At 73.4% G+C, this 54,504-nt stretch carries 57 protein-coding genes and 2 pseudogenes (1 of these 59 running past the window's edge); 33 read left to right on the top strand and 26 right to left on the bottom strand.

Going from position 1 to position 54,504, the window contains the following annotated elements:
* Window positions 1-1,022, top strand: the end of a protein-coding gene (locus ACZ434_RS13185; RefSeq protein WP_468454952.1) for a SpoIIE family protein phosphatase. Its footprint begins 1,066 nt before the window's first position; only the last 1,022 of its 2,088 coding nucleotides appear in the window; its start codon lies off the left edge, out of view; the stop codon is at window positions 1,020-1,022.
* A 49-nt stretch (window positions 1,023-1,071) separates the two neighbouring features.
* Complete coding sequence (locus tag ACZ434_RS13180; protein WP_468454950.1) at window positions 1,072-1,935, top strand: Fpg/Nei family DNA glycosylase; 864 nt, start codon at window positions 1,072-1,074, stop codon at window positions 1,933-1,935.
* 21 nt (window positions 1,936-1,956) lie between these two features.
* On the opposite strand, the gene ACZ434_RS13175 is transcribed toward ACZ434_RS13180, so the two are convergent.
* From ACZ434_RS13175 to ACZ434_RS13165, 3 genes are all read right to left on the bottom strand, one after another.
* Window positions 1,957-2,610 carry a zf-HC2 domain-containing protein gene (locus tag ACZ434_RS13175; RefSeq protein ID WP_468454948.1) on the bottom strand — a complete coding sequence of 218 codons (654 nt, stop codon included), beginning with the start codon at window positions 2,608-2,610 and terminating at the stop codon, window positions 1,957-1,959.
* Between the two features lie 150 nt (window positions 2,611-2,760).
* Window positions 2,761-3,279, bottom strand: a complete 519-nt coding sequence (locus ACZ434_RS13170; RefSeq protein ID WP_468454946.1) for a hypothetical protein — start codon at window positions 3,277-3,279, stop codon at window positions 2,761-2,763.
* 136 nt (window positions 3,280-3,415) lie between these two features.
* The gene (locus ACZ434_RS13165) at window positions 3,416-3,961 is read right to left on the bottom strand and encodes a sigma-70 family RNA polymerase sigma factor (protein WP_468454944.1); all 546 of its coding nucleotides are present in this window, start codon (window positions 3,959-3,961) and stop codon (window positions 3,416-3,418) included.
* 211 nt (window positions 3,962-4,172) lie between these two features.
* Between ACZ434_RS13165 and ACZ434_RS13160 the strand changes: the two genes are divergently transcribed.
* Window positions 4,173-5,327, top strand: coding sequence for a CapA family protein (locus ACZ434_RS13160; RefSeq protein ID WP_468454942.1), 1,155 nt, complete (start codon window positions 4,173-4,175; stop codon window positions 5,325-5,327).
* A gap of 44 nt (window positions 5,328-5,371) precedes the next feature.
* Here the strand turns inward: ACZ434_RS13160 and ACZ434_RS13155 are convergent, their stop codons facing one another.
* Window positions 5,372-5,833: a universal stress protein gene (locus ACZ434_RS13155; protein WP_468454940.1), complete on the bottom strand. Its 462-nt coding sequence runs from the start codon at window positions 5,831-5,833 to the stop codon at window positions 5,372-5,374.
* Window positions 5,834-5,978: 145 nt separating this feature from the next.
* Between ACZ434_RS13155 and ACZ434_RS13150 the strand changes: the two genes are divergently transcribed.
* On the top strand, window positions 5,979-6,815 hold the full coding sequence (locus ACZ434_RS13150; RefSeq protein ID WP_468454938.1) for a polysaccharide deacetylase family protein: 837 nt from the start codon (window positions 5,979-5,981) through the stop codon (window positions 6,813-6,815).
* 30 nt (window positions 6,816-6,845) lie between these two features.
* Here ACZ434_RS13150 and ACZ434_RS13145 read toward each other — a convergent pair whose 3' ends face one another.
* Entirely contained in the window at window positions 6,846-7,514 is a 669-nt protein-coding gene (locus tag ACZ434_RS13145; protein WP_468454936.1) for a class F sortase, read from the bottom strand.
* Between the two features lie 335 nt (window positions 7,515-7,849).
* Here ACZ434_RS13145 and ACZ434_RS13140 point away from each other — a divergent pair, with 335 nt between their 5' ends.
* Entirely contained in the window at window positions 7,850-8,347 is a 498-nt protein-coding gene (locus tag ACZ434_RS13140) for a hypothetical protein (RefSeq protein WP_468454934.1), read from the top strand.
* A 99-nt stretch (window positions 8,348-8,446) separates the two neighbouring features.
* Here the strand turns inward: ACZ434_RS13140 and ACZ434_RS13135 are convergent, their stop codons facing one another.
* Entirely contained in the window at window positions 8,447-9,211 is a 765-nt protein-coding gene (locus ACZ434_RS13135; RefSeq protein WP_468454932.1) for a bestrophin-like domain, read from the bottom strand.
* Window positions 9,212-10,013: 802 nt separating this feature from the next.
* On the opposite strand from ACZ434_RS13135, the gene ACZ434_RS13130 reads away from it, so the two are divergent.
* The 4 genes from ACZ434_RS13130 (at window position 10,014) to ACZ434_RS13115 (ending at window position 14,716) form a co-directional block, all read left to right on the top strand.
* Complete coding sequence (locus ACZ434_RS13130; RefSeq protein ID WP_468454930.1) at window positions 10,014-10,946, top strand: SCO0930 family lipoprotein; 933 nt, start codon at window positions 10,014-10,016, stop codon at window positions 10,944-10,946.
* A gap of 323 nt (window positions 10,947-11,269) precedes the next feature.
* The gene (locus tag ACZ434_RS13125) at window positions 11,270-12,082 is read left to right on the top strand and encodes an SAM-dependent methyltransferase (RefSeq protein ID WP_468454928.1); all 813 of its coding nucleotides are present in this window, start codon (window positions 11,270-11,272) and stop codon (window positions 12,080-12,082) included.
* Window positions 12,079-14,220: a putative bifunctional diguanylate cyclase/phosphodiesterase gene (locus tag ACZ434_RS13120; RefSeq protein WP_468454926.1), complete on the top strand. Its 2,142-nt coding sequence runs from the start codon at window positions 12,079-12,081 to the stop codon at window positions 14,218-14,220. The genes ACZ434_RS13125 and ACZ434_RS13120 overlap by 4 nt, the downstream gene beginning before the upstream one ends.
* Before the next feature lie 175 nt (window positions 14,221-14,395).
* Window positions 14,396-14,716, top strand: a complete 321-nt coding sequence (locus ACZ434_RS13115; RefSeq protein WP_468455303.1) for a nuclear transport factor 2 family protein — start codon at window positions 14,396-14,398, stop codon at window positions 14,714-14,716.
* A gap of 100 nt (window positions 14,717-14,816) precedes the next feature.
* Here the strand turns inward: ACZ434_RS13115 and ACZ434_RS13110 are convergent, their stop codons facing one another.
* On the bottom strand, window positions 14,817-15,701 hold the full coding sequence (locus ACZ434_RS13110; RefSeq protein ID WP_468454924.1) for a LysR family transcriptional regulator: 885 nt from the start codon (window positions 15,699-15,701) through the stop codon (window positions 14,817-14,819).
* Window positions 15,702-15,832: 131 nt separating this feature from the next.
* On the opposite strand from ACZ434_RS13110, the gene ACZ434_RS13105 reads away from it, so the two are divergent.
* The 6 genes from ACZ434_RS13105 (at window position 15,833) to ACZ434_RS13080 (ending at window position 22,086) form a co-directional block, all read left to right on the top strand.
* Complete coding sequence (locus ACZ434_RS13105; protein WP_468454922.1) at window positions 15,833-16,504, top strand: succinate dehydrogenase; 672 nt, start codon at window positions 15,833-15,835, stop codon at window positions 16,502-16,504.
* Window positions 16,505-16,506: 2 nt separating this feature from the next.
* A complete protein-coding gene (locus tag ACZ434_RS13100) occupies window positions 16,507-18,456 on the top strand; it encodes a fumarate reductase/succinate dehydrogenase flavoprotein subunit (RefSeq protein WP_468454920.1) in 1,950 nt (649 codons plus the stop codon).
* Window positions 18,453-19,202, top strand: coding sequence for a succinate dehydrogenase/fumarate reductase iron-sulfur subunit (locus ACZ434_RS13095; RefSeq protein ID WP_468454918.1), 750 nt, complete (start codon window positions 18,453-18,455; stop codon window positions 19,200-19,202). Before ACZ434_RS13100 ends, ACZ434_RS13095 begins: the two co-directional genes overlap by 4 nt.
* Window positions 19,203-19,500: 298 nt before the next feature.
* Window positions 19,501-20,277: a GNAT family N-acetyltransferase gene (locus ACZ434_RS13090; protein WP_468454916.1), complete on the top strand. Its 777-nt coding sequence runs from the start codon at window positions 19,501-19,503 to the stop codon at window positions 20,275-20,277.
* Window positions 20,274-21,086, top strand: coding sequence for a lysophospholipid acyltransferase family protein (locus ACZ434_RS13085; RefSeq protein WP_468454914.1), 813 nt, complete (start codon window positions 20,274-20,276; stop codon window positions 21,084-21,086). Before ACZ434_RS13090 ends, ACZ434_RS13085 begins: the two co-directional genes overlap by 4 nt.
* 103 nt (window positions 21,087-21,189) lie before the next feature.
* Complete coding sequence (locus tag ACZ434_RS13080) at window positions 21,190-22,086, top strand: DUF2382 domain-containing protein (RefSeq protein WP_468454912.1); 897 nt, start codon at window positions 21,190-21,192, stop codon at window positions 22,084-22,086.
* A 41-nt stretch (window positions 22,087-22,127) separates the two neighbouring features.
* On the opposite strand, the gene ACZ434_RS13075 is transcribed toward ACZ434_RS13080, so the two are convergent.
* Window positions 22,128-23,162, bottom strand: a complete 1,035-nt coding sequence (locus ACZ434_RS13075) for an LLM class flavin-dependent oxidoreductase (protein ID WP_468454910.1) — start codon at window positions 23,160-23,162, stop codon at window positions 22,128-22,130.
* Between the two features lie 60 nt (window positions 23,163-23,222).
* On the opposite strand from ACZ434_RS13075, the gene ACZ434_RS13070 reads away from it, so the two are divergent.
* On the top strand, window positions 23,223-23,714 hold the full coding sequence (locus tag ACZ434_RS13070) for a phosphatase domain-containing protein (protein ID WP_468454908.1): 492 nt from the start codon (window positions 23,223-23,225) through the stop codon (window positions 23,712-23,714).
* Between the two features lie 16 nt (window positions 23,715-23,730).
* On the opposite strand, the gene ACZ434_RS13065 is transcribed toward ACZ434_RS13070, so the two are convergent.
* The gene (locus ACZ434_RS13065; protein ID WP_468454906.1) at window positions 23,731-23,946 is read right to left on the bottom strand and encodes a dodecin; all 216 of its coding nucleotides are present in this window, start codon (window positions 23,944-23,946) and stop codon (window positions 23,731-23,733) included.
* Window positions 23,947-24,174: 228 nt separating this feature from the next.
* On the opposite strand from ACZ434_RS13065, the gene ACZ434_RS13060 reads away from it, so the two are divergent.
* Window positions 24,175-25,428 carry an extracellular solute-binding protein gene (locus tag ACZ434_RS13060; protein ID WP_468454904.1) on the top strand — a complete coding sequence of 418 codons (1,254 nt, stop codon included), beginning with the start codon at window positions 24,175-24,177 and terminating at the stop codon, window positions 25,426-25,428.
* Window positions 25,429-25,467: 39 nt separating this feature from the next.
* Here the strand turns inward: ACZ434_RS13060 and egtD are convergent, their stop codons facing one another.
* From egtD to egtA, 4 genes are read right to left on the bottom strand one after another with little or no spacing between them, the layout of a single operon-like run.
* Window positions 25,468-26,430: an L-histidine N(alpha)-methyltransferase gene (egtD, locus tag ACZ434_RS13055; protein ID WP_468454902.1), complete on the bottom strand. Its 963-nt coding sequence runs from the start codon at window positions 26,428-26,430 to the stop codon at window positions 25,468-25,470.
* On the bottom strand, window positions 26,427-27,230 hold the full coding sequence (egtC, locus tag ACZ434_RS13050; RefSeq protein WP_468454900.1) for an ergothioneine biosynthesis protein EgtC: 804 nt from the start codon (window positions 27,228-27,230) through the stop codon (window positions 26,427-26,429). Before egtC ends, egtD begins: the two co-directional genes overlap by 4 nt.
* Window positions 27,230-28,546, bottom strand: coding sequence for an ergothioneine biosynthesis protein EgtB (egtB, locus tag ACZ434_RS13045; RefSeq protein WP_468454898.1), 1,317 nt, complete (start codon window positions 28,544-28,546; stop codon window positions 27,230-27,232). The genes egtC and egtB overlap by 1 nt, the downstream gene beginning before the upstream one ends.
* The gene (egtA, locus tag ACZ434_RS13040; protein ID WP_468454896.1) at window positions 28,543-29,859 is read right to left on the bottom strand and encodes an ergothioneine biosynthesis glutamate--cysteine ligase EgtA; all 1,317 of its coding nucleotides are present in this window, start codon (window positions 29,857-29,859) and stop codon (window positions 28,543-28,545) included. Before egtA ends, egtB begins: the two co-directional genes overlap by 4 nt.
* Before the next feature lie 301 nt (window positions 29,860-30,160).
* Between egtA and ACZ434_RS13035 the strand changes: the two genes are divergently transcribed.
* Complete coding sequence (locus tag ACZ434_RS13035; RefSeq protein WP_468454894.1) at window positions 30,161-31,039, top strand: TIGR02452 family protein; 879 nt, start codon at window positions 30,161-30,163, stop codon at window positions 31,037-31,039.
* Here ACZ434_RS13035 and ACZ434_RS13030 read toward each other — a convergent pair.
* The 3 genes from ACZ434_RS13030 to ACZ434_RS13020 form a co-directional block, all read right to left on the bottom strand.
* A complete protein-coding gene (locus tag ACZ434_RS13030; protein ID WP_468454892.1) occupies window positions 30,993-31,439 on the bottom strand; it encodes a type II toxin-antitoxin system PemK/MazF family toxin in 447 nt (148 codons plus the stop codon). The two genes, ACZ434_RS13035 and ACZ434_RS13030, sit on opposite strands and share 47 nt — an antisense overlap.
* 68 nt (window positions 31,440-31,507) lie before the next feature.
* A complete protein-coding gene (locus tag ACZ434_RS13025; RefSeq protein WP_468454890.1) occupies window positions 31,508-31,924 on the bottom strand; it encodes a pyridoxamine 5'-phosphate oxidase family protein in 417 nt (138 codons plus the stop codon).
* Between the two features lie 32 nt (window positions 31,925-31,956).
* Window positions 31,957-32,394: a discoidin domain-containing protein gene (locus ACZ434_RS13020; protein WP_468454888.1), complete on the bottom strand. Its 438-nt coding sequence runs from the start codon at window positions 32,392-32,394 to the stop codon at window positions 31,957-31,959.
* 169 nt (window positions 32,395-32,563) lie between these two features.
* On the opposite strand from ACZ434_RS13020, the gene ACZ434_RS13015 reads away from it, so the two are divergent.
* The 4 genes from ACZ434_RS13015 (at window position 32,564) to ACZ434_RS13000 (ending at window position 35,074) form a co-directional block, all read left to right on the top strand.
* Window positions 32,564-33,100, top strand: a complete 537-nt coding sequence (locus tag ACZ434_RS13015) for a cysteine hydrolase family protein (protein ID WP_468454886.1) — start codon at window positions 32,564-32,566, stop codon at window positions 33,098-33,100.
* Window positions 33,101-33,137: 37 nt separating this feature from the next.
* On the top strand, window positions 33,138-33,932 hold the full coding sequence (locus ACZ434_RS13010; protein WP_468454884.1) for a nucleotidyltransferase domain-containing protein: 795 nt from the start codon (window positions 33,138-33,140) through the stop codon (window positions 33,930-33,932).
* 136 nt (window positions 33,933-34,068) lie between these two features.
* The gene (locus tag ACZ434_RS13005; protein WP_468454882.1) at window positions 34,069-34,497 is read left to right on the top strand and encodes a VOC family protein; all 429 of its coding nucleotides are present in this window, start codon (window positions 34,069-34,071) and stop codon (window positions 34,495-34,497) included.
* A 151-nt stretch (window positions 34,498-34,648) separates the two neighbouring features.
* Window positions 34,649-35,074 (top strand): CBS domain-containing protein, encoded by a 426-nt coding sequence (locus ACZ434_RS13000; RefSeq protein ID WP_468454880.1) that lies wholly within the window; start codon window positions 34,649-34,651, stop codon window positions 35,072-35,074.
* A gap of 39 nt (window positions 35,075-35,113) precedes the next feature.
* On the opposite strand, the gene ACZ434_RS12995 is transcribed toward ACZ434_RS13000, so the two are convergent.
* On the bottom strand, window positions 35,114-35,569 hold the full coding sequence (locus ACZ434_RS12995; RefSeq protein WP_468454878.1) for an archease: 456 nt from the start codon (window positions 35,567-35,569) through the stop codon (window positions 35,114-35,116).
* Window positions 35,570-35,647: 78 nt separating this feature from the next.
* Between ACZ434_RS12995 and ACZ434_RS12990 the strand changes: the two genes are divergently transcribed.
* Window positions 35,648-36,295 carry a phosphoribosyltransferase gene (locus tag ACZ434_RS12990; RefSeq protein WP_468454876.1) on the top strand — a complete coding sequence of 216 codons (648 nt, stop codon included), beginning with the start codon at window positions 35,648-35,650 and terminating at the stop codon, window positions 36,293-36,295.
* 15 nt (window positions 36,296-36,310) lie between these two features.
* Here the strand turns inward: ACZ434_RS12990 and ACZ434_RS12985 are convergent, their stop codons facing one another.
* A complete protein-coding gene (locus ACZ434_RS12985; protein WP_468454874.1) occupies window positions 36,311-37,501 on the bottom strand; it encodes a CaiB/BaiF CoA transferase family protein in 1,191 nt (396 codons plus the stop codon).
* 127 nt (window positions 37,502-37,628) lie between these two features.
* On the bottom strand, window positions 37,629-38,192 hold the full coding sequence (locus ACZ434_RS12980; protein WP_468454872.1) for an NAD(P)H-dependent oxidoreductase: 564 nt from the start codon (window positions 38,190-38,192) through the stop codon (window positions 37,629-37,631).
* A gap of 122 nt (window positions 38,193-38,314) precedes the next feature.
* Here ACZ434_RS12980 and ACZ434_RS12975 point away from each other — a divergent pair, with 122 nt between their 5' ends.
* The 3 genes from ACZ434_RS12975 (at window position 38,315) to ACZ434_RS12965 (ending at window position 41,646) form a co-directional block, all read left to right on the top strand.
* Window positions 38,315-38,977: a TetR/AcrR family transcriptional regulator gene (locus ACZ434_RS12975; RefSeq protein ID WP_468454870.1), complete on the top strand. Its 663-nt coding sequence runs from the start codon at window positions 38,315-38,317 to the stop codon at window positions 38,975-38,977.
* Window positions 38,978-39,061: 84 nt separating this feature from the next.
* Window positions 39,062-40,099, top strand: coding sequence for a LacI family DNA-binding transcriptional regulator (locus tag ACZ434_RS12970; RefSeq protein WP_468454868.1), 1,038 nt, complete (start codon window positions 39,062-39,064; stop codon window positions 40,097-40,099).
* A 110-nt stretch (window positions 40,100-40,209) separates the two neighbouring features.
* Window positions 40,210-41,646, top strand: coding sequence for an aldehyde dehydrogenase family protein (locus tag ACZ434_RS12965; RefSeq protein ID WP_468454866.1), 1,437 nt, complete (start codon window positions 40,210-40,212; stop codon window positions 41,644-41,646).
* A gap of 24 nt (window positions 41,647-41,670) precedes the next feature.
* Here the strand turns inward: ACZ434_RS12965 and trxA are convergent, their stop codons facing one another.
* Window positions 41,671-42,066, bottom strand: a complete 396-nt coding sequence (trxA, locus tag ACZ434_RS12960) for a thioredoxin (protein WP_468454864.1) — start codon at window positions 42,064-42,066, stop codon at window positions 41,671-41,673.
* Window positions 42,067-42,185: 119 nt separating this feature from the next.
* On the opposite strand from trxA, the gene ACZ434_RS12955 reads away from it, so the two are divergent.
* Complete coding sequence (locus tag ACZ434_RS12955) at window positions 42,186-43,634, top strand: dihydrolipoyl dehydrogenase family protein (protein WP_468454862.1); 1,449 nt, start codon at window positions 42,186-42,188, stop codon at window positions 43,632-43,634.
* A gap of 62 nt (window positions 43,635-43,696) precedes the next feature.
* On the opposite strand, the gene ACZ434_RS12950 is transcribed toward ACZ434_RS12955, so the two are convergent.
* Window positions 43,697-44,341, bottom strand: a complete 645-nt coding sequence (locus ACZ434_RS12950; RefSeq protein WP_468454860.1) for a peptide deformylase — start codon at window positions 44,339-44,341, stop codon at window positions 43,697-43,699.
* A gap of 123 nt (window positions 44,342-44,464) precedes the next feature.
* Between ACZ434_RS12950 and ACZ434_RS12945 the strand changes: the two genes are divergently transcribed.
* The gene (locus ACZ434_RS12945) at window positions 44,465-45,868 is read left to right on the top strand and encodes a PepSY-associated TM helix domain-containing protein (protein WP_468454858.1); all 1,404 of its coding nucleotides are present in this window, start codon (window positions 44,465-44,467) and stop codon (window positions 45,866-45,868) included.
* A 91-nt stretch (window positions 45,869-45,959) separates the two neighbouring features.
* Here the strand turns inward: ACZ434_RS12945 and ACZ434_RS12940 are convergent, their stop codons facing one another.
* A complete protein-coding gene (locus ACZ434_RS12940; RefSeq protein WP_468454856.1) occupies window positions 45,960-46,307 on the bottom strand; it encodes a tetratricopeptide repeat protein in 348 nt (115 codons plus the stop codon).
* A 133-nt stretch (window positions 46,308-46,440) separates the two neighbouring features.
* Between ACZ434_RS12940 and ACZ434_RS12935 the strand changes: the two genes are divergently transcribed.
* On the top strand, window positions 46,441-47,418 hold the full coding sequence (locus ACZ434_RS12935; protein ID WP_468454854.1) for a threonine/serine dehydratase: 978 nt from the start codon (window positions 46,441-46,443) through the stop codon (window positions 47,416-47,418).
* A gap of 148 nt (window positions 47,419-47,566) precedes the next feature.
* Here the strand turns inward: ACZ434_RS12935 and ACZ434_RS12930 are convergent.
* From ACZ434_RS12930 to ACZ434_RS12915, 4 genes and pseudogenes are all read right to left on the bottom strand, one after another.
* Window positions 47,567-47,784: pseudogene (locus ACZ434_RS12930) on the bottom strand (VWA domain-containing protein); the annotation flags it as partial.
* Window positions 47,785-47,866: 82 nt separating this feature from the next.
* Window positions 47,867-48,508, bottom strand: coding sequence for a LutC/YkgG family protein (locus ACZ434_RS12925; RefSeq protein WP_468454852.1), 642 nt, complete (start codon window positions 48,506-48,508; stop codon window positions 47,867-47,869).
* A complete protein-coding gene (locus ACZ434_RS12920) occupies window positions 48,505-49,983 on the bottom strand; it encodes a LutB/LldF family L-lactate oxidation iron-sulfur protein (protein ID WP_468454850.1) in 1,479 nt (492 codons plus the stop codon). The genes ACZ434_RS12925 and ACZ434_RS12920 overlap by 4 nt, the downstream gene beginning before the upstream one ends.
* The gene (locus ACZ434_RS12915) at window positions 49,980-50,735 is read right to left on the bottom strand and encodes a (Fe-S)-binding protein (RefSeq protein ID WP_468454848.1); all 756 of its coding nucleotides are present in this window, start codon (window positions 50,733-50,735) and stop codon (window positions 49,980-49,982) included. The genes ACZ434_RS12920 and ACZ434_RS12915 overlap by 4 nt, the downstream gene beginning before the upstream one ends.
* 136 nt (window positions 50,736-50,871) lie before the next feature.
* Here ACZ434_RS12915 and ACZ434_RS12910 point away from each other — a divergent pair.
* The 4 genes and pseudogenes from ACZ434_RS12910 to sigJ all read left to right on the top strand — a co-directional run.
* Window positions 50,872-51,039: pseudogene (locus ACZ434_RS12910) on the top strand (helix-turn-helix domain-containing protein); the annotation flags it as partial.
* 257 nt (window positions 51,040-51,296) lie between these two features.
* Window positions 51,297-52,598, top strand: a complete 1,302-nt coding sequence (locus tag ACZ434_RS12905) for an alpha/beta fold hydrolase (RefSeq protein ID WP_468454846.1) — start codon at window positions 51,297-51,299, stop codon at window positions 52,596-52,598.
* A 43-nt stretch (window positions 52,599-52,641) separates the two neighbouring features.
* Window positions 52,642-53,385: a PIG-L deacetylase family protein gene (locus ACZ434_RS12900; protein WP_468454844.1), complete on the top strand. Its 744-nt coding sequence runs from the start codon at window positions 52,642-52,644 to the stop codon at window positions 53,383-53,385.
* Entirely contained in the window at window positions 53,382-54,281 is a 900-nt protein-coding gene (sigJ, locus tag ACZ434_RS12895) for an RNA polymerase sigma factor SigJ (protein ID WP_468454842.1), read from the top strand. The genes ACZ434_RS12900 and sigJ overlap by 4 nt, the downstream gene beginning before the upstream one ends.
* Window positions 54,282-54,504: the final 223 nt, after the last annotated feature.

Genomic DNA, 54,504 nt, shown 5'->3' with positions numbered 1-54,504 from the left:
GCCGGGACATCGGCGGCGACTGGTACGACCTGATCCCGCTGCCCGGGGGCAGGGTCGGCGCCGTCATCGGCGACGTCCAGGGCCACGACACGCACGCCGCCGCCGTCATGGGACAGCTGCGCATCGTGCTGCGCGCCTACGCCGCCGAGGGCCACCCGCCGGCCACCGTGATGGCGCGCGCGTCGGTCTTCCTCGACGAACTGGACACCGACCGCTCCGCGACCTGCCTCTACGCCGAGGCCGACCTGTCCACGGGCGTCGTCCAGGTGGTGCGGGCCGGCCACATCGACCCGCTGGTGCGCCGCACCGACGGCTCCTGCCACCGGGTCCACGTCCCCGGCGGGCTGCCGCTCGGCCTGTCCGCGGAGTTCGGCGGGCTCGACTACCCGGTCGGCACGATAGAGCTCGATGCCGGCGAGACGCTGCTGCTGTGCACCGACGGCCTGGTCGAACAGCCCGGCGCCGATCTCGACGACGGCGTGGAGACCCTGTCCGCGCTGGTCACCGTCGGGCCGGACGACGTGCGCGACCTCGCCGACCGGCTCATCGACGTCGCCGAGGAACGCGGCGGTGACGACGACGTGGCGCTCCTCCTGCTGCGCCGGCGGGCCCTGGACAGCCCCCGCTCCGGCGGCCGGCTCAAGCAGCACGTGCCGCCCGGCGACCCCCGGGCGCTCTCCGAGACCCGGCGCATGATCCGTACGGCGGTCGGTGCCTGGGGCGCGCCGGAGCGGGCCGACGAGGTGGAACTGGTCGCCGACGAGATGATCACCAACGTGCTGATGCACACCGAGGGCACCGCGGTCGTCACTCTGAGGGTCCTCACCGGCCCCGACCGGCGCCTGCGCGTGGAGGTCGAGGACTCCTCCAGCGCCCTGCCGCGCCGCCGTGAGGCCGGCGAGTCGGGAGTCTCCGGCCGGGGCCTGCTCCTGGTCGAGATGCTCACCGACGTGTGGGGCGTGGAGGCGCGGGGCGGCGGCAAGTGCGTGTGGAGCGAGTTCGTGGTGGCCGAGGGCGCCTGACCGGCCTGACCGGCCTGACCGCACCGGCCCCGGGTGGCACTCTGGACGTATGCCGGAACTCCCCGAGGTCGAGGCGCTCAAGGACTTCCTCTCCGAGCACCTGACCGGCCATGAGATCGTCCGGGTGCTGCCCGTGGCGATCAGCGTCCTGAAGACCTACGACCCGCCGCTCACGGCCGTCGAGGGCCGCGAGGTCACCGCCGTCCGCCGGTACGGGAAGTTCCTCGGCCTGCGCACGGACGGCGGGCCGTACCTCGTCACCCATCTGGCCCGCGCGGGCTGGCTGCAGTGGAAGGACCGCCTGCCGAGCGGGGCGCCCCGGCCCGGCAAGGGCCCGCTGGCCCTGCGGGTCGCGCTGGAGACCGGCGCGGGCTTCGACCTGACCGAGGCCGGCACCCAGAAACGCCTCGCGGTGTACGTGGTGGCGGATCCGAAGGAGGTCCCGGGCATCGCCCGGCTGGGCCCGGATCCGCTGGCCGGCGACTTCGACGAGCGGCGCCTGGCGGACCTGCTGTCGGGGGACCGCCGCCGCCTCAAGGGCGCGCTGCGCGACCAGAGCCTCATCGCGGGCATCGGGAACGCGTACAGCGACGAGATCCTGCACGCGGCCCGCATGTCCCCGTACAAACCGGCCGGCTCCCTCACCCCGGAGGAGGTCACTCGGCTGTACGAGGCGCTGCGGACCACCCTCACCGGGGCGGTGGAGCGGTCGAGAGGGGTCGCGGCCGGTCGGCTGAAGGCCGAGAAGAAGAGCGGGCTCAGGGTCCACGGCCGCGCCGGCGAGGCCTGCCCGGTGTGCGGGGACACCGTCCGCGAGGTCTCCTTCAGCGACTCCTCGCTGCAGTACTGCCCCACCTGCCAGACCGGCGGCAGACCACTGGCCGACCGCAGGCTCTCCCGCCTGCTGAAGTGAGCGCCGCCGGGGCCCGGGGCGTCACCGGGTCTCCAGCGTCACCAGGTGCTCGCCCTCCGCCGTGCGCACCTCGTAGCGGGCGATCTCGTCGGGGTGCATGGCCGAGCCGCTCAGCATCGAGTTGGGGCGGGCGTCGTGCCGGGCCACGCTCCAGCTGGTCACCGTCTCCTCGGAGCCGTCCCGTCCGACCACCACCAGCCGGCAGTCGCGCGGGCCCGCCCCGTCCTTCACCTTCAGCCGTACGTGGCTGCCCCAGGCCTCGTCCTCCGTGGTCACCTCCGCCCACACCCCCGACCGTTCGTCGGTCGCCGCGATGCTCACGGCGCCGTCGCCGCCGTCCCGCGCCGTCACCGCGATCACCGGCGCGGACACCGCCATCACCACCGAGGCGGCCAGCGCCAGCAGCAGCCGGCGGCGCCCCGCGCGGTTGCGGGCCGCCACCTGGGACAGGAGCCGGTCCAGCATCCCGGGGCCGGGCGTGGCCAGCGGGTGCACCGGCCGCGGGGTGGCGCTCCGGTACAGCATCAACTGGCGTGCCGCGGGCCCGAATTCGGTCACCTGGACAGCGCAGCTGGGGCACTCCATGAGGTGGTCCTCGAAGCGGAACGCCTCCGCCTCGTCCAGCACGCCGAGCGCGTAGGCGCCGACGTCGCGATGCCTCTCCAGGGACCTCATGCCGAATCCTCGTGCCGTTGGGTGCGGGTGGGGTTACTCCTTGCTCCCACCGGTACGCACCGGTCGGCCGAATCACTCAAGCCACGTGCCGAATCGTGACCAAAGGATTCGGAGCCCTCCGGCCCGCGGATTGGTCGGATTTCCGGGAACCTAAAAAAGGTGGATGGCGAGGTGGCCGAGGGGCAGCCCGAGCTGCCAGGCCGGCGTCCACACCTTGGGTCCCTCGTCCTCGCCGCCCGCCGCGCCGCCCGGCACCGCGTTGAGATCCGGCGCCAGCAGCTCGGTCTCCCGCAGCCAGCGCCATGCCTCCCGGGCCAGCTCCAGATCGGGGTCCGGCGCGTCCCGGCCGGCCGCCGCTGCGTCCGCGCCGCGATCGGCCAGGCGGCGCTGCACCCACTCCTGCCACGGCTGGTCGTACGCGGTCAGTGACAGCCAGGTCTCCAGCTGGGTGATCACCCGGATGCCGGACAGCTCGCCGTCGGTGTCGGACAGGAAGACGGTCAGCGCCAGCGCGTCCCGGCCGGCCCGGAACTCGAAGGACGTCGGCGGCATGAGATCGCCGCTGCGCAGCAGCTCGTCGGCGATGTACTCGGCGTACAACCAGGCCATGGGGACGGTCAGTTCACCGTCGCCGGTGCCGTCCGTGCTCTCTCGACCTCTGTGCAGCATCCCTTCCTGCCTTCCTCCGGTACGTGCGCGTCGCCCGAACCCGGGCCCCCGGTCCGGAACACGGATGAGGACAGCCGATTACTCAACCGGGGTCGTCGGCAAGGCGCTTTACGGAGGCTTGACCCGACTGCTGGTTTCACCGCATGTCGGAGGCGTATCCGGGAAGCACCCGGCGCAGGGCGCGCAGCGCGTAGTACGCGCGGGACTTCACGGTACCGGGCGGGATGCCGAGGGCCGTCGCGGCTTCCGCCACACTCGCCCCCTGGAAATACACCAGCACCAGGACTTCACGGTGCTCCGGAGTGAGTGTCTTCACAGCCTCGCGGACGTCGAGCGTCGCCGCCGCCCGTTCGGCGTGGTCGGAGATCACCCGCGCGTTCTCCAGCACGGCGTCCCCGACCTCGGGCGGACGGGCCTGCCGGGCCCGTCGCGCGTCGATCGCGAGCCGCCGTCCGACGGTCAGCAGCCAGGGCCGTACGGAGTCGAAGTTCTCCGCCCGCAGGGCCTCGGGGTGCTGCCACGCGCGCACCAGCGTCTCCTGGACCAGGTCCTCCGCGCGCTGCCGGTCGCCGTCGCAGAGCCGGAGCAGCAGCGCGAAGAGAGGCCGGCCGTGCTCGCGCTGCAGCGCGGCGAGCTCGTGCTCGGCGGTCGTCCCGTTCGTGAGTGTGATTCCGGCCGTCATGGCCGTATGCCAGCGCACGGCGCCCCTCGGGGACAGGGCGTGCACAGCGGTGTGCGGCGGACGGTCGATCGCGTCGGCGAACGGTTCGACGAACGGTCGAGGTGGCCGTTCGCGCACGCCGGACGGCCTAAAGAGCGTGTCGGAGCGGCCGTCGGCAGGATGCGGCTTCTTACCTGTTTATCCATAAATACGACTACAGCGGGGTGAAGTGATGATCGCACGCAGTCGGCAGGTGGCCCTGGTCCTGACCGCCGTCCTCGCCGCGGGCGCCGCCTGCCAGGCCCGCGACCACCGGCCACCGGAACCGGGGCGTCCGGCCCCCTCCGCGACGGACCACCGCGGCTTCACTCTCGTCGCCTCCGGCGATGTGCTGCCCCACACCTCGATCATCGAACGCGCCCGCTATGACGCCGGCGGCACCGGCTACGACTTCCGGCCGATGCTCGCCGGCATCCGCTCGGTCGTCGCCCCGGCGGACCTGGCGCTGTGCCACATGGAGACCGTGTACGGCGCCGACGGCGACTACACCGGCTACCCCCTCTTCAAGTCCCCGCCCGAAGTGGCCCCCGCCCTCGCCGCCACCGGCTACGACGGCTGCTCCACCGCCTCCAACCACACCCTCGACGACGGCGCGGAGGGCATCCGCCGCACCCTCGACGCCCTCGACCGGGCGGGCGTACGGCACGCCGGCTCGGCACGCAGCGAGCGGGAGGCCGGCACGGCGACCGTGCTGCGCGCGGGCGCGGCCCGCGTCGCCCACCTCGCCTACACCTACGACACCAACGGCCTCCCCCTGCCTCCCGGCCGGCCCTGGGCGGTCGACCTCGTCGACGAGGACCGGATCGTCGCCGACGCGCGGGCCGCCCGCGAGGCCGGCGCCGACGTCGTCGTGGTCTCCCTGCACTGGGGCACCGAATGGCAGGACGCCCCCGACGAGCGGCAGACCTCCCTGGCCCGCTCGCTCACCGCCTCGGCCACCGGCGGCCGCCCCGACATCGACCTGATCCTCGGCACCCACGCCCATGTGCCGCAGGCGTACGAGAAGGTCAACGGCACCTGGGTCGTCTACGGCATGGGCGACCAGATCGCCGGCGCGATGACCAACCACGACGGCGTCCACGACCCGCGCGGCAACCAGTCCACCCTCGGCCGCTTCACCTTCGCCCCGCCCGAACAGGAGGGCGGGCGCTGGCAGGTGACCCGCGCCGAGTTCGTCCCGCAGTTCTTCGACGTGGACGCCGGCCGGGTCGTCAACCTCAACCGCGCGCTCGCCCGCGGGGCCGAGCTGCAGTCGGTGCGCGACCGGATCCGCGACGTGGTGCTGAGCCGGGGCGCGGCCGAGGACGGCCTGGTGATGGGGGAGTAGTGGGAGGAGCAGGGGAGCCGCACGAGATGCGCACCCCTCAAGAGCTACGGCACCACCGTCACCGGCCACCGCCCGGCCTTCACCAGCCGTACCGCGACCGACCCGATGAACCGGTGCCCGGCCTGTTCGGAGGCGCCCACCACCACCGCGTCCGCCCGGAGGTCGTCCGCCGCCTTCACCAGGCCGTTGTACGGGTCGCCGCGGAAGGTGTGGAACTCCCAGCGGATGTCGTAGATCCCCTTGATCCGCTCCATCGCCTCCCGGATCTGCGCCACCAGGTCCTCGGCGACCTCCTCCGTCGCGTCCGCCACCGGCGCGCCGAGCGCCGCACCCGCCGCGAGCACCGGCTGCACGTACACGAGCGCGAGCAGCGCGCCCTGACGCCGGGCCAGACCGGAGGCGTACGCCGCCGCGCGCAGCGAGGAGTCGGAGCCGTCCACTCCGGCCACGATCACCTTCGGGCCGTCCGTGCCCCGTTCGAACCGATGGGACTGCTGTTCCGTCACGCCGGCGAGGCTATCGGACCGCATGGCCGCGGCCGCCCGCGGCCACCGGAGCCCGCCGCCCCGCACTGCGCCGATCGGGTGGAAACGTGCCGCCGCACCGGTGTCGCTGAGGTGCGCCGGTCCTCCGCGGGGCGACTGATGAGTCATGCAGAAGGATCAGTTGCTCACCCGGCGCCGGGCGTTGCTCACCGGCGCCACCACCCTCGCCGCGGCGGGCGTCGCCGCGGCGCTCGTGCCGGGCACCGGGAACCGGGCCGCGCCCCCGGCGCCGCCCGCCCCCGGCGCCCAGGCCGCCCGCCGCCCCCTCAAGCCCTCCGAATACCGTCTGAGGCCCCTGACCGGTTACGGCCCGCCGAGCGCGGCCGGCGCCACACCGGTGCGCAGCGAACCGCTGCTGCGCATGTCCGGGCGCGGTCGCAGCATGGTGCTGACCTTCGACGACGGGCCCGACCCCCGCTACACCCCGCCCATCCTGGACACCCTGGCCCGCTACGACGTGCGGGCGATGTTCTTCGTGTGCGGGGAGATGGCGGCCGGGAACCGGGACCTGCTGGCCCGGATGGCCGACGAGGGGCATGTGGTCGGCAACCACACCTGGAGCCACCCCCTGCTCACCCGCCTCAGCAGCCGCCGGATCCGCTCGGAGATGGAACGCACCTGCGACATCATCGAGAAGGCCTATGGCGAACGCCCCGAATGGTTCCGCGCACCCTACGGCGCCTGGAACCGCGCGGCCTTCCGGCTCGGCGCCGAGCTGGGCATGGAGCCCCTGGCCTGGACGGTCGACACCCTCGACTGGACCACCCCGGGCACCGCCACCATCGTCGACCGGGTGGAGGAGGGCGCCGCCCCCGGCGTCGTGGTGCTCTCGCACGACGCCGGGGGCGACCGCTCGCAGAGCGTGCGGGCCCTGCGCGCCTATCTGCCCGAACTGCTGGACTCCGGCTACCACGTCACCGTGCCCCGCCGGCAGTACGCCTGAGCACCCCCGCCCGCCGGGACGGGGGACCGCTCAGCGGACCTCGGCCAGGCGGGCGAAGGCGACGACGTTCCCGTCGTACCCGTTCTGCTGGGAGAAACCGCCGCCGCAGGTGATGACCCGCAGCTCCGCCGCCCCCTTGGAGGCGTAGACGCGGTCGCCGGGGAAGTCGTTCTTCGCGAACACCTCGATGCCGTAGATCTCGAATACGGCCGTCTTCCCGTCCCTGCGGGCGATCTCGACGCGGTTGCCCTTCTTCAGCGCTCCGAGCCCGTAGAACACCGCCGGGCCCTGCGCGTTGTCGACATGGCCGACGACGACCGCGGTGCCCTTCTCGCCCGGCGAGACCGCGCCGGTGAACCAGCCGGCCAGGTTCGGGTCCTCGGGCGGCGGCGCGTCCACCCAGCCCTCCACGTCCAGCCCCACCGGCATGACCGGCGCGTCCACCTGGATCGCCGGGATGCGGACCCGGTCCGGCAGCGCGTACGGCAGCGGCGCCACCGCCGGGACCGTGATGTCACCGGGCGTCCTGGTGTCGGCGGCGGCCGCGCCGGCCGGCTGCGGCGGGCCCACGTCGAATTCCCCCGACCCGTTCCGGATGAGCGCGAGGCCGGTCAGGAGGACCAGCGCTATCACGCCCCAGGGGGCGCGTTTTCTCCGCCGGACCTCCCATTCGGCTTCGTCCGGCTCGAAAGCAGACATTCGCCTTCCCCTCTCGACACGGCCGTCGCCGTACCACTCGCGCATGACGAAAACGCTAGGCGGCGCGCGCGCAACCGGCGACGGGGCGGCGGCGAACGGGTGGCGCCCGCCGCGCACGGTGCGCCATCCGGGGCGGGGCCGTACGAAGATCTTCTGACGGTCCGTGACCTGCGGCGATATCCCCTCGCACGGTTTCCGGCGAGGGGCCGCCCTCACCGGTACGGACCATCGCCGAAATGCGGCCCGCCGCAGGGCAACTGAGGGTCTATCCGGGAGGCGCTTTCTCGCCGATCGGACCGGGGACGGGACCCGGGGCGTCTTCCGCGGAGGATCACATGCGCAACTCACGTGCCCTGGCGGTCGCCGGCGTCGCGGCCGCCGTCCTCGGGGCCGCCGCCCCGGTGGCCGTCGCGGACTCCGGCCGGGTGCCCAACCCGTCCAACATCGTCGCCCTGCCCAGCGTCATCGCCCGCGGCGGCCAGCTGACCATCACCGTCGACGGCTGCCCCAACGGCGGCACGGCGACGTCCAACGCGTTCCCCAGGACCAATCTGACGCCCGTCCACGGTGCCAACAGCACCTCGAAGGGCACCGCCACCGTCGACAACGACGCCCGCCCGGGTTCCTACGACATCACGGTCCACTGCTCCGGCCGGAGCCTGACCCGTCCGGCCGCCTTCACCGTCATCGGCGGCGTCCGCGGCGGCATCGGCGGCAGCAGCACCAGCGGGGCCACGCCCACCGACATGGCGATCGGCGGCGCGCTGGTGGCCGCCGCGGTCGCCGGCAGCGGTGTGTTCTGGATGCGCCGCCGCGCCGAGAAGCGGATCTGAGCCGCTGTTCCCCTCGGTCCCCGTTTCGCACCCGTTCGAAAGGCCGCGCCCCGGATCCCGCCGGATCCGGGGCGAAGCTCTGTCCTCCCGTACGGGTGCTCAGCTTCCGATGTGCGGGAAGAGCCGCAGGAACGGGTCCGCCGACGTGGCCAGACCCCGGCCGTAGGGCGAGTCGAAGTCCCAGATGAGGAAGAGCAGGAAGGCGATCAGCGCGGAGAACAGCCCGGCCAGGATCATCTCCCGTGCGGTGCGCCGGATCTGCAGCGCGAAGATCATCCCGATGGTGATGACGGCCCCCGCGACCAGGCCGAACCACACCACGCCCGGCATGGTCTCCCCGGTCGACTCGGCCCGCGCGCTGCGCGCCTCGTCGGCGGCGGCCACCTGGTCCACCAGCGGCTGGTAGGCCTGGGCCTCGAAGTCCGTCCGCGGCTCGTAGTCGGTGACGTCCCGGCGGACCACGTCGAGCAGTTCGGTGCCGCGCCCGGTGACCCGGCCGTCGTCGGCCATGGCCCGCCACTCGGTGGTGACGACGTGTCCGACATAGGCGTTGACATCGTCCCGGATGCGGTCGCGCACCTCGGCGGGGTAGACCCGTACCCGCTCGGTGATCTCGTGCAGGGCCACCGCCTCCGCCCGCACGTGCTCCTGGGCGGCGCTGCGGCCCTCCCAGACGCCGGCGATGGCGAGACCCAGGACGATGGCGTACACCACACCGATCCACATCGTCATGTACTCGATGACGTCGGGGGTCTCGCTGGTGTCCTCGTCGTCGGCCGCCCTGCGGTGCCGCAGCAGCGTGATGACCAGGACGACGACACAGACGGCGAGCATCGCGAGGGTGAGAACAAGCCATTCCGGCAAGAGGTGCCTCCAGAAGGGGTCGGATCGGTCTCAGCGCGGACGGAGCGCGGCGATGGCGACCACCGCGGGCGTCGTGATGAGCAGGACGAAGGTCAGCGGCGACGTGGCGCCGCCGGAGGGCTTCCGGGCCGGTGCCGCGCGGTACGCCGGATAGTGCACGGGCGCCGCGGACGGCCGCGGCTTCGGCGGGGCCGACGACGGTGGCGGCGGTGGCGGCGGCTCGGGCACGGGCACGGGCCGGACCGGCGGGCGCGGCGGCGGAGGGGCCGCGGGGGCCGGCGGCGGCACCGGACGGGCCTTCGGCGGTGGCGGCGGCGGTGGCTCCGGTGTCGGGGTGGGGCTCGGCGGGGGAGTCGGGGTCGGCGTGGGCTCGGGCGGCGGCGTCGGCGAGGGCGTCGGAGTGGGCGTGGGGGGCGGGGGAGGCGGTACGCAGGGCGGGGGATCCGTCCAGGTGATGCTCCCCGCGATCGCCACCGCCTCCGTACCGCCGGGTCCCGTCGAGGCGTACGCGCAGGCGTCGGCCACCGCCGCGCCGGGCGCGCCGGCGAGCGCCCAGACCAGCGCGCTCGCGGCCAACGCGCGGGCCACGAGGCGGGATTGGGTCCGTACGAGTGGTTGCACGACGAGGATCATGGGTCGCGAAACGCCCGGTCACGCCCTGGAGCCCGGTGATTGCCCCGAAGGAGTTAAAGAAAGAAAAACGGGCCGCCGTTGAACACGACGCGTGCCTCCGTGCGTACCCATCGTCGAGCGGCGGCACAGCAGGGCGCTGCAAGACCCTGGCGATGATGTGGAGTTGACGATGAAGACCACCTGGCGGACCGCCTCACTGGTGGCGAGCGCCGCGGCGCTGCTGGTCCTGACCACCGCGTGCGGCCAGGACGCCCCGCCGCCGGCCTCCAGCCAGAACGTGGGTGCCACGGCCGCGGCCGGGGACTACGGCAACGCCGGCAGCGGCGGCGACAAGGCCGGCGGCGGACAGGCCGCCGCGAGCCCCTCCGGCACCGCGGGCGAGCTGAACGTCTCCACCAACGCCGAACTGGGCAAGGTGGTGACCGACAACCTCGGCCTGACCCTGTACCGCTTCGACCAGGACACCGCCGAGCCGCCCAAGACCAACTGCGAGGACGACTGCGCCAAGACCTGGCCGCCGGTGCCCGCCGACGACGCCACCGCCGGCGAGGGGATCGACGAGTCCCTGCTCGGCGAGGTCACCCGGGCCGACGGCACCAAGCAGCTCACCATCGACGGCTGGCCCGCCTACCGCTACGTCAAGGACGTCAACGCCGGTGACGTCAAGGGCCAGGGCGTGGGCGGCAAGTGGTACGCGCTGACCCCCGAGGGCAAGAAGGCGCAGGCGGCCGAGGAGTTCGGCCTCTCCACCCGCAAGGACCCCGAGCTCGGCGAGATCGTCGTCGACAAAAACGGCATGACGGTCTACCGCTTCATGAAGGACGAGGCCTGGCCGAAGCCCGTGTCGGCCTGCACCGGGGCCTGCCTGGAGAAGTGGCCGGTGGTCGCGCCGGTCGACATCGCGGACACCAAGGGCATCCAGAAGAAGAACTACATGACCTTCACCCGCCCGGACGGCGCCGAGCAGCAGACGATCAACTGCTGGCCCATCTACACCTTCGCCGGCGACAAGGCCGCCGGCGACACCAACGGTCAGGGAGTCGGCGGCACCTGGTACGCCGTGCGCCCCGACGGAAAGCCGGTCGGAGCTCCGGAGAAGTAACAACCTCCCCAGGGTGTCGTCCGCTCCGGATGCCACCGGCCCGGTGTCCGCCCCTCCGCATCCCGCGGAGGGGCGGACCGTTTTGCCGTGATTCACCTGAACCCACGGGAATATCGGCACTCTTCACCGCTTATTTCTCGGCGTGCCGGAACTCTCCGGAATGCCGCGGACACTTCTCGTGACGCGTACGGGTATACCGATTCGGCACGTGCCATTGGCAGTGACCGGGAACGGACGGTCAATTTCCGTTTGGGCTCGCCCGATTGGCGGGCGATCAGTAGCCTCTGCTCGAACACCGGATCGCCTACGCCTTGGAGAACCACATGGAGCGTCCCGCCTGGGCTCCCCGGAGCATCGACATCTCGGTGCCCAGCGTCTCCCGGATGTACGACTACTACCTGGGCGGTTCGCACAACTTCGAGGTCGACCGGCAAGCGGCCCGCGAGGCCATGGAGTTCATGCCGGGACTGCCCAAGATCATGCAGGCGAACCGGGCCTTCATGCGCCGGGCGGTGCGGTTCGCCGCCGCCGAGGGCATCACCCAGTTCCTGGACATCGGCTCCGGCATTCCGACGTTCGGCAACGTCCACGAAGTGGCGCAGGCGGCCGCCCCGGACGCCCGCGTGATGTACGTCGACCACGATCCGGTGGCCGTGGCGCACAGCCAGGCCGTTCTCGCCGGCAACGACGGCGCGGACATCCTCGCCGCGGACCTCCGCAAACCGCGGGAGATCCTGGAAAGTCCCGAAGTGCTCCGGCTGATCGACCTGAATCGGCCAGTGGCGCTGCTTCTCGTTGCCATACTTCATTTCGTGGAAGACGCGGACGACCCGTATGCGGCGGTGACGGAACTGCGCGAGGCACTCGCGCCCGGCAGCATGCTCGTCCTCACCCACGCCTCCTACCACGGGATTCCGCTGCCGCCGGAGCGGGCCGAGGGCGCGGTGGACGTGTACCAGGGCATCCGCAGCCCGCTGATCATGCGCACGCGCGACGAGATCGCGCGGTTCTTCGAGGGGTACGACATGGTGGAACCCGGACTGGTGCCGATGCCGCAGTGGCGGCCCGACACCGCACCGGAGGACGAGGATCCCTACGCCTTCTCCGGCTTCGCGGGCGTGGGGCGTACGGCGTGAGCGCGGAGCCGGACGGGCCGGAGGACAGACTGCGCCGGTTCGCGACGATCTGGAGCCGGGCCGTCTTCCCGGTGACCTCGACCTCGTCGACCCGCCCGGAGTTCGAGGCGCTCCTGCTGCCACTGGCCCGGCTGCTGAGCGAGGCGCTGCGGGCCAGGTCGTTCGACGCGGACGCGGGCAGGCGGGCCGGCGCCGCCCTGGTCCGGGCGCACTGCACCGACCCCGAGGCGCTCAGCCGCACCCTGGACTGCGTGGACGCCTATCTCGTCCTGTACTGCGGCGAGGACGGCGACCGGGAGGATCTGCGGGCGCGCTCCGCCAGGCTCCAGCACGCCATGGCCGCCGGGTTCGCGCAGGCGCTGCGCGAGCGGACGCTGGCCGAGCAGGAGGCCGTCGCGCAGGCCGCGCTGAAGGCGCAGGGCGTGGTGGCGCAGGCGCTGCACGCCACCGAGGCCCGGTTCCGCGCGGTCTTCGAGGGCGCGGCCATAGGCATCGGCATCGCCGACCTGGAGGGCAACGTGCTCCAGGTCAACGGCGCCCTGCGGCGCATGTTCGGCCAGTCCGAGCAGGGCCTGCGCGGCCGCAACGTCAAGGAGTGGGTGCACCCCGACGACGCCCCGCAGACCTGGCGGCTCTACGACGAGCTGGTGAGCGGCGAGCGTGAGCACTACCACCTGGAGAAGGCGTTCTACCGCCCTGACGGAACGGTCCTGTGGACCAATCTGACGGTGTCCCTGCTGCGCGACGCCGACGGCGAGCCGCAGTACCAGCTCGCCCTCATGGAGGACACCACCGAACGGCGGCTGCTCAACCTCCGGCTGCGCTACGAGGCCACCCACGACGCGCTCACCGGGCTGCCCAACCGCACGTTCTTCTTCGAGCGTCTGGAGAAGGCGCTCGGCGCCGGCGAGGGCCGGCGCTTCGGCCTGTGCTACCTGGACCTGGACGGCTTCAAGACCGTCAACGACAGCCTCGGGCACGCGGCCGGGGACCGGCTGCTCGTCGAGGTCGCCGACCGGCTCCAGGCCTGCGCGACCGCGCCCGGCGAGATGGTGGCCCGGCTCGGCGGCGACGAGTTCGTGGCGCTGACCACCGGCCCCGACACCCAGCGCACGGTCGACGAGCTCGCCGCCCGCATCATGAACGCGCTGCTCGCCCCGATCAGCGTCGACGGGCGGGAGCTGACCGTGCGCGGCAGCATCGGCGTCGTGGAGGGACCGGCCGGGGAGCGCAGCGCCGCGGAGGTGCTGCGCAGCGCCGACATCACGATGTACCGGGCCAAGTCGGCGGGCGGCAACCGCTTCGAGCTGGCCGACCCGGAGGCCGACGCCCGCGCCATCACCCGGCACGGTCTCACCACGGCCCTCCCCACGGCCCTGGACCGGGGCGAGTTCTTCATCGAGTACCAGCCCCTGGTGCACCTCGGTGACGGCAGCGTCCGGGGCGCGGAGGCGCTGGTGCGCTGGCTGCACCCGCAGCACGGGGTGCTCTCCCCGGACCGGTTCATCCCGCTCGCCGAGCACACGGGACTCATCGTGCCGCTGGGCCGCTGGGTGCTGGAGCAGTCCGTGCGCCAGGCCCGCGAGTGGCGGGACCGCAACGGGGGCGAGGCACTCGGCCCGCTGCGCATCAACGTGAACCTCTCGCCCTGCCAGCTCACCCACCCGGGGCTGGTGCAGGACACCGTGGAGATCCTGGAACGCACCGGTGTGGCGCCCGACGCGCTGTGCCTGGAGGTGACCGAGTCGGCGCTGATCGGAGCCGACGACGATCTGCTGAAGCCCCTGCGCCGGCTCGCCGAGATGGGCGTCGACATCGCCCTCGACGACTTCGGCACCGGCTACTCCAACCTCGCCAATCTGCGCCGCCTGCCGGTGAGTGTCCTGAAACTGGACCGCTCCTTCACCCAGAGCATGCAGCGGTTCCCGGCCGACCCCGTCGACCTCAAGATCGTCGAGGGCATCGTCTCACTGGCCCACAGCCTGGACCTCGCGGTCACCGTGGAGGGCGTGGAGACGGGCGCCCAGGCGGAACAGCTCCGCATCCTCGGCTGCGACACGGCCCAGGGCTGGTACTACGCCCGCCCGGGCCCGCCGGACCGCTTGCACGAGCTGGCACTCGTCGACGCGACGGGCTAGCCGCCTCATGGCCCCGGGGGCGCGGGGTCGCACGGCGGCTGCGCGCCGGTTTCGGCCGGCCGGGCAGTTCCCCGCACCCCTGGAAGATGCAGTCACGTCGGACGGAGAGAGCCAGGTGGGTACGGACCGGGAAACGGACGCGGTGAGGGCGGCGATCGAGGGGGAGCTGCGGCTCATGGACCCGGCCGTGCGGTCCTCGCGTGCCGAGGTGGTGCGGCTGCTGGACCCGGAGTTCACCGAGGTGGGCGCCTCGGGGCGGCGCTACACGTACGCGGAGATGATCGCCGAGCTGCACGACCACCCGGGCAGCTCGGCGGACGGCCCGGTCTACGAACCGTCGGACATCACCGCCGTCCTCCTGGCCCCGAACCTGGTCCACCTCACCTACGAGACCCGCTTCGCCGGCCGCCGGGCCCGCCGCAGCTCCCTGTGGCGCAAGCACGACGACCACACGGGCTGGCGCATGTACTACCACCAGGGCACACCAGCCCCGTAGGGGCGCGGGGAACTGCGCGAATGGGGGTCTGGGGGCGAAGCCCCCGGGGACGGGACGGGAAGGGGCGGCGGGGGCGAGGAAAAACCCCCGCTCACCCGCGTCAGCGCTCCAGCAGCATCCGCTGCAACTCCCGAGCCGCCCGGGGCGGAGCCACGTCACTGCGATGGGCCAGCGCGATGGCCCGGTACAGACCGGGCCGAGCCAGCGGCGTCACCCGCAACCCGTGCCCCGACCGCGCCGCCACCATCCGCGGCACCACCGCCACCCCCAGCCCCGCCCGCACGAACCCCAGCACCGCGTCCATCTCCCCGCCCTCCACCGCGAACTCCGGCTCGAACCCCTCCGCCCGGCACGCCGCCACCGTCAGCTCCCGCAGGTCGTACCCGTGCCGGAACATCACCATCCGCTCACCCTCCAGATCGGCGATCCGCACCGTGCGCCGCCCCCGCCCGGGCCGTGCGACGTCCGGCGACGACACCACCACCAGATCCTCCCGCAACAGCTCCACCGTGGTCAGCGCGGGCGACGGCGTCGGCAGCGGCAGCACCACCAGGGCGAGATCCAGCGCACCCCGCGCCAGCTCGCGCACCAGGTCGTGCGATCCGCTCTCCTCGATCAGCAGCCGTACCCCCGGATACCGGTCGTGGAAGGCGCGCAGCACATCGGGCAGCAGTCCGGTGCACAGACTCGGCGTGGCCCCCAGCCGCACCCGTCCGCTGCGCAGCTGCGCCACCTCCTGCACCTCGTGCCGCGCGGTGTCCGCGTCCGCCAGGATCCGCCGCGCGAGCGGCAGCAGGGCCTCGCCCGCGTCGGTGAGGGTGATGTTGCCGCGCGCCCGCAGGAACAGATCCGCCCCCAGCTCCCGCTCCAGCGCCTTGATCTGCTGCGACAGCGACGGCTGGGCGACATGGACCAGCTCGGCGGCCCGGGTGAAGTGCCGGGTCTCGGCGACCGCCACGAAGTACTGGAGCTGCTGGAACTGCATGGGCCCATCCTAGACCGGTCATAGGCTCTCCCTATCGAATCGAGCCGGACCATGTCTTGGACCGATGGGGCCTTCCGGCCCTAGCGTCTGATGCCATGGCTCTGGGAACGCGGACGGACCGACGGCCGTCCTTGGCACGTACCGTGTGGGACTCGACCGTCGGCAAGAAGACGGTGATGGCGGTCAGCGGCATCGTCATGCTGCTCTACCTGGTCGTCCACATGATCGGGAACCTGAAGATCTTCTTCGGGGCGGGCGAGTTCAACCACTACGCCCACTGGCTGCGCACGGTCGGTGAACCGTTCATGCACTACGAGTGGACGCTGTGGCTGATCCGCGTCGTCCTCGTCGTCGCCGTGATCGCCCACGCCGTCTCCGCCTACCAGCTCAGCCGCCGCGACATCAAGGCGCGCCCCAGCAAGTACGTGCACAAGAAGGCGCGGACGAGCTACGCCACCCGCACCATGCGCTGGGGCGGCGTCATCCTCGCCCTGTTCATCGTCTGGCACATCCTCGACCTGACCACCGGCACCGTGCACTCCGGCGGCTTCGAGACCGGGAAGCCCTACCAGAACGTCGTGGACACCTTCTCCACCTGGTACGGCAACGCCATCTACATCGTGGCGATGCTCGCCGTGGGGCTGCACGTCCGGCACGGCTTCTGGAGCGCCGCCCAGACCCTCGGCGTCGGCAGCCGCACCCGCGACCGCGCCCTCAGGACCACCGCCAATGCCCTCGCGCTGCTGCTCACGGCCGGCTTCCTCGCCGTCCCCGTGGCCGTCATGACCGGAGTGGTGAGCTGACCATGACTTCGTACACCGAGTACACGACCGGAGAGCCGGTCGCCGACACCAAGGCCCCCGCGGGTCCCGTCCACGAGCGCTGGGACAAGCGCCGGTTCGAGGCCAAGCTGGTCAACCCGGCGAACCGGCGCGGCAAGACCGTCATCGTCGTCGGTACCGGCCTCGCCGGCGGCTCGGCCGGCGCCACGCTCGCCGAACAGGGCTACCGCGTCGTCCAGTTCTGCTACCAGGACTCCCCGCGCCGCGCCCACTCCATCGCCGCGCAGGGCGGTATCAACGCCGCGAAGAACTACCGCAACGACGGCGACTCCGTCCACCGCCTGTTCTACGACACCGTCAAGGGCGGCGACTTCCGCTCCCGCGAGTCCAACGTGCACCGCCTCGCGCAGATCTCCGTGGAGATCATCGACCAGTGCGTCGCCCAGGGCGTGCCCTTCGCCCGCGAGTACGGCGGACTGCTCGACACCCGCTCCTTCGGCGGCGTGCAGGTCTCCCGCACCTTCTACGCCCGCGGCCAGACGGGCCAGCAGCTCCTCCTCGGCGCCTACCAGGCGCTCAGCCGGCAGATCGCCGCCGGCAACGTCGAGATGCACCCGCGCACCGAGATGCTGGACCTGATCGTGGTGGACGGCCGGGCCCGCGGCATCGTCGCCCGGGACCTGATCACCGGGAAGACCGACACGTACTTCGCGGACGCCGTCGTCCTCGCCACCGGCGGCTACGGCAACGTCTTCTACCTGTCGACGAACGCCATGAACTCCAACGCCACCGCCGTCTGGCGGGCGCACCGGCGCGGCGCGTACTTCGCCAACCCCTGCTTCACCCAGATCCACCCCACCTGCATCCCGCGCACCGGCGACCACCAGTCCAAGCTGACCCTGATGAGCGAGTCGCTGCGCAACGACGGCCGCATCTGGGTGCCGAAGGCCAAGGGCGACGACCGGCCGCCGCACCGGATCCCCGAGGACGAGCGCGACTACTACCTGGAGCGCATCTACCCCTCCTTCGGCAACCTGGTGCCCCGCGACATCGCCTCCCGCGCCGCCAAGAACGTCTGCGACGAGGGCCGGGGCGTGGGCCCCGGCGGCCAGGGCGTCTACCTGGACTTCGCCGACGCCATCCGGCGGATGGGCCGCGAGGCGGTCGAGGCCAAGTACGGCAACCTCTTCGACATGTACCAGCGGATCACCGACGAGGACCCGTACGAGGTGCCGATGCGGATCTACCCCGCCGTGCACTACACGATGGGCGGCCTGTGGGTCGACTACGACCTCCAGACCACCGTCCCGGGCCTGTTCGCCATCGGTGAGGCCAACTTCTCCGACCACGGCGCCAACCGCCTCGGCGCCTCCGCGCTGATGCAGGGCCTGGCGGACGGCTACTTCGTCCTCCCGGCCACCATCAACGACTACCTCGCCCGCAACCCGCACCGGGACGAGGTCGACGCCGGCCACCCGGAGGTGCGGGAGGTGCTGGCCGAGACCGAGGACCGGCTCAACCTGCTCCTGTCCGTGGACGGCGACCGCACCCCGGACTCCTTCCACCGCGAACTCGGTGAGCTGATGTGGGAGTTCTGCGGCATGGCCCGCACCGACGCGGGGCTGCGCAAGGCACTGGAGCGGATCCCGCAGATCCGCGAGGAGTTCTGGCGGCGCATCAAGGTCCCCGGTACCGGCGAGGAGTTCAACCAGTCGCTGGAGAAGGCCAACCGCATCGTCGACTACCTCGAACTCGCCGAGCTGATGTGCCTGGACGCGCTGCACCGCGCCGAGTCCTGCGGCGGCCACTTCCGCGAGGAGTCGCAGAGCCCCGACGGCGAGGCCGAGCGCAGGGACCAGGAGTTCGCCTACGCCGCCGCCTGGGAGTTCACCGGCACCGGCACCGCCCCCACCCTGCACAAGGAAGACCTCGTCTTCGAGTACGTCCACCCCACTCAGCGGAGCTACGCATGAAGCTCAACCTGCGCGTCTGGCGGCAGAAGAACGCCGACGCCGACGGCGCCATGTCCACGTACGAGGTGGACGGCATCTCACCCGACATGTCCTTCCTGGAGATGCTGGACACCCTCAACGAGGAGCTCATCCTCAAGGGCGAGGACCCGGTCGCCTTCGACCACGACTGCCGCGAGGGCATCTGCGGGGCCTGCTCGCTCGTCATCAACGGCGACGCCCACGGCCCCGAGCGCACCACCACCTGCCAGCTGCACATGCGCTCCTTCGAGGACGGCGACACCATCGACGTCGAGCCGTGGCGGGCGTCCGCCTTCCCGGTCGTGAAGGACCTGGTGGTCGACCGGTCGGCCTTCGACCGCGTCATCCAGGCCGGCGGCTACATCACCGCGCCGACGGGGTCCGCGCCGGAGGCGCACGCCACGCCGGTGCCGAAGCCGGATGCCGATCTCGCCTTCGAGCACGCGGAGTGCATCGGCTGCGGCGCATGCGTGGCGGCCTGTCCCAACGGGGCGGCGATGCTGTTCACCTCCGCGAAGGTGAACCACCTCAACGTGCTGCCGCAGGGGTCGCCCGAGCGGGAGACGCGGGTGCTGGACATGGTGGCGCAGATGGACGAGGAGGGGTTCGGCGGCTGCACGCTGGCCGGCGAGTGCGCGACCGCGTGCCCGAAGGGCATTCCGCTCATGTCCATCACGAAGATGAACAAGGAGTGGCTGCGGGCCACCCGCAAGGCCGCCAAGCGGTAGCGCCGGACGGCTCCGGGCCGTGGCCCGGCTCCGGGCCGGCGGTGGCTTGTCGCGCCCACGCGGCGGAGCCGCACCGTGCCACGCCCCGCGCGCCTGGGGGTTCACCGAACGTTCGCTGAGACGTGGCGGACGGGCGGGGCCGGGAGAGGTGCTCCTCCCGGCCCCGTCTCGCAGGTCGTTCCGGCCGTTCGGCATCTCCACATCCGCACTCCCGGTTTCGGTCACGTACACGCCAACCGGGGTCGGGAGAACGGGGGGTGTCCCCACTCCCGCTCCGGTGCGTGATCAGGAGAGAGCCATGACCGGCGTGCTGACCGTCGACCATCCCCCGCAGCCCACCACCCCCTCCCGCTACACCGTCTCCCTCGCCCGCGACGAGGAGGACGTGCGGGCCGCGCAGCGGCTGCGCCACGACGTCTTCGCGGGGGAGATGGGCGCCCTGCTGTCCGGTCCGCAGCCGGGCCTGGACGTCGACCCCTTCGACGCCTACTGCGACCACCTGCTCGTGCGGGAGGAGACGAGCGGGCAGGTGGTCGGCACGTACCGGCTGCTGCCGCCGGAGCGCGCCAGGATCGCCGGGCGGCTGTACGCGGAGGGCGAGTTCGACCTGTCGGCGCTCGACGCGCTGCGGCCGTCGCTCGTCGAGGTCGGCCGCTCCTGTGTGCACCCCGGTCATCGCGACGGCGCCGTCATCGGCCTCATCTGGGCCGGCATCGCCCGCTACATGACCGACCGCGGGCACGCCTGGCTGGCGGGCTGCTGCTCCGTCCCGCTCGCCGACGGGGGCGCGCTCGCCTCCGCCACCTGGGACCGGGTACGGGCGAAGCATCTCGCACCCGAGGCGTACCGGGTGCGCCCGCTGCGTCCCTGGCGGCCGGGGAACGGGGCACCCGCGGCCGTCCCCGCCGGACTGCCCGCCCTCCTGCGCGGCTACCTCCGGCTCGGCGCCTGGGTCTGCGGGGAGCCCGCGCACGACGTGGACTTCGCGGTGGCGGACCTCTACGTGCTGCTGCCGATGGACCGCGTCGACCCCCGCTACCTGCGGCACTTCCTCTCCCTCGTCCCCGCCCGGTGAGCGTCTGGCTGCCGGGCGCGCCCTGCACCCCCCGGGGCTGTGTGGACTCCACGGCGAGCGCGGCGGCCGTCCCGCGGGCCGTGCTGCGGCTGGCGGCGGTGGGGCTGCTGCTGTTCGCCGGGATCGCGCTGCTGCCGTTCGGGCGGTGGATCCCGGCGGGCCCGGTGCGCCGGTGGTGCCGGTGGATCGTACGGGCCGCGGGGGTACGCGTCCGTACCGCCGGTGCCGCCCCGCCCGCCGGCGGAGTGCTGCTGGTCGCCAACCACATCTCCTGGCTGGACGTCCCGCTGCTCGCCGCGGTCCGCCCGGCCCGCCTGCTGGCCAAGTCCGAGATACGGCGCTGGCCCCTGGCGGGCGCCCTGGCCGCGCGTGCGGGCGTGCTCTTCATCGACCGCGACCGGCTGCGGGCCCTGCCGGGCACGGTCGCCGCACTCACCGGGGTCCTGCGCGCCGGCGCGGCGGTCGCGGCGTTCCCGGAGGGCAGCACCTGGTGCGGACGGGCCGGGGGGCCGTTCCGCCGCGCGGTGTTCCAGGCGGCGCTGGACGCGGGGGTCCCCGTGCAGCCCGTCCGTATCCGCTACCGGGACCGGCGGGGCGGACCGGCCACCGAGGCCGCCTTCGTCGGGGACGACACCCTGCTCGCCTCGCTGTGGTGGGTGGCGACGGCCCGCGGGGTGATCGCCGAGGTCGAGGTGGAGCGCCCCATCCCGCCGGGGCGTCACACGGACCGCCGCGCCCTGGCCCGGGCGGCACGGCCCGAGCCGGTGCCGGGCCGTGAGGAGGGCCCTCGCGGTGGTCACCACAAGTGAGCACTGTCGAAAATTAAGTGCCTTTTGTCACGTTTGTGCTGTTTTTGGGAGCCTGATCAGGAGAACCGGAGAGGAGCGACCCCCGAAAGGAGGGTGATGGAAGATGATCACCCGCGAAGAGATCTCGATCCTGCTGGACCACCCCGTGTACGACGGGGACGGCAACAAGATCGGCGACGCGAAGCACGTCTTCCTCGACGACGCGAGTGGACGCCCCGAGTGGGTGACCGTCAAAACGGGCATGTTCGGTTCCAACGAGTCGTTCGTCCCGATCCGCGACGCCTCTCTGGTCCAGGACCACCTCGAGGTCCCGTACCGCAAGGACAAGGTCAAGGGCGCGCCCAACGTCGACATCGACGCCGGCGGCCACCTGTCGGTGGACGAGGAGCAACGCCTGTACGACTACTACGGCATCAACTGGGACTCCGTCCTGGGGGAACCCGGAGAACAGGACCGGACCGGCACGGCCGGTACGGCAGGAGCCGCGGGCGCGGCCGGAGCGGCGGGCACCACCGCCAGGCCGGGCAGGGCCGCGGGAACCGCCGGTACCGCGGGCCGCCGCAGCGAGGCACGCACGGGGCCGCGCGACGACGCCATGACCCGCTCCGAGGAGCAGATGCACGTCGGCGTCGAACGGCGCGAGACCGGACGGGCCAGGCTGCGCAAGTACGTGGTCACCGAGGAGGTTCAGCAGACCGTGCCCGTGCGCCACGAGGAAGTGCGCGTGGAGCGCGAGCCCATCACCGACGCCAACCGGGGCGAGGCCATGGAGGGCCCGGAGATCTCGGAGGCCGAGCACGAGGTCACCCTGCACGAGGAACGCCCCGTCGTGAAGACCGAGACGGTCCCGGTGGAGCGGGTCAGGATGACCACCGAGGAGGCGTCGGAGGACGAGACGGTGCGCGGCCAGGTCCGCAAGGAGCGCATCGAGGCCGAGACCGAACTGGACGAGAACAACGGACGCCGGGGCCGTGACGTACCCGGCAAGGGCAAGCGGTAGCCACCCCCTCCCGTCCCAGCGAGCGACGCGCCGGTGCACCGTCACCGGCGCGTCGCGCTGCCCGGCGGGCCGGCGGGAACCAGCCCCGCGACCGCCGCGAGCCGCCGGTAGGAGTCCAGCAGCGCCTCCCGGTCGTACGTGCTGGTGGTGACGAGCACCTCCTGGGCGCCCGTGTCCTTCAGCAACGACACCAGTGCGTGGGCCACGTCCTCCTCCGTGCCGGCGAGCTGACCGGCCAGCCCCGCCTCGTACAGGCCCCGCTCCCGCGCGGTCATGGACAGGGACTCCACGCGCTCCGCGGGCGGCAGGGGCGGGAACGTCCCGTGGGTGCGGGAGTACGCCATCGACCACGCCTCCGGGACGAGCAGCCGCCGGGCCCGTTCGGCGGTGGCGGCCACCGCGACGGTGCCGGAGACGACGACGTACGGCTCGCTCGCCCACGGCGAGGGGCGGAACCGTTCGCGGTAGCGGTCGATGCCGCGCCGCATCCGGTCACGGTCGCGGAGGTCGCCGATGACCATCGGCAGCCCCGCGCGGGCCGCCACGTCGGCGCCCTCGCCCATGGCCAGCACGAAGGGCGGCACGGTCAGACCCTCGGACGGCCGGGCCCGCACCCCGGTGGGCGACGTGCCCAGGAACCAGCCGAGCAGCTCGTCGAGCTGGGCGGCGAAGTCGTCCGCGGCGTCCTTGTCGCGACCCAGTGCCCTGCGCACCCCGTCGGTGAAGCCCACCGAACGCCCCAGACCCATGTCGACGCGCCCCGGGAACAGCGATTCCAGCACACCGAACTGCTCGGCCACGACGAGCGGCCGGTGGTTGGGCAGCATCACCCCGCCGGTGCCGACGCGGATCGTCCGGGTCGCCCCGGCCACGGCGGCGGCCAGCACCGTCGGCGCCGAACCGGCGACCCCCGGCACGCCGTGGTGCTCCGCCACCCAGAACCGGTGGTAGCCGAGCCGCTCCACCTCCCGCGCCAGGGCCACCGTGTCCCGCAGCGCCTCGGGGCCCGTGTGGCCCTCACGCGTACGGGAACGGTCGAGGACGGAGAAGCGGGCCGAGGCGATGACGGAACTCATACCGGGTTCAACACCCCGCGGCCCCCGGGATTCCGTCCGGCCCGTGTCTAGAGTGGCGGGGTGACCGACCGCAACGAGCCGCCGCTGGCCGTGTTCGACCTCGACAACACCCTCGCCGACACCGCGCACCGGCAGCATTTCCTGGCGCGCCGGCCGCGCGACTGGGACGCCTTCTTCGCCGCGGCGCCGCAGGACCCGCCGCTCGCCGAGGGGATCGCGCTGGTGCGGGAGAGCGCGCGGGAGTGCGAGATCGTCTACCTCACCGGGCGCCCCGAGCGCTGCCGGCGCGACACCCTGGACTGGCTCGCCGCGCAGGAGCTGCCCGAGGGCGAGGTGCACATGCGCGGCGACGCCGACCGCAGGCCCGCCCGCCACACCAAGCTGGCGATCCTGCGCCGTCTCGCACGCACCCGCGAGATCCGGGTGCTCGTGGACGACGACGAACTGGTCTGCCAGGACGCCCGGCGGGCCGGTTTCACCGTCGTCCAGGCCCGCTGGACGGCCCCGTCAGGGGAGTTGAAGGACGCCCAGGAGCGCGAAGGGCGCACCTGAGCCCCGGCCGCCCGGCTCAGCCCGTCTCCTCCAGGCGGAAGCCGACCTTCAGACCCACCTGCCAGTGCGCGATCCGCCCGTCCTCGATCTGGCCGCGCACCTGGGTCACCTCGAACCAGTCCAGATTGCGCAGCGTCTGCGACGCGCGCTCGATGCCGTTGCGTACGGCCTTGTCGACGCCTTCGGGCGAGGTGCCGACGATCTCCGTGACCCGGTAGGTGTGGTCCGACATGGTGCTGCTCCTCTCCCCGGCGGGCCGCCCGGCCGCACCGGGCGCCGCCTGTGTCACACGTCACTCCACCGTGCCCTACCGCGCCGCGGAGCGCGAGACGTCGCCCCCGTTCGCCTCCCGGCTTGACCTTCGCATTGGTCCATACCAAGATGCTGGTCACCCGCCCGAGCTGCCGCTCGCCCCCCACGTCGGGCCCCGCCCTGTCCGTCAGACAGAAACAGGACCCTCGTGAAACGCCGTCTGCTCGCCCTCGTCTGTGTGTCCGCGTCGCTGCTCGGCGGCTGCGGACTGATGCCCGACAGCGCGTCGGAACGGAGCACGGTCACCGTGTGGCTGATGCAGCACAGCGCCTCCCAGGAGTATCTGGAGCGCTTCACCGAGGAGTTCGAGCGCGAGCACACGCAACTCGACCTCGACATCCGCATCCAGGAGTGGACCGGCATCGGCGAGAAGGTGCAGAAGGCGCTGGAGACCGACGAGGCGGACGGACCCGACGTCATCGAGGTGGGCAACACCCAGGTCGCCACGTACGCGGAGGGCGACGGACTGCTCGACCTCACCCTGGAGTCGATGCGGGACTGGGGCCGCGAGGACTGGCTGCCCGGTCTCGCCGAACCCGGCCAGTGGGGCTCCCAGCAGTACGGCATCCCCTGGTACGCCGCCAACCGCGTCGTCATCTACCGCAAGGACCTCTTCCAGGAAGCCGGTATCTCCGAGCCTCCGAAGGACCGCGACGAGTGGCTCACCGTCTCCGAGAAGCTCGACACCGGTGGCGACCAGGGCATCTACCTCGCCGGGCAGGACTGGTACACGCTCGCCGGGTTCATCTGGGAGGAGGGCGGTGAGCTCGCCACCGAGCGGGACGGTGTCTGGCGCGGCACCCTCGACAGCCCGGAGGCGCTGCGCGGCATGGACTTCTACCGCCGGCTCCAGGCGCTCGGCGACGGACCGGTCGACGCCGACGAGGAACACCCGCCGCAGGCCGATGTGTTCGCCGACGGCCGGGTCGCGCAGATCGTGGCCGTACCCGGCGTGGCGCGGGCCATCCTGAAGCAGAACCCGGAACTGGAGGGCAAGCTGGGGTACTTCCCCGTCCCCGGCAAGGCGTCCGGCACCCCCGGTGCCGTCTTCACCGGCGGCTCCGACCTCGTGGTTCCCGCCAACACCGACGCCAGGGAGGCCGCGATCGAGGTCGTCGCGGCACTCACCGGCGCCCGCTGGAACACCGACCTGGCCCGCACCATGAACTACGTCCCCAACAAGGCCGGCCTCGCCGAGTCGGTGGCGGACGAGGAGGGGGTCGCGGCCATGGCGGCCGGAGCCGCACAGGGCCGGGCGACCCCCATCACACCCCAGTGGAGCGCGGTCGAGGCGGACAACCCGATCAAGGAGTACATGACGAAGGTGCTCCAGGGCGGGGACCCGAAGAGGGAGGCCGAGCGCGCCGCCGAGCGCATCACCGAGGCCCTGGCCTTCGACTAGGACCCGCCCCCGGCCAGGACCCGCCCGGGGCCGCCGTCGTCAGCGGGCCACGCTCAACGACAGCGCGAACCGCTGCTCCCCGTCCGTCCACCACCGGCTCAACTCCAGACCGGCGGCGGACAGTTCGGAACGCACCCCTTCCTGCCGGAACTTCGCCGACACCTCGGTGCGCACCTCCTCGCCCGCCGCGAAGTCCACGGCGAGCTCCAGGGCGGGGATCTTCACCGTCTGGGCGGTACGCGAGCGCAGCCGCATCTCGATCCACTCGTGGCCGGCGTCCCACACCGCCACGTGGTCGAAGGCGCCCGGATCGAAGTCGGCGCCCAGCTCGCGGTTGATGACGGCCAGCACGTTCTTGTTGAACGCGGCCGTCACCCCCGCCGCGTCGTCGTACGCCCGGACCAGCACCCGCTCGTCCTTCACCAGGTCGGTACCGAGCAGCAGGGCGTCGCCCGGGGCGAGCAGGGCGCGCACGGAGCCGAGGAACGCGGCCCGTTCGGCGGGGAGCAGATTGCCGACGGTGCCGCCGAGGAACGCCACCATCCGGGGACCCGGAGTGGCGGGCAGCGTCAGCCGGGCGGTGAAGTCGGCGATCAGCGCGTGCACGTCGAGCCCCGGGCGTTCGGCCACCAGCTCCCGCCCGGCCCGGGTGAGGGCGCTCCCGCTGACGTCGACGGGGACGTACGTGCGCAGCTCCGGGAGCGCGTCGAGCAGGTACCGCGTCTTCTCCGAGGAGCCGGAGCCCAGTTCGACCAGGGTGCGGGCCCCGGACGCCTGAGCGATCTCACCGGCGCGGGTGCGCAGGATCTCGCGCTCCGCACGCGTCGGGTAGTACTCGGGCAGCGCGGTGATCTCCTCGAAGAGTTCGCTGCCCCGGGCGTCGTAGAACCACTTCGGCGGCAGCGTCCGGGGGCTGCCCGTCAGGCCCTCGCGGACGTCGGCGCGCAGGGCGGCGCCGGTGGTGTCCTCGGGCAGGGTGCGGGTGAGATGGAACGGACTCACGTAAGGGGCTCCCTGGTAGGTGCGGGCGCGCCGGCGGACGACAGGGCGTCGCCGGGCTCCTTGAGCGGGGTCAGCAGGACGTCCGTGGGGCTCGCCGCGAGCAGTGTGCGGTCGGGGACCTCCCGCCAGTGCGGATCGTCGTCGTACGGTTCGGACGCCACGACGGTGCCGCCGCCGGTCCGGGTGAGGTACCACAGCGTGTCGCCCCAGGCGGTCGCGGTGACGGTGTCCCCGTTGGTGAGCAGCAGGTTGAGCCGGGCCCCGGGGGCCGCGCCGGCCACCTCCAGGACCGTGTCGGCGAGCGCCTGCCCCTCCTCGTCACCGGCCCGCAGCCGGGCCAGCACCAGCGCCCACACGAACGCCGAGTCGTTGCGGGCCTCCAGCGACAGCACCTCCTCGGCGGGCAGGGTGCCGACCAGCGGCGCGAGCGAGCCGGGCCAGCCCGGCACCGCCCCGTTGTGGCTGAACAGCCAGGTCCCGGCCGCGAACGGCGCCGCCGCGGCCTCCGCGTCGGCCCCCGACAGGGTCGCGTCCCGTACGGCGGCCAGCAGCGCCCGGGTGCGTACGACACGCGCCAGATCCGCGAACGACAGGTCCGCCCAGACCGGCCCGGCCCGCCGGTACCGGGCGGGCACCGGATCACCCTGCGCGTACCAGCCCACCCCGAACCCGTCCGCGTTGACCGTGCCGTACCGCTGCCGCCGGGGCGCCCACGACTGCCGGTACAGGGCGTGCGGCGGCGACACGAGCAGCTCGCCCAGCGGCTCCTCGGGCCCCACGTAGGCAAGGTGACGGCACATCAGACGCTCTCCGAGCGTGCCGTGCGGAACCCGGAGAAGATCTGCCGCCGCACCGGCAGGTCCCAGTTGCGGAACGTACCCCGGCAGGCCACCGCGTCCACGGCGAACGAACCGCCCCGCAGCACCTTGTACTCCGGCCCGAAGAACACCTCCGAGTACTCCTTGTACGGGAACGCCCGGAACCCGGGGTACGGCAGGAAGTCGCTCGCCGTCCACTCCCACACGTCCCCGATCAACTGCCGCACCCCGAGCGGGGACTCACCGGCCGGATAGCTTCCGGCGGGCGCCGGACGCAGATGCCGCTGGCCGAGGTTGGCGTGCTCGGGACCCGGGTCGGCGTCACCCCAGGGGTAGCGCGTCGAGCGGTCACCGGCCGGGTCGTACCGGGCCGCCTTCTCCCACTCCGCCTCGGTGGGCAGCCGGCGCCCGGCCCAGCGGGCGTAGGCGTCCGCCTCGTACCAGCACACGTGCAGGACCGGTTCCTCGGGCGGCACCACCTCGGTGACACCGAACCGGCGCCGCAGCCACTGCCCGCCGTCCCGGCGCCAGAACAGCGGCGCGGTGACGGAGTTGCGGCGGATGTGGTCCCAGCCCCCGGCGGTCCACCAGCGGGGCTCGTCGTAGCCGCCGTCCTCGATGAACGCCTGGTACGCGGAGTTCGTCACCGGTGTGGTGTCGATGCGGAAGGGCGCCACCTCGCGCCGGTGCGCGGGCCGTTCGTTGTCCAGCGCCCACGGCTCGTCCGAGGTGCCCATCGTGAACGGGCCGCCCGGCACGAGGACTTCGGACGGACCCGTGAACAGCGGCACCGGGTCCGGGTCCGGGGCGGTGAGCGCCCGCGGGCCCCTGCGCAGCTGATGGGTGATCAGCATCGTTTCGTCGTGCTGCTGTTCGTGCTGAGCGATCATCCCGAACGCGAAGCCCGCCTCGGTCAGCCGCGTCCCGTGGAAGGCGGCACCCTCCAGCACGTCCAGCGCCCGGCCGCGCACCTCGGCGGCGTACCGGCGGGCCTCCGGCGGAGGCAGCAGCGGCAGACTCGGACGTTCGGCACGCGGGTGCTCGAAGGCGTCGTACAGGCCGTCGATCTCGGGCCGTATCGCCTCGTGGCCGGCGACGGCCCGCAGCAGCCACTGCTCCTCCTGATTGCCGATGTGCGCGAGGTCCCACACCAGCGGCGACATCAGCGGCGAGTGCTGCGCGGTCAGGTCGGGCTCCTCGACGCAGCTCGTGAGCAGCGTCGTGCGGTCCCGTGCCGTGATCAGCGAGGCGACCGCGCGCTCGCGCAGTGCTTCGGCGTCGAGGGCGGGGTCGGTCATGAGGGGATGTCCTTCCCGTGCGGGGGGTGGGCGTGCGCCGTGTCCGCCGCCGCGCGCAGTTCGTCCAGCAGGTCGTCGGCCGGGCAGCGGCCGCGGGCGACATGGCGGTCCCGGTACGCCTCCACCGCGTCGATGACCCCGGCGGTGGCGCCGAGCCGGGGAAGGGCGCGCAGCGCCGCCGCGAAACAGCTCGCGGCCACCTCCCGCAGCTCCGGATCGGCCAGGCCCACCCGGGCCGCGTCCCGCCAGAGCGCGTTGTGCGGCGCGGGCCCGCCCCGCGTCCGCTCGGCCAGCGGCTTCACCGCACGGTAGGCGGTCTCGGCCGCCTCCGGGTCCTCGAACAGCGCCGTCGTCACCGCCAGCGGCACGATCCAGCCGTCGTCGCCGGGCTGCGCGTCGATCATGCGCAGCTCCAGGTGCCCGCGCGGCCTGACCGGCGGGAACAGCGTGGTCGCGTGGTAGTCCAGGTCCTCCCGGGTGGCCGGCCGGGGTGCGCCGGTCCGCACCCACGCGCGGAAGGTCAGCCCGCGCGGCACCTGCCACGGCCCACCCCCGTCCCGTACGCACATGACGGGCGAGTCCAGAACGTGCCGGGCCCACGCCGTGCGCGGGTCGGCGTCCAGAACCGGTCCGCCCGCCCGGCCGGCGCCGATCCGGTCCCAGCGCAGCTGCCGCGTGGACACCCAGCCGGTGGGCCGGCCGCCGGCGGCGGGGGAGTTGGCGAACACGGCGGTCAGGACCGGGCCCAGCAGGTGCGCGAGCCACCAGCGCCGCACATGGCCGAGGGGCCCCGGCTCCTCGTACCCGGCGTCCAGGCAGACCTGCACGGAGGCGGAGGCGCACATCATGGCGCGGCCGGCGGGACCCGTGCGGTCGAGACAGGCCTCCATGGCGTCGTAGCGCGGTGCGCGCAGATAGCGGCGGGGCGTCCGCCGGGGGTCGTGGCCGACACCGACGAGGACCAGACCGTCCCGGCGCAGCTCCGCGCGGACCGCGTCGAGGTCGGCGGAGACGGTCCCGACGCACTCCATCAGGGAGTCGGCGGGCGGCGAGCTCAGCTCCAGCTGGCCGCCGGGCTCGATGGTGAGCGCCGACCGCAGGGGCACGGTCCGCACCGCGGCATGGGCCGCATCGAGGCGCTCGGACGACAAGGGGAGCCACGGGTCCCGCGGTTCGCGGACGAGCCATTCCACCTCGACCCCGAGACGGCGCGGCGGTCCGGTCTTGAAGCAGATGCCCCGCACCAGGGCCTCCACCTCGCCTTCGGTGACGGTGCTCCGTGGCTCGGTGGAGCCACCTTCCGCATCGGACATGTGGGGATCCTCCTGAGGTTCCGCCATGCCGCCGGCCCGGGTGCCAGGTGGCCCCGGCCGGCATCAACCCGTCCACCCAAAACCTTCGCGCCGCCGGGCACAAGGGCGCCTGGCGGAGCGCCCCGGTCCGGCCGGCCGGTCCTTCCGTCCCGTTTCCGGGGCCTTTGCCGCCCGTACACGGGCGGGTACGACGGGTGGAAACTCCGTTGCGCCGCATCACCAGCATCGCTCAGGATGCCCGCATGAGCACGACGAGCGAGATCGCGCGGTGCGCGGTCACGGCGGCTACGGGGGTGGCGCCGTGAGCGCGCGCCTGCGGGGTGTCGCCCGGGAGACCGAGCGGATCGTCGCGGCCGGCGCCTACCGTGCGCCCGGCGGGCACGAGGTGTCCCTCGCCGCGGCGATCGAGGCGGCGCGGGACGGTACGCGGACGTACGGGCCGGAACCGGTCCCGGTCCCGGCGTTCCGGCCGGGCGCGACACGGTTCGAGATCACCGGGGAGAGCAGCGTCGAGGCCGCCCGGCGGCTCGCGGACGACGTGGCCGTGCTGAACTTCGCCTCCGCCCGGAATCCCGGCGGGGGATACCTCAACGGCGCCCAGGCCCAGGAGGAGGCCCTGTGCCGCGCCTCCGCGCTGTACACCTGCCTGCTGAAGGCCCCGGGCTTCTACGACCACCACCGCACCCACCGCAACCCGTTCTACACGGACCGGGTGATCCACTCACCGGCCGTGCCCGTCTTCCGGGACGCCCGCGGCCGCCTGCTGGACGAGCCGTTCAGGGCCGGTTTCCTCACCTCGCCCGCGCCCAACGCGGGCGTGATCCTGCGCACGGCGCCGGAGCGGGCCGGCGAGATCCCGCAGGCGCTGGTGACGCGGGCCGGGCGGGTGCTGGAGACCGCCGCCGCCCACGGCTACCGGCGGCTGGTGCTGGGCGCCTGGGGCTGCGGGGTGTTCCGCAACGACCCCGCGCGGGTGGCGGCGGCCTTCCGCACCCATCTCGCGCCGGGCGGCCGGTTCTCCGGGGCCTTCGGGCACGTCGTCTTCGCGATCCTGGACCGCACCCGCGACAGCGCGGTCCGCACCGCGTTCGAACGGACCCTCGCGGAGCTGCCGACCGGGCCGGCGGCGGGGATCAGCTCCAGCCGTACCGCTCCCGCAGCCGCTGACGTACGAGGTTGAACCGCATCCGGTCCAGGGCACACGCCTCACGGCGCATGCCGTCCCCGTGGAGCCGCAGCACCCGGTCCACGTCCACCCAGGAATCGCGGCCCGACCGGTCCCACGGCCCGCTCCCGATCGGCACCCACTCCCGGTGCCCGTCACGCGGCCTGCTCGACAACTGCACGGCGAGCACCGTCCCGCCGGTCTCCCGGGCCACGACGAGCACGGGGCGGTCCTTGCCCCGGCCGTCGTTCTCCTCGTAGGGCACCCAGGTCCACACGATCTCCCCGGGATCGGGGTCGCCGTCGTGCGCGGGCGAGTACTCGGTGCGCACCCGGCCCACCGTACGGGGCTGGGCCTCGACGGTGGCGGCAGGGCCGTGGCGGCCGGGGGCGTTCTCAGGGCTGAAGGCGGTCACAGCCGTACCGTACGGCACGGTGTTCACCGGCCGCCGGGCCCTCGCACCCGGCCGGGGCCCTCGCCGGATCAGCCGGGCATGCCGGTGAGTTCGCGGCCGGTCACCATCTCGGCCTCGATCCGGACGAACACCCCGTCGTGCATCGGCATCCACGACCGGGGGCCGGTGCGCAGCAGACGCTCGTGCTCGGCCGGCTCGGTGACCACGGCCGCCCGGCCGGTGACCACCACGCTCCAGCCGGCCCGGCGCTCGGCGTGGAACTCGTCGGCCTCGAAGGCGACCACCACCCCGTCGATCGCCCGCACCAGATCGGAGGCGGCCGAGGTGCACAGCACCACGGAGGAGTCCGTGTCCAGGGAGAAGTTGACGGGCAGGACCGCGGGCAGCGCCTGCCGGGTGTAGACGACGCGACCGACCGGCACCTTGGCCAGCAGGCCCAGGCACTCCTGCCGGTCGAGCAGTCGGAAGCCATCGGTGTGGATCATTCCCCCATCGTCGGCGAGGACGCCCGGCGCGGCTAGGGCCGGACGGCCCTGATGACCGCCGGACCGGGCAGCCGGCCCGGGCCGGCGAGCGCGCCGGGGGTGCCGTACACGTCGAAACCGCTGAGCCCGAGCGGGTGGGAGCTGGAGCGGCGCAGGGACGTCATCCGCACCCAGCGGCCCCGCACGGGGCGGGCCGGCTGGATGTTCACCACCCCTCCGGTCCCGGCGGTGGTGCGGTAGACGCTCCGCCACACGGCGTGGTCGGTGCTGGTCTCGACGACGAACTCCAGCGGATAGCTCGACCGGATCTCCCCGGCGGCCGCGCCGTCGAACCGGTTGCCCGCCGTGGGCGGTGTGTACAGCGGGTCGCCCGCGTCGCACTCGAAGGCGAGGCGGATCCAGTCGATTCCGCAGACGGCCCGCAGATCCACCGCGACCCACTGCGGATCGCTCGTCCCTTGTTCCCTCATGCGCGTGATGTCCCATCGGAAAGCAGCGGCGCGAGCCGGAACGGCTTCACCCGCTCTTGGCGGCGAACGGTATGACAACGTTGCCAAAGGCTGTGACGCGAGAGGCCTCCTGTCAAGTGCGGAGCAGCAGGACAGGTCTGATCCGCCCGGCGCGTGGAACCCTGGTCGCATGGGCACGACCGCGCTGACCGTCATCGACATGATCAACACCTACGACCATCCGGACGCCGAGCAGTTGATCCCGTCCGCCGAATCGGTCGTACCGGTCGTCGCCGCGCTGCTGAAACGGGCACGGCAGCGCGACGTGCCGGTGATCTACGTCAACGACAACTTCGGGGAGTGGCGCTCCCACCACGGTGAGCTGCTCGACAAGGCCCTCTCGGGGGCGCACGCGCACCTCGTGGAACCGCTGCGGCCGGACGACTCCTCCCTCTTCGTCGTCAAGGCCCGGCACTCGATCTTCTTCGAGACCCCGCTGGGGTATCTGCTCGCCCAGCAGGGCATCGACCGGCTCGTGCTCTGCGGCCAGGTGACGGAGCAGTGCGTCCTGTACTCCGCGCTCGACGCGCACATCCGGCATCTCGACGTCGTCGTCCCGCGGGACGCCGTCGCCCACATCCACGCCGACCTGGCGGACGCGGCCCTGCGGATGATGGAACGCAACATGGGGGCGCGGGTGTGCGACAGCGACGACCTGTGGAAGTGACACCCGCCACCCGCGCCCCGGGGCCGGCACCGCCCCCATGAGCCGTACGCCCGTCCCGCCCGTGCTCCGTCCCTACCTGGATGAGCTGGTCCGCCGCACCCGCGCCGTCTGCGGCCCGCACCTGGCGAGCGTCCTGGCCGTCGGATCCCTGGCCCTCGGCGACTACCGCCACGGACGCAGCGACATCGACGTGACGGTGGTGGTCGACGACTCGCTGCCGCGCCCGTCACTGCCCGAACTGGCCCGGAGACTCGCCCACCCCGCCCTGGACTGTCCCGCCGCCGGACTGGAACTGGTGGTGTACCCCACCGGTTTCACCGCCCGCCCGTCCGACGCGGCCGGGTACCTCATGGACCTCGACACCGGACCGTCCCTGCCCGAGCGGGTCAGCCACGACGCCCGGGAGTCGCCCGCCTTCTGGTACGTCCTCGACCGCTCCGTCGCCCACCAGGCGGGACTCCCGCTGTACGGCAGTCCGGTGCGTGACGTGATCGCCGCGCCGCGGCGGGCCGCCGTCCTCGCCGCACTGCGCGCCTCCGTACGGGAACACGCCGAGGGCGAGGGGCACGCGGCCGACAACCGGGTCCTCAACGGCTGCCGCTCCGTCGTGTACTGCCGTACGGGTCGGTGGTGCGCCAAGCGCGAGGCGGCCGGGATCGTCGCCGCCTCCGAGGCGGACTTCGGACCGCTGCTCACGCAGGCGCTCCGCAGCTTCGAACGCCCCAGGGAGTCCGCGCTCGCGCTGCCCGGGGCGGCGGTGCGGGGCTTCCTGGGCTGGGTGGCGGACCGTGTGGACGAGGCGGCCGGGGCGGAGGGAGGAAACAGGGCCTGACCCGGTGGCGCCCGGATATCCCCTCGACAGCGGCCGGCCGGGCTGTCTACGCGCGTGCGCGCGGCATCGCGTGCCGCGGTCACCGGCCGGGTGAGGCATGGAGGCGCCGCGGATGCCCGTGGAGGCATTGACAGCAATGTCGGTCGAGTTCCATCACACCATCGTGCTCACCCCTGACCGGGAGAAGTCCGCCCGTTTCCTCGCCGAGATCCTGGGACTGGAGGTCGGGGAACCGGCCGGGATGTTCCTTCCGGTGACGACCGCCAACGGCGTCACCCTGGATTTCGCGACCGTCGACATCGACGTCCCGACGCAGCACTACGCGTTCCTCGTCCCGGAGGACGAGTTCGGCGCGATCCTCGCCCGGCTGGTGGCCGGCGGGGTGCCGATCCAGGCCGACCCGCACGGCAGGTGGCCCCGCCGCATCAACCGCAACGACGGGGGCCGCGGCGTGTACTTCCGCGACCCGGCCGGCCACGGGCTGGAGGCCCTCACCCGTCCGTACGGCACCGACCCGGAGTCACCGCTGAACGGGGTGACCGAGGAGGTTCCCGGGGCCGTCTAGGCGCGGCGTGTCCGGCCGGGCGGGTCCGTCCTCTTCCACCCCGGCCGGCGGGGCGTGGCGGCGGCGGTTTACCTCCCGGCCGGTGGGCTACGCGGCGGGCAGGGGATCCAGGCCTGTCGTCCCCTCCGGTCGTTCCCTCCGGGAGGTGCCCATGACCACGCTGATACGGGACGTGATGTCCGCGCACACCGCGTCCGTCGAGCCCATGACGTCGGTGGCGCGGGCGGCGCGGCTGATGCGCGAGCAGGACGTCGGCGATGTGCTGGTGGCGTACGACTGCGATCTGTTCGGTGTGCTCACCGACCGTGACATCGTGCTGAGGGGTGTGGCCGAGGGACATGATCCCGAGGCGACGACGGTGGGTTCGCTCTGTACGAGGCCGCCGCTGGTGACGCTCGACCCGGAGGACACGACCGATCACGCCGTCGAGCTGATGCGGCGGCACGCGGTGCGGCGGCTGCCGGTGGTCGAGCGGGGCGGGTGTCCGGTGGGCGTGGTGAGCCTCGGGGATCTCGCGATGGCGGAGGATCCGCGTTCCGCCCTCGCGGACATCAGCGCCGCGGAGCCCGGCCGCTGAACGCGGCCGCTCCGGCGCCGGGCGCCGCGACCGCCCGGGTCAGGCGTCGACCGTGACCGCGCACGTCCAGCCGTACGGGCCCGGGCCGATGCGCAGTTCCTCCCAGGCCACCGCCGTCGGGGCGTCCCCGGTGAGGCGTACGTCGGACACGGAGGCGAGTGCCAGGCGCACGTCGAGACCGCCCTCGGCCTCGTCCGCCTCCACATCGACCGGTATCTGCCCGTCCTCGTCCAGCCGGTAGATGATCTCGTCCAGCAGCGCGGCGAGCAGATCGTCGTCGCTGGCCTCCGCCAGCCGGACGCGGCCCACTCCGGTCGGTCTCACCCCGGAGACGTCGGCGAAGCACTCCACCATCGCCGTCACCGCCTCCGCCAGGCAGTTCTCCCGGCTCGTCGCCCAGGCCTCGATGCGGACCTCGTCCTCCTGCACCACCGCACGGTGCCCGCTCTCGTCCGGCCGACGCTCCTGCCCGTAGCCGCCCGTGTCACCGACCATGACCCACGACTGCCCGAGGCGCGCGCACCCATGCCCGCGGCGGTGCTTCGGCTGCCGGGCAGGGGGTACGCGGGTGCCATGCGGTTCCGGGATCGCCGGGCGGCCGGGCGGGAACTGGCCGCACGGCTGCGGGAGCGGCAGGACGACGGCGCCCTGCCCGACCCCGTCGTGCTGGCGCTGCCCCGCGGCGGTGTCGCGGTGGCCGCCGAGGTCGCCCGGTCGCTGGACGCGCCGCTCGACGTCCTCGTCGTACGGAAGGTCGGCGCCCCCTCCCACGAGGAGTTCGGCGTCGGCGCGATGGCCGGCGACGGGGTCCCGGTGTTCGACGACGGGGCCCTGCGCGGGCTGGGCCTGAGCGCGTCCGATCTCGCGCCCGTCGTCGAGCGCGAGCGCGCCGAACTGCGCCGCCGGGAACGGCTCTACCGCGAGGGCCGGCCCGCTCCCGAGGTGCGCGGCCGGACCGTGCTCGTCGTCGACGACGGACTGGCCACCGGATCCACCGCCCGCGCCGCGCTGCGCGCCCTGCGCGCGCGGGGGCCCGGGCGGCTCGTGCTGGCCGCCCCGGTCGGTTCGCCGGAGGGCGTGGCGCTGATGCGGGCGGAGGCCGACGAGGTGGTGTGTCTGCACGAGCCGGCCGCGTTCATGGCCGTCGGCCAGTGGTACGAGGAGTTCGGCCAGCTGACGGACGAGGACGTCCTGGAGGCCTTGCGCGAGCGGCAGGCGTAGCCGGTTGCGCCGTTCTCAGACGACCGCGTCCGCGCGCAGCGCCTCGATCTCCTCGGGGCCGTGGCCCAGTTCCGTCAGGATCGCCTCCGTGTGCTCGCCCACGGCCGGAACCGGGTCCATACGGGCCGGTACGCCCGCGAGGTCGGCGGGCGGGAGCAGCGCCTCCACCGTCGCGCCCGGCACCGCCACCTCGCGCCTGCGGTCGCGGGCGGTGAGCACCGGATGGTCGAGGAAGGCGGCGACGTCGTTGACCCCGGCGCAGGCGATGCCGATCGACTCCAGGTCCTTCAGCAGCTCGTCGGCGTCGTCGCGGGCGAAACGCTCCGCGATGACCGCGTTCAGCTCCTCCCGGTGCGCCACACGGTCGGAACCGGTCGCGAAGCGTGGATCGTCGGTCAGCTCCGGCCGGCCGAGGAAGCGGTCGCACAGGGCCGCCCACTCGCGCTCGTTCTGGACGGAGAACAGCACCTCGCGGCCGTCGGCGGCCCGATAGGTCCCGTAGGGGGCGATGGTGGCGTGCTGGGTGCCCAGCCGCGGGGGCTGGGTGCCGCCGTAGCGCGTGTAGTAGGCGGGCTGGCCCATCCACTCGGCCAGCGCCTCGAACAGGGACACCTCCACCGGATGGGCCGTGCCGGTGGTGGCGCGGGTGTAGAGGGCGGTGAGCACACCGCTGTACGCGTACATGCCGGCAGCGATGTCGGCGACGGAGATCCCGGTACGGGCCGTCTGCTCCGGCGTCCCGGTCAGGGACACCAGGCCGGTCTGGCACTGCATGAGCATGTCGTAGGCCTTGCGGTCGGCCCACGGGCCGCTCGTGCCGTAGCCGGAGATCGTGCAGGGGATCAGCCGGGGGTAGCGGCGGGTGAGTTCCCCGGTCCCCAGACCGAGGCGGCCGGCGGCGCCCGGCGCGAGGTTCTGCACGAACACGTCGGCGTCCGCGAGCAGCCGGTGCAGGATCGCCCGGCCCCGCGGGTCCTTCAGGTCGAGGGTGAGGGACTCCTTGGAGCGGTTGATCCACACGAAGTAGCTGGAGTGGCCGTGGACGGTGGTGTCGTAGTGCCGGGCGAAGTCGCCCTCGCCCGGCCGCTCCACCTTGATCACGCGTGCGCCGAGATCGGCCAGCTGCCGGGTGGCGTAGGGCGCCGCCACCGCCTGCTCCACGCTGACCACCGTCACCCCGGACAAGGGCAGTCCCCGCACGTCCACGCCTTCCGCCGCTCCCGGATCACCGGTTCCGATTAGTACGGCCGGGACCGCCGCCTGTCAACGGACGGGCGCCGGCCGGGCGGCGGGTGAAGGGGCCGGGGCGGGTGCCGTGGCCCCTTCGGGCGGGTCAGGCGGCCGCCGGGCCGGCGGCGAGGGTCCGCAGGCGGGTGATGACCTCGGTCAGCTGCTCGGTGACCTCGGCGTCGTCGGCCGGGTGGGTCTCGGCGAAGCGGGTCACCGAGCCGGGGATGGACAGCTTGATGTCCTCGATCACCTTGCCGCCCGCGATGCCCACGGCCTTGCGGGCCTCGTCCTGCGCCCAGACACCGCCGTACTGGCCGAAGGCGGTGCCGACGACGACGACCGGCTTGCCGCCGATGGCGCCGGCGCCGAACGGGCGGGACAGCCAGTCGATGGCGTTCTTCAGGACGGCCGGGATCGTGCCGTTGTACTCGGGCGTGAAGAGCAGCAGGGCGTCCGCGTCGGCGGCGGCCTCGCGCAGCTTGGCGGCGGCGGCCGGGACGCCGCCCTCGACGTCGATGTCCTCGTTGTAGAAGGGGATCTCCGCCAGCCCCTCGTAGAGCGCCACCTCGGCGCCGGACGGGGCGAGCTTCACCGCGGTCTCGGCGAGCTGGCGGTTGTGCGAACCGGCGCGGAGGCTGCCGACGAGGGCGAGGATGCGAACAGACATGGGGGAAACTCCAGGGGGGCTGAAACGTGGCCTGTGCAAATCCGGACCGAGGTCCGCTTCGCAGTTGTAGCACCTTAACCGGACCGCGGTCCAGTTTCTTCCCCATGCTTTACGCTGGCTTCATGTCCGCCGCGACGCCGTCCGCCCCGGCACCCCAGGAGCCCGTCGAGCCGCAGGAGCTGCTCCAGCTCGGCGCGGAGCCCGACGAGCCCTGCCTGCGTGCCGACGCCGCACGCAACCGCGCCCGGCTGCTGGAGGCCGCCGCGCGGCTCGTCGCCGAGCGCGGGGCCGACGGCATCACCATGGAGGAGGTGGCGGCGGCCGCCCGCGTGGGCAAGGGGACGGTCTTCCGCCGTTTCGGCGACCGCACCGGACTGCTCACGGCGCTCCTCGACCACTCCGAGAAGAAGTTCCAGGCCGCCTTCCTCAGCGGCCCCGCGCCCCTCGGGCCGGGCGCGCCCCCGGCGGAGCGGCTGCGGGCGTTCGGCCTCGCCATGCTCCGCCGCACCGCGGACGAACTCGAACTGCAACTGGCCGCCGAAGCGGACCCCGGCCGCCGCTACACCGTCCCCGCGCGCCGGGTGCTGCGCCATCACGTCACCCTGCTGCTGCGCGAGGCGGTCCCGGACGCGGACTGCGAACTCCTCGCGTACACGCTGATGGCCCAGCTCGACCCCGCCCTGATCCACCACCTGATCCGCCAGTGCGGCATACCGCCCGAGCGTCTGGAAGCCGCGTGGACCGACCTGGTGGACCGCGTCACGGGCCCCGCGGGCGCCCGCTGACCGGCCCCCCGCGAACCCCCTCCGGGAGTCTCAACTCACCCGGCGCGCAGCCCCGTTACCGCTTCTGCGAAAATGCGGGACGTCATGGTGCAGATACCGAACCCGCCCGCGCCCGCCTCTCCCGCACCGACGCGCTCCGTACCCACGAGCGCCGATGTTGCCCGCCTGGCCGGCGTCTCGCGCGCGACCGTCTCCTACGTCCTGAACAACGCCGGCGCCGTCCGGATCAGCGAACCCACCCGGCGCCGGGTCCGCGAGGCCGCGAGGGAGCTCGGGTACGTGCCGCACGCCGCGGCCCGCAGCCTGCGCGCCGGGCACAGCCGTATGGTCCTGATGCCCGCGCCCGCCTTCCCCGTCGGCCCGCTCTACAGCCAGTTCATCAACGACCTCCAGGGCGCCCTCGGCCGCCTCGACTACACGGTCGTGCAGTACGGCACCGTCGGCCTGCACGACGACGAGGCCGCCCGCGCCTGGGCGGAACTGCGGCCGGTGGCGGTGCTGGTCCCCGGCTCCGGGCTCGGCCCGCGCGGCGTCGAGGTGCTCAAACGCTCCGGGGCGCGGGCCGTGATCACGCTCGGCCCCGAGTCCGTCGAGGGCGCGCACGCCCTGCTCATGGACCACGACGTGGTCGGCCACAGCGCGGGCGCGCACCTCTTCGACCGGGGCCGCCGCCGGATCGGCGTGGTCGTCCCGCGCGAACCCGGTCTGGAGGCGTTCTCCGCGCCCCGCCTGGCCGGTGTGCGCGCCGCCCTGCGCGGCACCGACGCGACCGTCACCGAGCTGCCGCTCGCCTACGACGAGGGGGCCGCCGCCCGGCTGGCCGCACGCTGGCGCGGTCTCGGCCTCGACGCCGTGTTCACGTACAACGACGAGTACGCGATGCTGCTGATGCGCGCCCTCCAGGACGAAGGGGTCCGCGTCCCCGAGGAGACGGCCGTGGTCGGCGCCGACAACCTGATGCTGGGCCGGCTGCTGCGGCCCCGGCTGAGCACCGTCCACCTCGAACTGCCGACCGGCCGCGAACTGGCCGAACTGGTCGACCGCGCGGTGCGCGACCCGGCCGCGGCACCCGAGGCGCACAAGGTGCTCGGAGCGTCGGTGGTGCGGCGCGATTCCGGCTGACATCGTGGGTGGTGCGGCGGGCCACCCCCTCGGTGCCCGGGGCCGGATGGTGCGCGCTCAACCGGCCTGGGTACGGGGACGGACGTCCACGCCCGCGATCGGAGAGCCCCATGACGCTGCTCGACCCCACGACCACCCGGCAGTCCCGCGCGCTCACGGGAGGCCGGTACACCGTCACCGAGCCCGCCACGGGGGACGCCCTCGGTACCGTCGCCCTCGCCGGCGCCGAGGACGTCGCCACCGCCGCCGGGGCCGCCCGCGCCGCACAGGCCGCGTGGGCGAGGACCCCGCACTTCGTCCGTGCCGCGGTGCTCCGCAAGGCCGGCGACCTGTTCGCCGCCCACACGGAGCTGAGGGAGTGGCTGGTCCGCGAGGCCGGCAGCGTCCCGGGCAAGGCCGACTTCGAACTCCATGTCGCCGCCCAGGAGTGCTACGAGGCCGCGGCCCTCGCCTCCCGCCCGGCCGGACAGGTGCTGCCCACCGAGGAGCCGCGGCTGTCCTGCACCCGGCGGGTGCCGGTGGGCGTGGTGGGGGTGATCGCCCCGTTCAACGCGCCGCTGATCCTCTCCATCCGCTCCGTCGCCCCCGCCCTGGCGCTCGGCAACGCGGTCCTGCTCAAGCCGGACCCGCGCACCGCGGTCTGCGGCGGACTGGCGCTCGCCGCGGTGTTCGCCGAGGCGGGGCTGCCCGAGGACCTGCTGCACGTCCTGCCCGGGGGACCGGAGGCCGGTCAGGCCCTGGTTGCCGACCCGCACGTCCCCGTCATCTCCTTCACCGGCTCCACCGGTGCCGGCCGCGCCGTCGGCGAGGCCGCGGGGCGCCATCTGAAGCGGGCCCACCTCGAACTGGGCGGGAACTCCGCGCTCATCGTCCTGGAGGACGCCGACCTCGACGCGGTGATCTCCACGGCCGCCTGGGGTTCGTTCTTCCACCAGGGGCAGATCTGCATGACGGCCGGACGGCACCTGGTCCACGCGTCGCTGTACGACGAGTACGTCGACCGGCTGGCCGCCAGGGCCGACGCCCTCGCCGTGGGCGACCCGCACCGCGAGCAGGTCCACCTGGGCCCGCTCATCGACCGCACGCAGCTCGGCAAGGTCCACGGCCTGGTCGAGGACAGCACGGCCCAGGGCGCCAGGCTCGCCGCCGGCGGCACCCACGACGGGCTCTTCTACCGGCCGACGGTCCTCGCCGACGCGGACGACCGCACCCCCGCCTACACGGAGGAGGTCTTCGGCCCGGTGGCGCCCGTACGGTCCTTCGCCACCCCCGACGAGGCCGTCGCCCTCGCCACCGCGAGCCCCTACGGACTCTCCCTCGGCATCGTCACCGGGGACCCGGCCCGCGGTCTGCACCTCGCGGACCGCATCCCCACGGGCATCGTCCACATCAACGACCAGACCGTGAACGACGAGGCCGTCGCCCCGTTCGGCGGGGTCGCCGCCTCCGGCACCGGCTCCCGCTTCGGCGGCGACGCCAACCTGGAGGCCTTCACCGACCTGCGCTGGACGACGGTGCGCGGCGACGTCGCCCGGTACCCGTTCTAGGGCCCGGGCGTGTCCCACGGGGTATCAGACGCCCGCGTCCGGGGTCTGGCCCTGCTGGGCCTGCTGCTCGGCGATCTGCTTGCGCACGTCGTCCATGTCCAGCTTGCGGGCCTGGCCGATGACATCGGTCAGGGCGGCCTCGGGCAGCGCGCCCGGCTGGGCGAACACGGCGACCTGGTCACGCACGATCATCAGCGTGGGGATCGACTGGATACCGAAGGCCGCGGCCAGCTCCGGCTGCGCCTCGGTGTCCACCTTGCCGAACACCAGGTCCGGGTTCTCCTCCGCCGCCTTCTCGTACACAGGTGCGAACTGACGGCAGGGACCGCACCAGGCCGCCCAGAAGTCGATCAGCACGAACTCGTTGTCCGTGACCGTCTGGTCGAAGTTCTCCTTGGTGAGCTCCACGGTGCTGCTCATGGCGTGTTTCCCTCTTCCTGGTGTGGGGGTCGGCCGTCGGCACAACACGGCCGGCCGGTCACGTATTCCGCGCCCCTACCCATGTGGCCAGTGAGCACACCACCCACCAGACTGACGCCATGACGGAAACGCAACCGACGCAACTGGAACCGACCGCCTACGACGTCGTGGTGCTCGGCGCCGGGCCCGTGGGCGAGAACGTCGCGGACCGCACGCGCGCCGCCGGGCTCACCACCGCGGTCGTGGAGAGCGAACTGGTCGGCGGCGAGTGCTCCTACTGGGCGTGCTCGCCCAGCAAGGCCCTGCTGCGCCCGGTCATCACCCGGGCGGACGCCCGCCGCACCCCCGGTCTGAAACAGGCCGTCCAGGGCCCCCTCGACACCGCCGCCGTGCTCGCCCACCGGGACGAGTACGCCTCCCACTGGAAGGACGACGGCCAGGTCGAGTGGCTGGCGGGCACCGGAGCGGATCTGTACCGCGGGCACGGACGGCTCGCCGGCCCGCGCACCGTCCGCGTCACCGGCCCCGACGGCGCGGAGCATGTCCTCACCGCCCGGCACGCCGTCGCCGTCTGCACCGGCAGCCGCGCCAAACTGCCCGACCTGCCCGGACTCGCCGAGGTCCGGCCGTGGACCAGCCGGGAGGCCACCAGCGCCCAGTCGGTGCCCGGCCGGCTGGCCGTGGTCGGCGGCGGGGTCGTCGCCACCGAGATGGCGTGCGCCTGGCAGGCCCTCGGCTCACGCGTCACCCTCCTCGTACGCGGCAAGGGCCTGCTCGACCGCATGGAGCCCTTCGCCGGGGAACTGGTCGCCGAGGCCCTCACCGAGGCCGGCGCCGACATCCGCACCGGCACCTCCGTGACCTCGGTGACCCGGGAGAACGGCACCGTCCGCATCGTCACCGACGGCGGCGACCGGATCGAGGCCGACGAGATCCTCTTCGCCACCGGCCGCGCCCCGCGCACCGACGACATCGGCCTGGAGACGATCGGCCTGGAGCCCGGGTCCTGGCTCACCGTCGACGACACCCTCCGCGTCACCGGACACGACTGGCTGTACGCCGTCGGCGACGCCAACCACCGCGCCCTCCTCACCCACCAGGGCAAGTACCAGGCCCGGATCGCGGGCGCGGCCATCGCCACCCGGGCGGCGGGCGACGCCGTGCACGCGGAGGCCTGGGGCGCGCACGCCGCCACCGCCGACCACGCCACCGTGCCCCAGGTGGTCTTCACCGACCCGGAGGCGGCCTCCGTCGGCCTCTCCCTGGCCGAGGCGGAACGGGCCGGCCACCGCGTCCGCGCCGTCGACGTCGACCTCTCCTCCGTCGCCGGGGCCAGCCTGTACGTCGACGGCTACAAGGGCCGCGCCCGCATGGTCGTCGACCTTGAGGACGAGATCCTGCGCGGCCTCACCCTCGTCGGCCCCGGCGTCGGCGAACTCATCCACTCGGCGACCATCGCGGTGGCCGCCCAGGTCCCCCTCGACCGCCTGTGGCACGCGGTCCCGTCCTACCCGACGATCAGCGAGGTGTGGCTGCGCCTACTGGAGGCCTACCGGGACGCCCCTTAGCCCGTCCGGCGTTCGAGGGGCGGCGGGGGCGAATCCCCGCGGAGACGAAGCGGCCCGCAGGCTCACGGCAGCTCGAACCCCAGCTCCCGTGCCGCCCCCTCCGGCCCCGGCTGCGCCCACCGCTCCGCCACGGCCTCGTTGGACGACAGCGACCGCGGTTCCGCCCGGTCGAGGTACAGCGTGCCGTCGAGGTGGTCCGTCTCGTGCTGGACGATCCGGGCGGGCCAGCCGGTGAACACCTCGTCCAGCGCCCGCCCCCGCTCGTCCTGCCCGGTCAGCCGCACCCGCGCGGCCCGCGCCACCACCGCCTGATACCCCGGCACGCTCAGACACCCCTCGAAGAACGCGGCCCGCCCGGCACCGACCGGCTCGTACACCGGATTGACCAGCACCCGGAACGGCTGCGGAACCCGCCCGCGCACCCGGCGCACCTCCTCCGGAACGGGCGCCGGATCCTCGATCACCGCGATCCGCAGCCCCACCCCGACCTGCGGCGCGGCCAGCCCGACACCCGGCGCCGCGCGCATGGTCACGCGCAGGGCCTCGACGAACCGGGCCAGCAGGGCGGGCCCCAGCTCGCCGTCGTACGGCACGGTCCCGCTCCGCAGCACCGGGGCACCGGCCGCGACGATGGGCAACGGACCCTCGGTGGCGAGCAGTTGCTCGACCCGCTCGGCCCAGGGTGCGCGATCGTCCGGAATTTCCATGCCGTCAGGATCGCACGCCCGTTGCCCGTGTCGCAGGTCACACACCCCTCCCGGGAACCCGGCGCCCCGCCGCGCCGACTACTGCACCACCATGCCCGCCCACGTCCCCGGGAGACCCCACCGATGACCACCGCTCCCTCGACCACCACGGACGAGGCCCCCCGACCCCCCGCCCCCGCGAAGAGCACATGGGCCGGCCTGCGCCCCCTCGTGCTGCGCCTGCACTTCTACGCGGGCGTCGTGGTGGCACCGTTCCTCCTCGTCGCCGCCCTCACCGGCCTGTTGTACGCCGCCTCCTTCCAGGCCGAGAAGATCGTCTACGACCACGAGCTGACCGTCCCCGTCGGCGAGCGTGAACTGCCCATCGGCGAACAGGTCGCCGCCGCCCGTGCGGCCCACCCCGACGGCACGATCGCCGCCGTACGCCCCTCACCCGAAGCCGGCGCCACCACCAGGGTGTTGCTGTCCGGCATACCGGGCGTGGACCCCGACCACACCCTGGCCGTGTTCGTCGACCCCTACACCGGGGAGGTGCGCGGCGCGCTGGAACAGTACGGCTCCACGGGCGCGTTGCCCCTGCGCACCTGGATCGACGAGTTCCACCGGGATCTGCACCTCGGTGAAACCGGCCGTCTCTACAGCGAGTTCGCCGCCAGCTGGCTGTGGGTCATCGCGGGCGGCGGACTGGTGCTCTGGTTCTCCCGGCGCCGCGCCCTGCGCAAGGTGCGCGGCACCGGCGGACGGCGCCGCACCCTGGGCCTGCACGGCAGCGTGGGCGCCTGGGCGGCGGCCGGTTTCGTCTTCCTCTCGGCGACGGGCCTGACCTGGTCCACCTACGCGGGCGCGAACATCGGCGAACTGCGCGCCTCCCTCGGCCAGGAGACCCCGTCGGTGTCGGCCGCGGCGGGCGGTGAACACGCGGGCCACACAGCGGCCGGCGGGCCGTCGGGCGACGCGGCGCACGGAGTGGGCCTGGACAAGGTGCTCGCGGCGGCCCGGGCGGAGGGTCTGGGCAATCCGGTGGAGATCGTGCCGCCCGCCGACGAGAAGTCCGCGTACGTCGTGCAGCAGGTCCAGCGCAGCTGGCCCGAGAAGCAGGACTCGGCCGCCGTCGACCCCGCGACCGGCGAGGTCACCGACGTCCTGCGGTTCGCCGACTATCCGGTCCTCGCCAAACTCAGCCGCTGGGGCATCGACCTGCACACCGGCAGCCTGTTCGGCCTGCCCAACCAGATCGCGCTGATGGTCCTCACCCTGGCCCTGATCCTGCTGATCCTCTGGGGCTACCGCATGTGGTGGCAGCGCGGCCGGGGCTCCGCCTTCGGCCGGCCGATCCCACGGGGCGCCTGGCAGCAGGTGCCGCCGTACCTGCTGGTCCCGCTGCTCGCACTGATCGCCGTACTGGGGTACTTCGTACCGCTGCTCGGCATTCCCCTGGCGGCGTTCCTCGCCGTGGACATCGTCCTCGGGGAGGTCGCCCACCGGCGCGGGCGGCGGACGTACGCGGGCGGCACGCCGGTGCGATGACGGCGGTGCGCTGACGGCGGTGCGACGACACGAGCCCGTCGTGCGGGCGCCCGGCTCCCGACGCTCGGGAACCGGGCACCCGCCGAGCGGTCTACTCCTCGGCGAACTCGCCGCCCAGCGCGGCGGCGATCCGCAGATGCGGCCGGGCCTCGTCGTCGCGCCCCTGCCGCTGGAGGGTCCGCCCGAGCATCAGCCGGGCGTAGTGCTCCACCGGGTCGCGCTCCACGATGACCTTCAACTCGGCTTCCGCACGACGCAGTTGGGCCGAGTGGTAGTAGGCGCGCGCCAGCAGCAGCCGCGGTCCGGTCTGCTCCGGCACCTCCTCGACCAGGGAGCCCAGGACGCGCGCGGCGGCGGTGTAGTCCTTGGCGTCGAAGAACATCCCGGCGCGCTCCCAGCGCTCGGCCGGCGTTCCGTGGTCGTAGTACATGGTGTCCACTCGTGACCTCCTTCGACGCCGACAACGGCCCCGGGCGCCGCCGTATTCCGTAGGGTGAGGGGCGGAGAGGACAGGAGGGTGCTCCACCTCATCAGGGCCGCGACGACCGACCCGACACCCACGGAGGCACCGCGTGACGCCACCCGCCCCGCCGATCACCCTCGACGACGTCCGCTCCGCCGCCGAACGCCTCAAGGGCGTCGCCCACCGCACCCCGGTCCTGCGCTCCCGCGGCCTGGACGCGCTCGTCGGCGCCGAGGTCCACCTCAAGTGCGAGAACTTCCAGCGCGTGGGCGCCTTCAAGTTCCGCGGCGCCTACAACGCGGCCTCCCGGCTCACCTCCGAGCAGCTGTCCCGGGGCATCGCCGCCTACTCCTCCGGCAACCACGCCCAGGCGGTCGCCCTGGCCGCCCGGGAGCTGGGCACCACCGCCGTCATCGTCATGCCCGAGGACGCCCCGCCGTCGAAGCGCGCCGCCACCGAGGGATACGGCGCCGAGATCGTCACCTACGACCGGTACACCGGCGACCGGGTCGCCGTCGCCGAGGCCCTCGCCGCCGAGCGCGGGCTGGCGCTCGTCCCGCCCTACGAGCATCCGCACGTGATCGCCGGGCAGGGCACGGCGGCGCTGGAGCTCGTCGAGGAGGCGGGGGAGCCGGCCGTCCTGCTCGCCCCGGTCGGCGGTGGTGGACTGATCGCCGGAAGTGCCACCGCCGTCAAGGGCCTGCATCCCGCCACCCGGGTCATCGGTGTGGAACCGGAGGCCGGGGACGACACCAAGAGGTCCCTGGAGGCGGGCCGGCGCGTCACCGTCCCCGTCCCGCGCACCATCGCCGACGGCCAGGCCCTGCACACACCGGGCGAACTGACCTTCTCGGTCAACCGGCGGCTCCTCGACGGGATCGTGCTGGTCGGCGACGACGAGATCCGGGACGCGATGCGGTTCGCGTTCGAGCGGCTGAAGATCGTCCTCGAACCGAGCGGCGCCACCCCGCTCGCCGCGCTGCTCACGGGCCGGCTGGGCCGGCTCCCGGGCCGGGTCGGCGTCATCCTGTCCGGCGGCAACATCGACGCCGCACGCTTCGCCCGGCTCTGCGGCGCGGGCGGCTGACGTACCCCTCCGACTGCCCTCACCCGAATGGCGGCACCTGCTTGACAGCAGCAAGTGGGGAGCCGTCCCCGGTTGCGTGCCGGTGTCGGCCCCGGAAAGCGGGGCCGTCCGGCGCGGCTGAGCGGCGGACCCCGGCCCGGCACCCCGGTCACACCGGCAGCAGCCGCCCCACCAGCGCGTCCAACTGCCGTACGTTGCGGCACTCGTGCGTCTCCACCGGAGTCGCCCGTGCCCCAGCGGGAACGCTGCCCGGGGTTCAGCCAGTGCACCCGGCGGGCGTGCCGGACCAGCTCGCGCAACGGCCGCCAGGTTCGGGTCGCCCATGTCGGTGCGGGCGTCGCCGAGCACGAACACCGTCGTCCGCGGGCAGCGTCGGCCGCGCCGTGCACCGAGCCCGACACGTCGCGCAGCAGCACCGGGTGTACTCGAGGACACCCCGTGCGGGGGCTCACCCGAGCAGGACGACCTCCAGGGTGCGCGGCCCGTGCACGCCCTCCACCCGGTCGAGTTCGATGTCACTGGTCGCCGAGGGCCCGGAGATCCAGGTGAGCGGGCGGGCCGGGTCCAGGCGTTCGAGCGCCCGCGGGACGGAGGGGACGACCTGGTCCGGGACGCGGACCACACAGATGTGGTGGTCGGGGATCAGGGTGATGCGGCGCCGGCCCTGGTCGGGGGAGCCGTCCAGCACGATCGTGCCCGTCTCGGCGATGGCGACCGCACAGGCGGTCACCACACTGGCCACCCGGTCCAGCTCCCGCGGCGTGCTCTCCGCCCGGTCCGCCACCCGCGTCACGTCCGCCGACGCCAGCCAGTCCTCGTCGAGACCCGGCGGCACGAGCACCGACGACGCGCCGCGCGCCGCGAGCAGCCCGGCGACGACACCGGCCAGCCCGGCCGCGTCGGTACGGTGCACGACGGCCCGGTAGTCGGCCAGGTTCTCCGCGAGGAGGCCCACCGTCTCCTCGACGGTGCGCGCACCCCGCTCGCGCACCTGGTCCCGGGCGACCGCCCGCTCGTACGGTGCGTCGTCGCGCGGTACGTCGGCGAGGGCGCGCCGCACCCGGCCCAGGATCCGTTCCCTGCTGCTCACTCGGCACCGCCCTTTCCGCCGTGCGTACGCTGCCACCAGTCCCGGAACGGTTCCGCCGGCACCGGCGGCAGGTCCCGGGTGCCGCTCCACGCCCGGCCGGGCCCGGGCAGGGTGCGCGGATGCAGGCGCCGGGTGCGTGAGGCGAGGCGCTGGCCGGTGCGCAGGGCAGCGGGACGGGTGAACGCCCAGCGGGCCGCCCGCATCGCCGCCCGCTCGGCGGCGTGCCCCTTCGCGGGGCGCAGCACCACCTTGTTGCCCGCCCGCGTCACCTGCCCGCCCTCCACCACCCGCTCCCGCAGGTGCACCAGCACCTCCGGGATGTCGATGGCGACCGGGCACACGTCGTAGCAGGCGCCGCACAAGGACGAGGCGTACGGCAGGGAGGCGTCGATCTCGCTCCCCGTGCCCCGCAGTTGGGGACTGAGGATCGCGCCGATCGGCCCCGGGTAGACCGAGCCGTACGCGTGCCCGCCGGCCCGCTCGTACACCGGGCACACGTTGAGACACGCCGAGCAGCGGATGCAGCGCAGCGCCTGCCGGCCCACCTCGTCGGCGAGGGTGTCCGTGCGGCCGTTGTCCAGCAGCACCAGGTGGAAGGTCCGCGGACCGTCCCCGTCGGTGGTACCGGTCCAGGTGCTGGTGTACGGGTTCATCCGCTCGGCGGTCGAGGAGCGGGGGAGGGTCTGCAGGAACACCTCCAGGTCCTGCCAGGTCGGCACGGTCTTCTCGATGCCGACGACCGAGATCAGCGTCTCCGGCAGGGTCAGGCACATCCGGCCGTTGCCCTCGGACTCCACCACCACCAGTGTGCCGGTCTCGGCGACCATGAAGTTGGCGCCGGAGACACCGACTTTCGCCCGCAGGAACTTCTCCCGCAGATGCAGCCGGGCCGCCTCGGCGAGCTCGGCCGGCGTGTCCGTCAGTCCTTCCGGGGCGGGGCGGCCCCACTCGCTCATCTCCCGGGCGAAGATCTCCCGGATCTCCCCGCGATTGCGGTGGATCGCCGGGACCAGGATGTGCGAGGGCCGGTCCTTGCCCAACTGGACGATCAGCTCGGCGAGATCGGTCTCGTAGGCGCGGATGCCCTCCGCTTCGAGCGCCTCGTTGAGCCCGATCTCCTGGGTGGCCATCGACTTGACCTTGACGACCTCCGACTCGCCGGTCTCCTTCACCAGTCGCGTCACGATCCGGTTCGCCTCGTCGGCGTCGGCGGCCCAGTGCACGGTGCCGCCCGCCGCCGTCACCGACTGCTCCAACTGCTCCAGGTGGCGGTCGAGATGGCGGAGCGTGTGATCCTTGATCCGCTTGCCCGCCTCTCGCAGCTCCGCCCAGTCGGGCAGCTCCGCGACGGCCCTCGCGCGCTTGGCCCGGATGGTGTGCGTGGCGTGCCGCAGATTGCCGCGCAGCGTGCCGTCGCGCACGGCGTCCCGCGCCGCCACCGGGAAGGCGGGCATACCGACGAACGTTCCGCTCACAGGGCCGGTTCCTCCTCCGTGCTCGCCAGGATCTCCGCGATGTGCACCGGCCGCATGCCGGTGCGCAGCCTGGTCATCGTTCCGCCGAGGTGCATCAGACAGGAGTTGTCCGCCGCGCACAGCACCTCGGCACCCGTCGACTCGGCGCTGCGCACCTTGTCCGTGCCCATCGCCGCCGAGACGTCGGAGTTCTTCAGGGCGAAGGTGCCCCCGAAGCCGCAGCACTCGTCCGCGCCCGGAAGCTCCGCCAGCTCCAGCCCCTTCACCGCACGCAGCAGCCGCAGCGGCCGCTCACCGAGGCCGAGCCCGCGCAGCCCGTGACAGGTCGGATGGTAGGTCACCTTGTGCGGGTAGTACGCCCCGACGTCCGTCACCCCCAGCACGTCCACCAGGAACTCGGTGAGCTCGTACGTCTTCGGCACCACCGGCGCCAGCGTCGCCGCGAGGGTGTCGCCCCGCCCCTCGGCCCGGGCCCGCTCGCCCATCCGCGGGTACAGCTCCCGCACCATCGCCCCGCACGACCCGGACGGCGTCACGATCGCCTCGTAGTCGCGGAAGACCTCGGAGAAGTGCCGGGCCATCGGCTCCGCCTCGTGCCGGTAGCCGGTGTTGTAGTGCGCCTGGCCGCAACACGTCTGCGCCACGGGGAAGTCCACGTCGACGCCCAGCCTGGTCAGGAGTCTCACCACAGCGCGCCCGGTGTCCGGATAGAGCGTGTCGTTGACGCAGGTCAGGAACAGTGCGACACGCATCGCGGCTCCTCGTGGATTCGATCATCGGGTGCATGCAGGGTAGTGCGGGGGCGACGGCGCGGGGGAGACCACCGTCGCCCCCGGGCGAGCCGGTCCCGTGCCGCCTGCCGCCGTGCGGCTCGTACCGTGTCAGCGGCTGGGCGCGGATCGGCGACGGCCGCCCGTCCCGCTCACCGTCGGCACGGTCTCCAACGTGATCGACCGCCCCGACACGGTCGCCGCCGAGACCCGGGCGCGGGTGCAGTCCACCACGGACCGGCTCGGCTGCGTCCGCAGCCGCATCGTGGGCCTGCTCCTCCTCGACAGCGTGGTGCTCACCCCGGCGGACGCCACCGGCCGCAACATCGAGCCGCTGCCGGCGGAGACCGGGAGCGACGGCGCCGCGAGGCCCCATGAACACCGCAGGGGCGTCCTCCGGCCGGAACTGCTGGTCCGACGCTCCGGCCTTCCGGCCCGCTGACCGGTGTTCAGCAGGAATTGCGTGATCCCGGGCTCGTTCGCCGTACGAACATATGCTGAACTGGGTCGCGGCCCGACAATCCGTTCGTCCCAGGAGTCCCGTTGCCCGTCAGCTACCGCCAGCCCGGAGTCGTCCTCACCGACCGCCGTTTCACCGTGCCCCTCGATCACGACAACCCCTCGGGGGAGACGATCGAGCTGTACGCGCGTGAGGTCGTCGCAGGCGACAGGGCCGGCCAGGACCTGCCCTGGCTGCTCTACCTCCAGGGTGGCCCGGGCTTCGGGGCGAACCGTTTCATCGGAAAGCCGGCCTGGCTCGGCCGCGCCCTGGAGGACCACCGCGTACTCCTCCTCGACCAGCGCGGCACCGGCCACTCCACCCCCGCCAACCGGCAGACGCTCCCGCTGCGCGGCGGCCCCGCCGAACAGGCCGACTACCTCGCCCGCTTCCGCGCCGACTCGATCGTGCGGGACTGCGAGGCGATCCGCCCCCAGGTGACCGGCGGCGCCCCCTGGACCGTACTCGGCCAGAGCTTCGGCGGGTTCTGCACCGTCGCCTACCTGTCCATGGCCCCCGAGGGCCTCGCCACCGCGCTGATCACGGGCGGCCTGCCCTCCCTCGACGCCCACGCCGACGACGTCTACCGGGCCGCCTACCCGCGCATCGAACGCAAGGTCGCCGCCCACTACGCCCGCTACCCGCAGGACGTCGAACGCGCCCGGCGCATCGCCGACCACCTCCTCACCCACGAGGTCGTCCTGCCGAACGGCTACCGCTTCACCGTCGAGGCGTTCCAGTCCCTGGGCATCATGCTCGGCAGCGGCGACGGCAGCCACCGGCTGCACCACCTCCTGGAGGACGCCTTCGTCCCCACCCCGGGCGGCCCCGCGCTCTCCGACGCGTTCCAGGAGCAGGCGCAGGGCCTGCTGTCGTTCGCCGGCCACCCCCTGTACGCGCTCGTCCACGAGGCGATCTACGGCCAGGACGCCCGTCCCACCGCCTGGGCCGCCGAACGCGTGCGGGCCGAGTTCCCGCGCTTCGACGCGGCCAAGACGCTGGCCGGCGACGAGCCGCTGATGTTCACCGGCGAAACCGTTCACCCCTGGATGTTCGACTGCGACCCGGCGCTGCGGCCCCTGCGCGAGACCGCCGAACTCCTCGCCGCGCGCACCGACTGGACACCGCTGTACGACCCGGCACGTCTCGCCGTCAACGAGGTCCCGGCCGCGGCGGCCGTCTACCACGACGACATGTACGTCCACACGCCCCACTCCCTGGAGACCGCGCGGTCGATCCGGGGCCTGCGCACCTGGGTCACCGACGAGTTCGAGCACGACGGCGTCCGCGCGGGCGGCCCCCGCGTCCTGGACCGGCTGCTCGCCCTGGTGCGCGACGAGGCGTAGAACACCCCGGGGCGCTGTCGGTGCGGCGGGTTAGTCTGCGGGCATGACCGAGCCGACGATCAGTCAACTCCAGCCCATGCCCGACGACTGGCAGCGCGCCCTCGCCGTGGTCGCCCACCCGGACGACCTCGAATACGGCTGCGCGGCGGCGGTCGCGTCCTGGACCGACGCCGGCCGCGAGGTCTCCTACGTGCTGGCGACGCGCGGCGAGGCGGGCATCGACACCCTGGAGCCGGCCGAGTGCGCCCCGCTCCGGGAGCGGGAGCAGCGGGCGAGCGCGGCCGTGGTGGGCGTGACGGAGGTGGACTTCCTCGACCACCCGGACGGCGTGATCGAGTACGGCCCCGCCCTGCGCCGGGACATCGCCGCCGCCATCCGCCGCCACCGGCCCGAGCTGGTGGTCACCCTGAACCACCGGGACACCTGGGGCGGCACCCACTGGAACACCCCCGACCACGTGGCCGTCGGGCGCGCCACGCTGGACGCGGCCGGTGACGCCGGCAACCGCTGGATCTTCCCGGAGCTGATCGAGCGGGGCCTCGAACCCTGGAACGGCGTCCGGTGGGTGGCGGTCGCCGGTTCGAACGCCCCCACGCACGCCGTGGACGCGACCGACGGGCTGGAGCGGGCGGTGCGTTCGCTGCTCGAACACCGCGCCTACATCGAGGCGCTGACCGACGAGGACCCGGAGGCGTACGCGCGCGGTCTGCTGACCGGGTTCGCCGAGGAGACGGGGAAGCGGTTCGGCAACCGGCCCGCCGTCGCGTTCGAGGTGTTCCCCCGGTGACTCCCGTCAAGGACGGGAAGGAGCTGCTGGCGCGGAGCTTCGAGGAGCACCGCGGCCACCTCAAGGCGGTCGCCTACCGCATGCTCGGCTCGCTCGCCGAGGCCGAGGACGCCGTCCAGGAGGCCTGGCTGAGACTGGGCCGCACGGACACCGCCGCGATCGACAACCTCGGCGGCTGGCTCACCACAGTGACCGGCCGGATCTGCCTCGACATGCTGCGTTCGCGCACCGCGCGCCGCGAGCAGCCCATGGACGAGACGTTCGTCCCGGACCCGGTGATCGCCCCCGTCCCCCGGGTGGATCCCGAACAGGAGGCGCTGCACGCCGACTCCGTGGGGGTGGCGATGCTGGTGGTCCTGGAGAAGCTGGAGCCCGACGAGCGGCTGGCGTTCGTCCTGCACGACATGTTCGCCGTGCCGTTCGACGACATCGCCCCGGTCGTGGAGCGCAACGCGGCCGCGACCCGGCAGCTCGCCTCCCGGGCCCGCCGCCGGGTACGGGACGCCACCCCTCCGTCCGATCCCGACCTGGGCCGGCAGAGGCAGGTGCTCGACGCCTTCATGGCCGCCGCGCGCGGCGGCGACTTCGAGGCGCTGGTCGCCGTCCTGCACCCGGACGTGGTGCTGCGGGCCGACGCGGGCGCGCTGGTCCGCGGCGCGGCGGCGTCCAAGGTCCTCCTGGGCGCCACGGCGGTGGCCGAGTCGGCGATGATGTTCGCCCGCTACACCGGAGCGGCCTGTACGGTCCTGGTCAACGATGCCCTGGGCCTGATCAGCGTGGTCGACGGCCGCATCGAGTCGGTCATGTCCGTCACCGTCGCCGACCACCGCATCACCGCCATGTACATCCTCGCCGACCCAACCCGCCTCCAACACCTCCAACCACCGAACCACTGACCCCGCCCACTCCCGCGCGAGGCCGCGCCGCTTGCGCGCGGGCAGCCGTGCCGCTCGTGCGGGGCCCGCGCCGCTCTCGCGGGCCCGCCCCGCTCCCGCGGGCAGCCGTGCCGCTCCCGCGGGGCCCGTGCCGCTCCCGCGGGGCTCGCGTCGCCCCCGCGGGGCCTGCCCCGATCCCGCGGGCAGCCGTGTCGCTCTCGCGCGAGGCCGCGCTGCTCCCGCG

The sequence above is a fragment of the Streptomyces sp. NPDC030893 genome (genome assembly GCF_055571535.1).
Note: the sequence above shows the minus strand (reverse complement) of the source record. Positions and strands in the feature narration are given on the sequence as shown.

Excerpts from the sequence above, each read along its gene's own strand:
- ACZ434_RS13180 (WP_468454950.1), top strand. The coding sequence starts at position 1,072 with ATGCCGGAACTCCCCGAGGTCGAGGCGCTCAAGGACTTCCTCTCCGAG.
- ACZ434_RS13175 (WP_468454948.1), bottom strand. The coding sequence starts at position 2,610 with ATGAGGTCCCTGGAGAGGCATCGCGACGTCGGCGCCTACGCGCTCGGC.
- ACZ434_RS13170 (WP_468454946.1), bottom strand. The coding sequence starts at position 3,279 with ATGCTGCACAGAGGTCGAGAGAGCACGGACGGCACCGGCGACGGTGAA.
- ACZ434_RS13165 (WP_468454944.1), bottom strand. The coding sequence starts at position 3,961 with ATGACGGCCGGAATCACACTCACGAACGGGACGACCGCCGAGCACGAG.
- ACZ434_RS13160 (WP_468454942.1), top strand. The coding sequence starts at position 4,173 with ATGATCGCACGCAGTCGGCAGGTGGCCCTGGTCCTGACCGCCGTCCTC.
- ACZ434_RS13150 (WP_468454938.1), top strand. The coding sequence starts at position 5,979 with ATGCAGAAGGATCAGTTGCTCACCCGGCGCCGGGCGTTGCTCACCGGC.
- ACZ434_RS13145 (WP_468454936.1), bottom strand. The coding sequence starts at position 7,514 with ATGTCTGCTTTCGAGCCGGACGAAGCCGAATGGGAGGTCCGGCGGAGA.
- ACZ434_RS13140 (WP_468454934.1), top strand. The coding sequence starts at position 7,850 with ATGCGCAACTCACGTGCCCTGGCGGTCGCCGGCGTCGCGGCCGCCGTC.
- ACZ434_RS13130 (WP_468454930.1), top strand. The coding sequence starts at position 10,014 with ATGAAGACCACCTGGCGGACCGCCTCACTGGTGGCGAGCGCCGCGGCG.
- ACZ434_RS13125 (WP_468454928.1), top strand. The coding sequence starts at position 11,270 with ATGGAGCGTCCCGCCTGGGCTCCCCGGAGCATCGACATCTCGGTGCCC.
- ACZ434_RS13115 (WP_468455303.1), top strand. The coding sequence starts at position 14,396 with ATGGACCCGGCCGTGCGGTCCTCGCGTGCCGAGGTGGTGCGGCTGCTG.
- ACZ434_RS13110 (WP_468454924.1), bottom strand. The coding sequence starts at position 15,701 with ATGCAGTTCCAGCAGCTCCAGTACTTCGTGGCGGTCGCCGAGACCCGG.
- ACZ434_RS13100 (WP_468454920.1), top strand. The coding sequence starts at position 16,507 with ATGACTTCGTACACCGAGTACACGACCGGAGAGCCGGTCGCCGACACC.
- ACZ434_RS13095 (WP_468454918.1), top strand. The coding sequence starts at position 18,453 with ATGAAGCTCAACCTGCGCGTCTGGCGGCAGAAGAACGCCGACGCCGAC.
- ACZ434_RS13090 (WP_468454916.1), top strand. The coding sequence starts at position 19,501 with ATGACCGGCGTGCTGACCGTCGACCATCCCCCGCAGCCCACCACCCCC.
- ACZ434_RS13080 (WP_468454912.1), top strand. The coding sequence starts at position 21,190 with ATGATCACCCGCGAAGAGATCTCGATCCTGCTGGACCACCCCGTGTAC.
- ACZ434_RS13075 (WP_468454910.1), bottom strand. The coding sequence starts at position 23,162 with ATGAGTTCCGTCATCGCCTCGGCCCGCTTCTCCGTCCTCGACCGTTCC.
- ACZ434_RS13065 (WP_468454906.1), bottom strand. The coding sequence starts at position 23,946 with ATGTCGGACCACACCTACCGGGTCACGGAGATCGTCGGCACCTCGCCC.
- egtC (WP_468454900.1), bottom strand. The coding sequence starts at position 27,230 with ATGTGCCGTCACCTTGCCTACGTGGGGCCCGAGGAGCCGCTGGGCGAG.
- egtB (WP_468454898.1), bottom strand. The coding sequence starts at position 28,546 with ATGACCGACCCCGCCCTCGACGCCGAAGCACTGCGCGAGCGCGCGGTC.
- egtA (WP_468454896.1), bottom strand. The coding sequence starts at position 29,859 with ATGTCCGATGCGGAAGGTGGCTCCACCGAGCCACGGAGCACCGTCACC.
- ACZ434_RS13025 (WP_468454890.1), bottom strand. The coding sequence starts at position 31,924 with ATGATCCACACCGATGGCTTCCGACTGCTCGACCGGCAGGAGTGCCTG.
- ACZ434_RS13020 (WP_468454888.1), bottom strand. The coding sequence starts at position 32,394 with ATGAGGGAACAAGGGACGAGCGATCCGCAGTGGGTCGCGGTGGATCTG.
- ACZ434_RS13015 (WP_468454886.1), top strand. The coding sequence starts at position 32,564 with ATGGGCACGACCGCGCTGACCGTCATCGACATGATCAACACCTACGAC.
- ACZ434_RS13010 (WP_468454884.1), top strand. The coding sequence starts at position 33,138 with ATGAGCCGTACGCCCGTCCCGCCCGTGCTCCGTCCCTACCTGGATGAG.
- ACZ434_RS13005 (WP_468454882.1), top strand. The coding sequence starts at position 34,069 with ATGTCGGTCGAGTTCCATCACACCATCGTGCTCACCCCTGACCGGGAG.
- ACZ434_RS13000 (WP_468454880.1), top strand. The coding sequence starts at position 34,649 with ATGACCACGCTGATACGGGACGTGATGTCCGCGCACACCGCGTCCGTC.
- ACZ434_RS12995 (WP_468454878.1), bottom strand. The coding sequence starts at position 35,569 with ATGGTCGGTGACACGGGCGGCTACGGGCAGGAGCGTCGGCCGGACGAG.
- ACZ434_RS12990 (WP_468454876.1), top strand. The coding sequence starts at position 35,648 with ATGCGGTTCCGGGATCGCCGGGCGGCCGGGCGGGAACTGGCCGCACGG.
- ACZ434_RS12980 (WP_468454872.1), bottom strand. The coding sequence starts at position 38,192 with ATGTCTGTTCGCATCCTCGCCCTCGTCGGCAGCCTCCGCGCCGGTTCG.
- ACZ434_RS12975 (WP_468454870.1), top strand. The coding sequence starts at position 38,315 with ATGTCCGCCGCGACGCCGTCCGCCCCGGCACCCCAGGAGCCCGTCGAG.
- ACZ434_RS12970 (WP_468454868.1), top strand. The coding sequence starts at position 39,062 with ATGGTGCAGATACCGAACCCGCCCGCGCCCGCCTCTCCCGCACCGACG.
- ACZ434_RS12965 (WP_468454866.1), top strand. The coding sequence starts at position 40,210 with ATGACGCTGCTCGACCCCACGACCACCCGGCAGTCCCGCGCGCTCACG.
- trxA (WP_468454864.1), bottom strand. The coding sequence starts at position 42,066 with ATGAGCAGCACCGTGGAGCTCACCAAGGAGAACTTCGACCAGACGGTC.
- ACZ434_RS12955 (WP_468454862.1), top strand. The coding sequence starts at position 42,186 with ATGACGGAAACGCAACCGACGCAACTGGAACCGACCGCCTACGACGTC.
- ACZ434_RS12950 (WP_468454860.1), bottom strand. The coding sequence starts at position 44,341 with ATGGAAATTCCGGACGATCGCGCACCCTGGGCCGAGCGGGTCGAGCAA.
- ACZ434_RS12945 (WP_468454858.1), top strand. The coding sequence starts at position 44,465 with ATGACCACCGCTCCCTCGACCACCACGGACGAGGCCCCCCGACCCCCC.
- ACZ434_RS12915 (WP_468454848.1), bottom strand. The coding sequence starts at position 50,735 with ATGCGTGTCGCACTGTTCCTGACCTGCGTCAACGACACGCTCTATCCG.
- ACZ434_RS12900 (WP_468454844.1), top strand. The coding sequence starts at position 52,642 with ATGACCGAGCCGACGATCAGTCAACTCCAGCCCATGCCCGACGACTGG.